Source organism: Flavobacterium magnesitis (genome assembly GCF_041729735.1).
GTDB lineage: Bacteria > Bacteroidota > Bacteroidia > Flavobacteriales > Flavobacteriaceae > Flavobacterium > Flavobacterium magnesitis.
Genome location: NZ_JBCFQK010000001.1, coordinates 288358 through 346028, shown reverse-complemented (window position 1 = coordinate 346028; position 57671 = coordinate 288358). Strand labels below are relative to the sequence as shown.

Here is a 57671-nt window from a genome sequence, read left to right as displayed (position 1 = left end):
GATTTCCTAAAATTGATGAAACATCTCAAATTCACTTAAAAGACAGGGATTTGGGACAATTAAATTGGGATGAAAAACTAACATTAGAATTTCTAGGAACTGTCGAAATCGAAAGTATTAGTATTACTCCAATAACCGATGTTACAACAGTTTATTTAGCTGGAGATTCTACCGTAACGGATCAGGATTTAGAACCTTGGGCTTCCTGGGGACAATATATTACGAATTATTTTGACGAAAATGTAGTGGTGGCAAATTATGCCGCTTCAGGATTAACATTGCGTTCGTTTAAAGCAGGTTTACGTTTGAAAAAAATCTTATCAGTGATTAAACCTGGCGATTATTTAATAGTAGAATTTGCTCATAATGATGAGAAAGAAAAAGGAGCGGGCATTGGTCCTTGGGATTCCTATTCTGCTTCCATTCGCGAATATGTTCAGGCAGCGAGAGACAAAGGGGCAATTCCTATTTTGATTACTCCAGTTCAGCGTCGTGCCTTTAATGCCGATGGAACTTTAAAACCAACACATGGTGATTATCCTGATGCGATGCGAAAAGTGGCTCAGGAAATGAATGTTCCTCTAGTAGATATTACAAAATTGACTACTATATTATATGAAAGCTGGGGCGATGAACCATCCAGAAAAGCATTTGTTCAATATCCAGCCAACACTTTTCCAGGTCAAAAAGAAAAATTAGAAGATAATACCCATTTCAATTCTTTTGGAGCCAATGAAATTGCTCTTTGTGTAATCAAAGGGCTTCGTGATTTAAATAGTCCTTTGGCTAAATATTTCTTAAAAGAAGTACCTCAATATAATCCAAATTATCCGAATGCTTTCGCAAAATGGACTCTGCCAATGAGTTCTCGATTTGAAACTGTGAAACCAGACGGAAACTAATTCTTTAATCAAAATTTATGTTTTTTAAAAAATCATTACAAGCTGCTGTTGCATTATTTCTGCCATTTTTATGCGTAATAAATGCAAATGCTCAAGAAACTACTAAAGTTTTCCTTTCGGGAACCGATTTTGAACATCCTGTAAAATGGGATTTTATGTGCACCGCTGGGAATAACAGCAAGCAATGGTCTAAAATTAATGTGCCATCCAATTGGGAATTAGAAGGTTTTGGCGAATATACTTACGGTCGTTGGTACAAAGAATTAAACCAAAAAGAGCCAAGTAAAGAAGAAGGTTTCTACAAACACGAATTCCAAATTGCAGCTTCTGATAAAGGGAAAACCATTTATATTGTTTTTGGCGCAGCCATGACTGATACCGAAGTGAAAATCAACGGAAAATCGGCAGGACCAATTCATCAGGGTGGTTTTTACGAATTCAAATATGATATTTCTTCTTTGTTGAATTATGGCGGAAATAATGTCTTAGAAGCGCATGTTTCTAAACATTCGGCTAATAACTCCGTAAATGCTGCCGAAAGAAAAGCTGATTGGTGGCTTTTTGGCGGAATTTATCGTCCAGTTTGGTTGGAAATTATGGCAAACGAAAACATAGCACACGTTGCTGTGGATGCTAAAATGGATGGAACTTTGAATGTGCATTTAGATCTTCAAAATATTTCTCAAAAAAGTACTATTACAGCTTCTATTTCGGCTGATGGAAGTGATAAAATTATTGGAACACATTCTTTTGATGTTAATGCTAAAGAAAAGAAAAAAGTCATTAACATGCAGTTTCCAAATATCAAACCCTGGAGTCCTGAAACTCCTAATTTGTACAATTTAAAATTAGAATTGAAACAAAACGGAAAAACCATTCATGCAATTACAGAGCGTATTGGTTTTAGAACATTAGAGTTCATCAAAAAAGACGGAATCTATGTGAATGGAAAAAAAATCATCATGAAAGGGGTAAACAGACATGAAATTTGGCCAGAATCGGGTAGAAGCATGAGCAAACGTTTGAGTATCATGGATGTCAATTTGTTGAAAGATATGAATATGAATGCCGTGCGTGGCCATTATCCTGCCGATAGTCATTTTCTACAGGTTTGTGATTCATTAGGGATTTTTGTTTTGGATGAATTAGCAGGTTGGCAAAATTCTTATGATACTGAGACAGGAACCAAATTAGTCAAAGAAATGGTAACGCGCGATGTGAATCACGCATCAGTTATTATTTGGGACAACGGAAACGAAGGCGGATGGAATTATAATGTAGATCAGGTTTTCAGGGATTTAGATCCACAAAAACGTATTGTAATTCACCCTTGGTCTGATTTTGACGGTTGGGATGTGCACCATTATCCAGCGTATCAAACCGGAATTCACCGATTTGTAAATGGAGAAAATGTTTTTTTTCCAACAGAGTTTATGCACGCTACTTATGACAATGGTGGGGGAGCAGGATTAGAGGATTTCTGGAAACAATACAAACAAAGTCCGTTGTTTGCTGGTGGATTTATTTGGGTTTTTTGTGACGAAGCCGTTAAGAGATCAGATTGGATAGGAAAAGAACAATTTGATTCGAAAGGTTCTCTAGCGGCCGATGGAATTCTTGGGCCTCACCGTGAAAAAGAAGGAAGTTTTTATGCTATTAAAGAAATTTGGGCACCGATTCAGTTTGCTCCATTGAGTATTACTGCAAAATTTGATGGTTCGTTTTTTATTAGCAACGATTATATTTTTAGCAATTTGAATTCTTGTACCATGGAATACAAAGTGGTCAAGGCTGATAAAGAAATGTTGTATACTAAGAATGCAAATTCGATTTTAGATAAAGGAAAAATTGAAATTCCAAGTATCGAACCAGGCGAAACATCTAAAATAAAAATTCCTGTTGGAGCTAACTTTTTCGAAGGAGACTGGGTTGAAATTACCGCTCGTGACCAACACGGAAGAGAAATTTATACTTGGTCTTGGACCATTCACAAAGCAGATTATTTTGCAGATAAATTTTTATTGAAAAAAGAAACTAAGGCAAAAGTCAGTATCAAAGACGAAGTAGCTTCAGTTTCATTGATCAGTAAAGACGTTCAGGTTACATTCGATAAAAAAACGGGAAAAATTATCACTGTTAAAAACAAAAACGGAATTGTGCCTTTGACTAATGGACCAAGACCAATTGGGATGATAGCCGAAGTGAAAAATGTTGAATCTGCTGTAGAAAATAATGCTGCTGTACTTACAGTGAATTATAAAGGAGGAATCAAAAAAATCAAGTGGACGATGACTGCCGATGGGCGATTGAAAATGGAAATGGTAGCACTTAAAGATGCAGGAGCGAATAATGGTTTTGATGGTGCATTTTTTCAAGATAAAGTAGATGCTTTTGGTATTACTTTTGATTTTCCTGAAGAAGGAGTGGAAAGTATGAAATGGTTAGGAAAAGGACCTTACCATGTTTGGAAAAACAGAATTAAAGGAACAACTTATGGAATTTGGGAGAAAGAGTATAACCAAACCATTCCAGGAGAAAGTTTTGAAAACATGATATTACCAGAATTTAAAGGTTACCACGCTGATTTGTATGCAGCAGCTTTAAAAGCAAAAGACAATAATAGTTTTAAAATGTTTTCTGCCTCTGAAAAAGTATTTTTAAGATTATTTACACCAGATTTACCTAAAAATGCTTTCGAAGGAGCTCATCCGCAACCGGCGTTTCCAGAAGGAAATATTTCCTTTATGTATGAAATTCCAGCAATGCGTTCTTTTAAACCTATTGAACACCACGGACCACAAAGTCAGCCAGCAAGTATTAGAATTAAAAGTGGAGATGAGGGAATTCAAATGAATTTATGGTTTGATTTTAGAGTTGAGAAATAACAGTTTCAATAGCAATGACAATTACAATATTCAATAACAATAATAAACAATAATTGTAAAAATGAGAATTACCAAATTAATGCTATTTGCTTTTTTAGCACTTTTTTTAGTGCAATTTGAGGCAGAGGCACAGCAAAAAATAACGGTATATACAGTAGGCGATTCTACAGTTAAAAATGGTCGTGGCGATGGAACTGGAGGTCTTTGGGGCTGGGGTGATTACATCGGTCAGTTTTTAGATACTACTAAAGTGAGAGTAGAAAATCATGCGCTGGGAGGAACAAGTACCAGAACCTACCAGAATTTAGGGTTATGGGATGCCGTTTATAAAAAATTGAAAAAAGGAGATTATGTTTTAATTCAATTTGGTCATAATGATGATGGTCCGCTGAATGATACGATTAGAGCCAGAGGAACCATAAAAGGAATTTCTGAAAAGACGGAAGAAATTGATAATATGATTACCAAAAAACACGAAATTGTACATAGCTACGGTTGGTATATTCGTAAAATTGTAAAAGAAGCTAAAGAAAAAGGAGCTATTCCAGTGGTGATGTCACCAATTCCTAGAAATACATGGAAAGACGAAAAATTGCCAAGAAACAATACATCTTATGGATTATGGGCAAAACAAATTGCCGATCAGGAAAAAGTGGTTTTCATTGATTTGAATGATAGAATGGCTAAGAAATTAGAGCAATTTGGTGAAGCCAAAGTAACAGGAACTTATTTTTACAAAAAAGATCATACCCATCCATCGGCAAAAGGAGCAGTCGTTGCTGCCACTTCAATAATTGAAGGATTAAAGGTTTCGAAAAGTACTTTGAAGAACTACATTCTAGAAAATCCAACAATCAAATTGCCTAGAAAAATTAATGTTTTTTTAATTGGCGATTCTACTATGGCGGATAATAAAAACGAAAATGCAGTAGGTTGGGGCGTTATGGTACCTCGCTATTTTGATACTACCAGAGTGAATATTGTAAACAAAGCCAGAGGAGGAAGAAGTTCACGCACTTTTGATTTTGAAGGACTTTGGGATGAAACAAAAAAGGAAATTCAGCCAGAAGATTTTGTTATTATTCAATTTGGACACAACGATGCTGGAAAAATTGACAAAGAAAAATTCAGAGGTTCTATTAACGGTATTGGGGAGGAAACCCAAGTGGTAAACCGCGCTGACAGTTTGATGGAAACGGTTCATACTTACGGTTGGTATTTGAAGAAATTCATTCGTGAAACCAAAGAAAAAGGAGCGACTCCAATTGTAATGAGTTTGACTCCAAGAAACGAATGGCCAAATGGAAAAGTAGAGCAAAGAGACGAAACTTACATTAAATGGTCGCAGCAAGTAGCGGAGCTTGAAAAAGTAGATTACATCAATTTGAGTAAAAAAGTAGCTCAAAAATTTGAAGCTCTAGGACAAGAAAAAGTAAAAGAGTTTTATCCAAAAGATCACACACATACCGGTAAAGCAGGAGCTAATATTGTTGCCGAAACCGCTGCTGAAGAGTTAAGAAACTTAAAAGATAGTAAAATTAGAGATTTGGTTTTATCTAAAAAAGAGGTAGAAAATTTATCTTTAGATACAGTTGAATAAATAATTTATTGCGAGGAACGAAGCAATCTCACTTAGGTTAAAACACAGCATGTGATTGCTTCGTTCCAATGAAATCATAAGTAAAAAATATGAGATACCGCTATTTAAATGGTATCTCATATTTTTTTTGTCCTTTTGGGAAAATGGCTAATTGGTCAATTACAATTCCAGTTTGATTTACTTCTATTGTAATAGTATGCTTTCCTGTCTTTTCTATTTTTACAGGTAATGTGAAAATAGCAGCGTTTCGTAAAACATTTGCTTTCCAAGCAGCATTTCTATCGTAACTATTTAGCTTGAATGTTTCAGAAGTATTTGCATCGAATGAAACAGTGGCTTGATGGTCAGAATTGTTAGCATGAGTTGGGATGAAACGAACTTCAATTTCGTATTCTCCTGTTTTTTCAGTTTCGAAAGTATAAGTTACCGACGGTTTTTCAGTTTCAAAATAGCTCGATTTTAAAGGAAACAGCGTGATGGCCGCATTGCTGTATCCAAATCCTTCAATTGATTTCCATTGGTAATTTTTAGCACCTTGATTTGCCGTAAAATCTTTTGCCTGAATCGCGATTAATTCAGTTGGGGTAGTTTTGCTTTCTTCAATTTTTGGTGCGATATCATATTTTATTGGATCAAAAACAGGCAATTTTCGTGGAGTCCTACTCATCATATTATTCCATTTTCCATTACTCATTTCGGTATTGTAATACTGAGTCAATTCTTCAATTTTCTGGAAACCTTCTTTCGATAAATTTTCAAATTTTTTCTTTTCTTCTTCGTTTTTACTTTCTAAAGACAGTTTCCAATATAGAAATTTATGATTGATATAAGCAGCTCCTTTTACAGGATAAACAACCAATTGAAACCAAGCATCTTTTCGTTCTTCTGGAATCGATTGAGACAAACGATTTACTTTTTCGACTAATTGATCGTAAAGTTGGATTCTTCGTTTGGCTTCATCAGCAGTAAATTCAGAAGGTTTAATTTGGGTAGTAGGTTCTGTTTGGCTCCAGCCCATGAATTCGGGCTTTCTCAACATCGCTAATCGGTAATATTCACTCATTACATTGCTTACGTCATTAGCAACGGCATCGTTGAATTCTCTTGCTGCCCAAGTTGTCAAATGTTCATTGATTCCATCTGGTTTTATAGAATTAATATCCCAGGCTAGATCCATAAAAAATTCCAAATCGTATTCGGCAGGTTTGATATCGCCTACGTTTACAATCCACATTTTTTGATCTCCATTGTCGTAAGCCTTTGACATTTCTGACCATATTAAACCAGGCTGCATAGACGATAACCACAAATAATCATGAGGTCTTCCCCAATAACTTAAATGATAATAAATACCGCCGCCGCCAATTCTTTTTTGTTCTTTTTCGTCGCTAATTCTTCTAATATAACCGTAGTTGTCATCGGTCCACATTAAGGTAACATCTTCAGGAACTTTAAGTCCTTTGTTGTACAATTCTAAAACTTCTTTATACGGAATCATAACTTGCGGAATAGAAGTAATAGGTTTTTTAAATGTCGAAGCCAGCATTTCACGTTGTTTTACAATGATTTTTTCAATCATGTTTTTGGCTTCATCCGTGTTTTTAGCGCCTTCCATTTGGCTGTCATGAACGCCGCGAATTCCAAGTGTGAAGACTGCTTCGGCTTTGCTATCGCGAACTTCATTTAAACGATCTTGCCAATATTTATTGATGTTTTCGCTATTGGTAAAATAATTAAAAGCACCCATGGTTTCTTTTTTCCATTCGTCAACATTATTTCTCAACATGGGTTCGGCGTGCGAAGTTCCTAATAGAATATGGTATTTTTGAGCCATTTCTTTATTGCCTTCGATTTTAAAAAAAGCTTTAGTAGAATCATGCATTGCTGGCCAAATGGTGTTGGCTTTCAAACGCAATAGCAATTGAAATATCTTTTCGTAGGTTTTAGGACCAATATCTCCCGTTTCTTTTTCGAAAGTTTTTGCCGCCCAAGGTTGCAATCCCCAATCTTCATCATTCAAGAAGATGCCACGGAATTGCACCGAAGGATTTTCGGTAATGCCGCCAGCAGGAAGACTAAGAACTAATTTTTCTTTTTTAATATTGTGTACATCAGCCCACCATTTCCATGGTGAAACACCTAATCTTTCGGCAGTTTCAAAGATTCCATATACCGTTCCGCGAACATCACTTCCTATAATATACAAATTGTTTTTCTCGGCGCTGATGCTGAATTTTTCCCAAGAACCAGATAATCCTTTTTTTTCTTTTTTATAATTTTTAAAACGATTTTCATCTATTTGTCCAATGTAAATTCCTTTTTCATTTGGTGCTTTTTTAGACGGAATGATTTTTGGTTTTTGTCCTGTAATTTCCTGAATGTCGGTTGCCAATTCATTTACTGCCCAAACCACCAGTGGATCTGCGTTTTGATCGATGTAAATTGTAGCAACTTCATTTTTATTGGCAATAAGAAAGCTGTTTTTGTTTTCCTGGCTCCAAAAAAGTTGGCTTGTAAATACGAATAATAGTAAGAATGAATTTTGAATTTTGTTTTTCATTAAATGATTATTTTGTAGCGGTTTTGACGGCTTTTTAATAGTTGACTAAAATAAGATAATAACTTCTAAATAAGAAGCTATTTGGTGTTTTTTATAAGATGTAATCGATTACTGGAAACTGAGTTTTTTTCTTTATTTTTGGAGTTCGCTGTGTTCTTTTTGAAAGAATGTTTAATTAATTTATTAGATGATGAAGTATATTTTAGTATTGTTTTTTTGTGTTTTTTCTAATAGTAGTTTTGGAACACAATTGAAGTTAGATTTCGATAAAAAGATAACTGTTGCTCAAGATGGAACTGGCGATTTCAAAACTGTTCAGGCGGCAATAGATGCAGCAAATACCAATGAAGGAGCTGTTGAAATTTATATCAAGAATGGAATTTATAAAGAGAAATTGGTCATTCTGTCATCAAAACCTGGATTGAAATTAGTAGGGGAGAATAAAGAAAATACGATTATTACCAATGATGATTATTCGGGGAAAGCGAATCCAAATTCGAACAGAAATATTGGAACATCTGATTCCTACACGTTTTTAGTTCGCGCAGATGATGTTCAAATTGAGAATTTAACTATTGAAAATTCCTGGTGCGAAAAAGGTCAGGCAGTTTCTTTACATGTAAAAGGAACTCGCTTTTCAATTAAAAATTCCAGAATTTTAGGATGCCAAGATACTTTACTCACAGATGGAGATGGAGCTTATCAATACTATCAAAATTGTTATATCGAAGGAACGACCGATTTTATTTTTGGACCAGCAACGGCAGTTTTTGAAAATTGTATTATTAAGAGTAAAAAAGATTCTTATATAACAGCAGCATCAACGCCAGAGAATTTGGAATTTGGTTATGTTTTCTTGAATTGCGTATTGATTGCAGATGCTAATGTGACAAAGGTTTTTCTAGGACGTCCTTGGCGACCTTTTGCCAAAACAGTTTTTTTAGGTTGTAATCTAGGAAGTCATATTTTACCAGAAGGCTGGAATCCATGGAAGGACGAGCGTTTTCCTGATAAGGATAAAACCGCCTTTTACGCTGAATATAATAATAAAGGAAAAGGAGCAAAAACGAATAAAAGAGTGGCTTGGTCACATCAATTGTCTAAAGCAGAAGCTGCAAAATATACTTTGAAAAATATCTTTCCTAAGGGTGATTTTTGGAAAACGATTCGATAAATTTTAGCTCCGCAAAGTCTGTGACTTTGAGGATGCGTTAATCTGTCTCTGACAGACGTAAAAAATATCGGTTGTAAACCGATAATCACTACCTCAAAGTCGGAGACTTTGCGGAGCTGAATAAAATTTTCACGCAGATTTTACAGATTTTAGCAGTAAATTAATGAAAAATCTGCGAAAATCTGTAGAATCTGCGTGAAAATTTATTGTTTCGAAAGCGAAAGGATTTCTGTACGTGTGGTTGACCTTAATCCATGAAAATTTTATAATCGTCTGTTCTCGTTAAGATAAAAGTTTCATCAATCTCTTTTTTTATTTCCATTTTCTCTTTTGTTCGAATAAGAATAGTCACTCCATCTTTATCAATTTCATATTTGGTGCCGGAATGATAAAATTTATCACTTAAGTTTTCGACAATATAATTTAAAAAATCTACTTGACTTTGATATTCCCAATTTGATTCTTCAATTGGTTTCACAAGTACATTTTTAGCATCTAACCATTTTACTTCGAACTGACGAGCATTAAAAAAGTTATGTGCAACAGTAATTTCCTCAATCAATTTAGAATCGTAAAAAACATATCTGTTTTCTGTTCTAACAAAATAGTCTTTGTGCGGGTTTAGTCCAGATTTAGTGTATGGAACTCCCATATTTTGCTTTCCAATTATAAAACGCCACTCTTCTTCATAACTCCATTTGTTTGATTTTACGTTTGTAACGTAGGCTAACGGAATAAACATTTGATCATAAGAGCTTATGTCAATTGGGATTAATTTTTCACAATAATTTATTGGATAAAACCCTAAGTATTGTTCTTCTTGAGTTAATTTATTTTCAATACTTTTTTCTAACTTCTGTGTATTGAGTTTGATTTGAAATCCTGATTCTTGAGTATAATGCGGCCACATTAGAATATTATTTTCTTTAGCAGTTGTCGATATTATACCAAATAGATTTGTAGATATATCGTAATGAGTAGTTATATACCAAGAACATAAATTTTCGTTGTTTATATCTTTGTTATATAATTCTGTTATCTCCTGTTTCGTCAAACTATCTTCAATTAGTCTTTCATAAAAGTCAATACCGAGTTTTTGAGAAGTATACATTAAAAACCTACTGCTATCTAATGAATCATTCAACTCTATTGGATGGGAAGCATAAAAATAACCTTTTAATAAGGCATCAACACTAAACTTATTTAGTGCATAAAATTTAAATATATGCTCTGGTTTTTCTTTATTATGTTCAATTGAAAAACCAGAATATTTATAATCTTTTACATACGTAAAACCGTTAAAATTATATTTTTCCATAATTGATATTATTTATTTTCGAATGTTTTGGACGAACGCTTATAACTGCAATAAAGTAGTGCCCATACATCCAAATATGGGTAGATTGTCGCTATAAAAGTTATTCCGCTAAAGTAAACAAAAAATAAATTTTCTTACAAAAAAAGCACAGCTTTCACTGTGCTTTTTAAAAATAAATCTAAAATAAACGTTTTAAGGCACCAATTTAATATTCGGTTTTGGAGCAGGTTTCATTCCAGTTCCCATATAAAAACTAGTATGTGGCGGTTGATTATAACCTACATTTTGCCAGGCAATGGCCAAACGGTATTGTGAATCGTGCATTAGAGTGTATTGTCTAATGGTTGTTGGAATTGTAGTGGAATAAATACGCAATTCGCTGTTGTCTTCACTTCTCAAAATCAATTCTTCTCTCCAATCGCCTAAAATATCAGCAGAAAGTCCAGGAGTGGATTTGGTTCCATTGTTAGAACGCGCACCTTCGGCAGTGAAAATTCTACCTTTACCGTATTTGTCAATATAATTCGAGTTCAGAATTTCCCTTGAAGCATCACCATCCCAGTAAATTAAAAAATTAGTTGATTTTGGAGCTTCGCCAATTTTATTTCCTTTGATGTCGTATAAACCATTAGAACCCGACCACCACATTTGGGCACCAACTCTGGTCGAATCAATGTTAGCGGCTACACCTCTTCCTACGTCTTCATCATCCATAGCCGTAAACAATACTTTTCCATCGGCAGCCGAAAACAAAGCTACTCCAGGACCTTTTGTGCCTTCTTCAATTTCGTGTACGCCAAAAACTTCCTGACCAGGGATTTCAGGATCTAAATCGCTTACATGCAATGCATCGCCGTGTCTAAAACCAGTGGTGTATAATCCTTTACCATCGTCGTCAACAACCATAGCGCCAAAGATAATTTCGTCTTTTCCGTCATCATCTACATCGGCAACAGAGAGTCCGTGATTTCCCATTCCTGAAAATGGATTACCACCATCTTTTGAATCAAAAACCCATTTTGAAGTTAATTTTTTATCTTTAAAATCCCAGGCAGCCATAACAATTCGACCATAATACCCTCGGCACATCACCACACTTGGGTGTATTCCATCCAAATAGGCAATACAAGCCGTAAAACGATCGACTCTGTTTCCAGTTCTATCATTTTTTCCGTTTCCGCCTTTTCCGCCCCATTTTCCAATGTCGCCTCTTTCAGGAATATAAGGAACCGTATTGACAATTTTTCCTGTTTTTCCATCAAATACAGTTAGGTATTCAGGGCCTTGTAGGATTTTTCCAAAAGTAGGCGATTTTGGATTCAAATCTCTCCAGTCTTTTGATGCATCTCCTACTACATTATTAGCACTATCGGTAGTTCCGTCGGCAGTTTTACAAACCAGTTCGGCAATGCCATCACCGTCTAAATCATAGACCATGAATTGGGTATAATGTGCGCCTTCGCGAATATTTTTGCCCAAATTAATTTCCCATAAAAATTTCCCGTCTAAAGTATAGGCTTGAAAAATAGGAGAGTCGGTTAGTCCTCTAAAAGAGTTGTCAGCTCCTTTTCCGGTCATGTGAACCACTAAATCATAACGTCCGTCTCCATCTAAATCTCCCGTCGAAAGATCATTGGGAGTATAGCCTAGTTTTGCTTTTAGAGGAATAGATAAATAGTTTTTATCGGGGCTATTGGCTGGAATAGTAAAACTTCCTTTTGCTTCTTTTTCGACACCGTCTACAACTGTTTTTACAAACCAGGTATTGTCTTCAGTTGGATTGGCTTTTTCATCAATTAGATTGGTTGCTGCTGTTATGGGTTTGTCATTTACGCGAATGGGAATGTTTTTTCCGCTTTTTCGATACAAGTTAAAAGCTAGATTGTCATCATCGGTGCCTAAAACTCTCCAGCCTACATAAAAATGGCCGTTTTCTTTTACTGCAATTAGTCCGCGATCAAGCGATTCCATTTGCCTTTGACTGAATAATAAAGTGCTAGACAGCTGAAAAGCCAGTAATGCTATCAGGTATTTTTTCATTTTTGGTGGTTAAATTGATTAATAGGGTTTTGATTAAATTGTCTTTTGGACTTTAAATAAGGCTTAAGGTTTAAATCATCTACAAATTTAATGTAGTTTATATCAGGTGTAAATGTCCTTAGCATCCGCAGTCGAGTGTCAAATGTTTGAAGAATACGTAAAAAGAAAATCTGTTTGAGCGCAGCGAGTTATTTTCTTTTAGTATTCGAAAACTAATTTGACCGACGAGGGTGCGAAGACTTGATTTTTTTGTTTCTTTTTTGATCAAGCAAAAAAGAAAATTATGATCATAACTTATAAGTTTAAACAAAAAATCCTGAGAATTTAAAAATCTCAGGATTTAACTTATTAAAACATCTTTTCAAGACCTTCCCATTTTACATTCCATTTACCATCTTTTGGAAAACCTGGATTTTTTTCGGTAGTACCATCCCAACCCGCGCACATCATGGCTACGGCAGTAAGTAAACCTCCATTTCCTGGTAAGTAAATTGGCAAACGACCTTCTTGATAATTGTGTCCGTTCGCCAAATAAGTGTTTGTTTGTACTTTCATAAATAAAGCATCAACCGCTTTATCGGGCATTTGTAAACGAGCCGCTGTCATAGCAGTCATTGGAAAATCCCATCCCCAGGTATCTTCCCAAGACCAAGTTTTCCAAATCAAATCGAAGGTATTCTTCATGATGTTTTTGTCTAACAAAGTAGTTTCTGGCAACATTCCGTAAGTTCCAAAAACAGATGGATGATCGGTTTTGTATTCTGGATTAGTATATGAATCTTTAGCACTTTCGGTAGCTAAATACACATTGTCCTGAACAGGCAGTTTAGATAATTGAGCAACAACAGCTGCCCATTTAGCTACTTCTGGCTCGCCTAAACGTTTCTTCCATTCTAAAGCCGTGTTTAAAGCCCAGTTCCAATAAGCCAATTCGTAGGTTGGATTGAAAGTTTCTACCGCTTTAAAACGTTCTTGCGCAGGAATCACTCCAGGACCCAGAATGTATCTTTTTTGAGCTTGATCATAATATGCAAAAGAAGCCATAAAATCAGCGGTAGCAAAAACACGTTTTTTGTATAAATCTAAAGTCGCTTTGTCTTTGTATTCGCGATACATTAATTCGGCATAAGTAATAAAGTGTGGCTGTTGCCAAAGTAACAATGCTCCAATAGAAGAAGGTGCTTCGTTACCATCCGGATCGGTCATTTTTTGCCATCTTACACCTTCAAAACCTTGTCTTTCGGCAATTTTTTTAGCATTGTCATACACTTTAGAATACCAAGGTAAACTTTTTTCTAACAAACCAGCTCTTCCCCATAACGGAAAATGAACACCATGCCACCAGTGCATTTCTAAGTGCGGTTTTCCGTACCAACTGTTGTAAGTCAGTCCTGTTTCCTGTGGCGGTTCGTTTCCTGTACATTGTAATTTAGTTAAGTATTGAGATAAAATCACTCTTCGTTCTAATTCAAATGCCCGAGCATCCGTACATGCTGAAAAATCGATTGCTCCACCACTTTTCCAGAATTTTTCCCATCCCGAAACACTACTAGATTGTACTGCTGCAACATCAGGAATATTTAATTTTCCTTGGTGAGCTGGTGCAAATTCGCAACTAAATTCAAATTGGTTGTTTTTAGAAGGAGTAAGTAGATAATAATGCGCTTCTTTTTGAGCAATAGCCGCATTTCCTTTCCATTTTAAACCAATATTATAGGTAATCGAATCCATTTTATGCGTAATAATGGCTTCGTTTTTTCCATTGTTCGAAAGGGTGCTTGTATAAGCAAAATCGGCTTTCCATAAATTTCCGTTATCACCCCATTTCATTGTTGGGAAAGGAATACGCATGCGAATTTTTAATTGCCCTTTTTTCATTAAATCAGAGGCTACTTTCACTCCAATAGCATCTTTTTCCTGATGAGAAGCTGTCCAGACTTTTACCGGAGTTCCTTCAAATGTAAAGCTACTTTCAATTTCTCCAGTCCAAACATTCAGTATTTGCTTGATGTTTTTAATGTCTGATGGTTGTCCTAAAGCACCATCTTTTTTGTACAATTCAAATCCTAAATTCCCCAGTTGCAAACGATGAGCATTGGCACGAAAATATTCTACCGCATTTTTTGCACGTTCAGGAGTTTTTGGTTGTACACCATAAGATACTTTTCTTCCATTTTGGTCAAAATCTCTCAGTGTTTCTTCAAATTTATAATTTTCATTATTAGGAACAGCATCCCATCCCCATTCGGATTGTGTACCTAACGGAACACCCGCCTGATAATAATCTGGAAAAGTTTGTAAACCTGTAGCATCAACGGTAAACGCAAAAGTTCCGTTTCCAACTGACAAAGAATTCAGTGTATCAATTTTTGTGATATTGACATTGTGCCTTGTTACCAATGCTTTTCGGTCAATTTTTTCTTGTGCTTTTGCTGTGGTTATTAACAAACACAAGGAGAGTGCGATGAATACTTTTTTCATAATTATAATTTAATTGATTTTAAAGATAAAGCCCGAAGCCGTTTCGTATTTTCCACCTTGTGAGGCAGTGAATAGATAGGTGGGTTTCCCTTTTTGAAATAATAGTTGTGGTCTTTCAACTCTTCCATAACGGTTTAAATGTTTTGGAGCAGGGGGTTGTGTCATATATTTACTAAGTTCCTGATAACCTATTTGTGGTTCTGACCAATGTTTACCATCTTTGGATTCCATATACAATCCTTTGTCAATTCCGTAAACGCCCATGTCTCGAGCCAGCATTTTAAATTTCTTGTCTTCGTACCAAACATAAGCATCTTCGCATTGCTGATTGTTTCCCATGTTGTGAAAATCAACAACTGGATTTCCTTCGTATTTGGTGTAAGGTTCTTCTAGTGATTTGGCTGTAGCCAAACCATATTTTCGATTCCCTTTGATTTCAAATTTTGGATGAACATAACCTTCAGTATCCAGCGATTTATAATACAACCAATATTCTCCATTAGGATGTTTTATAAATGAAGGATTAGTGGTCAATAAATCGTCCCATTCTCCTTCTTTTCCAGGTAACAATAAAGGTTCGTCCGGTCTTGTCCAAGGGCCGTAAAGCGAATCGGCTGTAGCCAAACCAATGCGTTTGGTATCCATTTTTCCATTCGAATTCCCTAAAAAGAACAGCGCATATTTCCCATCTACAAAATGAATACTTGGATTGTGGCAAGTAGTTGCGTCCCAATAACCAGCACCTCTTGGCGAAAGAACCGTACTTACATATTCGTATGGACCTTCGGGAGTATTGGCAACAGCATGAGCAATTTCAGAACTACTGATCCATCCTCCCATGCCTTTGGATTTTGGCCAACGAGAAAAAAACACGTGAATTTTACCATCAGATCCTTCAATAGGACTGTTGCACCAAACGTAATAATCTTCAAATTCTAAAGCACGTCCAACAGCAGTTAAACTTTTTTCGAAATCAGAAAGTTTGGGCTCTTTGTCTATAGTCAAAAAATCATGAGCATGCACAGGAAGCATGGCTGCTAATGAAGCCAGAAATGTGGTGCCTAAAAATTCTTTTCTATTCATACTTAGTTTCTGTTTAACGTTAAACTCATAATTCCAATAACTACTTCATTGGCAACGGCTTTAATTTCTATACTTTTCAGCGTTTTATTTTTGTTCAACGGTATATCAATAATTGTTCCAGCTCCGCCTTCTACACCAAAATCACTAAAACCCTTTATCGATTTAAAATGGTTGAAGTCTCTTGTAATCGTTCCTGTTTTTAGATAAACTCTTGGTGGTTTTTGAGCATTCGTCGTAAAAGCATAACCATCAGTATAATAATCTTGCTCTATTGGCCACCAGTTTTCTGGATTTTTTAGTTCTAATTTTTCGCTGCTTCCATCGCTGTAAGTCACTATAATTTCACCATTTGTAAATCGACTTTGCATTGGATTAGTTGTTCCTGCCATCATCAAATAAGCCTGAGATGCCGTTCCCGAAAGTGGAATTGAAAGCGAATTAGGGAAATTATCCCATTGCGAAACAAAAGCAATGTTTTTATCAGCAGTGTAAGAAGTGGTAAACGGAATTCCTTGTGGACTGATAATTTGATTATTCGTTCCTGCTTTGGCTCTTAATCCAGAGTCGTCAATTATTGGTTTTATAAAAGGATAACACCAGTTTCCTATTCCCTGCGTTGGGATTTGAAGACTTGGCGATTGTGCTCTTGGACTCATGTATTTGTTCTCGAAAATATTCGTGATTTTATCATTAAAAAACGCGTCTAGTTTTACAGCTTCCCATTTGGTTTTAGCATTGCTTGCAATATCCCAGTTGGTAAAACTCAATTTTGTTGTAGCTCCATCTTCAAAATTCATTTCAATTTGATTCGTTCCTGAAACCAATTGGCTTAACGAAATTTCGATACTGTTCTCTGAATTGGCTTGTAAACTAAATTTCGTTTTATTCATTTTTTGATTCGAAATAAGAAACCCATTTACCGATTTTTCAGTGTTATTTTTGATTACAACTACTGCATTTTCTCCTTTCACTGCATTTGAAACAATTTCAAGATTAGATTTGATATTGATATCAATGGCTTGCCACCATATCATTTCTTTTTGTTTCAGTTTGATAAAAAACGATTTGTTACCAACAGTATTCGCCAGCGCATTGATTTCATTAGTACTGACAACCGCATTTTTTAGTGCGTTTTGAGTATCTTTTATTTCTAAAATAGTTGCATTTTTTGTTGCAATACGAATATTTTCGCCTTCGCAAATGGACGAAATTGAAGCCAGTTGTTCTAAAGTTTCGTTACTCCAGACAATCTCAATTTTGTATGAATCTGCATACGGACTTTCGATGCTTATTTTTGGACTTCCAACAGTTCCGTCAATCATTTTCCATTTCACTTCTTTTCCATTAACAATTACTTTGCTAATGGTTGAATGAGTAGCGTTGACTACTAAATTTAAATTCATTTTTGTAGAAAAATGAGGTGTAATTTGGTAAACGTCCGTGTTTTTTGTTCTTTCGAAAGCAAAGGCTACATCGGGAACTTCAAGCGAAGCATGATCCCAGGATTTTGGTAATCCCGGCTGAATTGTTAAAGTGTTTTTAAGCGCATCAGGTAAAATTCCGAAAAGTCCTTCTACTAAAGTACGTCCTGCCATTCCTACCGGATCGGCAAAATCACGATACAATTCGCCACGAATTGCATCCTGAAATAATAATTGTTCAAATCCACCTGGACAGGCACCCAGATACATGCTTTCGATTAAACCACTTTCCCAAAGTTGGTATGCTTTTTCTGATTGTCCGCCTTGCCAATATGCCAATGCCGTGTGTAAAACTTCGGCAAGAGCCACATTATTGACAGACCAGGTGTAAGGTTGCCAGTTTGTGGTAGAAATTAATTCCAGATTGTCTTTGTCTAAACCTTCGGCAGCAACTGGAATATGAGGAATTTCATTATCGACATATTTTAAAGCTTGGTACGCCTGAAAAGGATTGGCAATTTCGCTATCTAAAGCATGGTAAACGGTCCAGATTCCTGGTGTATCATGTGTTAGTTGGTTGCCCAAAAGGTCTTTGTATTCTGCAAAAGTACCTTTGTTGTTTTTCCATAAATTTTGTTGAATGGCCTGATGAATTTTTGTTGCTTCTTTTGCATAAGAAGAGCCATCTTCGCCCACAATTGGAGCTAAATCGGCAGCCATTTTATTGGCATAATAATTATATGCCGAAGTGTAAGTCACACCACCTCCGCTGTAGCCCAATCCGTCGCTTGCCCAGATTGCTGCATAAGCATCATACAATCCGTCGCCATCTACATCATAATTTCTTTTTTCCCAAGCCAAATGTCTTTTGATGACAGGCCACATTTTTTTTAGGAAATCCACATCTCCAGTCCATTTAAAGTGACGCATTAATTGATCAATAAAAACCAAATTCATGTCATAATGATGCGCTACATCATTTCTGTTCGGATTGCGACTAATGTAACCACTACTAAACATGGAAGTCCCCATTTTTTCTAATTGGCGGGCATAATTTCGAACCGTATCAGGAACCACTGGAGCGGTTTCTGGTTCTGTAACCTGTGAATTTCCATAACTTTCAAAATGCGTTTTAGCTCTGTCGTGCCAACCTAATGGATCGGCAACATAAGCACCGCGCCAGGCATTTAAGTGCATGCGCCAGGCAATAGCGCCGTGTAAATAAGCAGGGTTTTCCCAGATAGCATCAGCAGCCATGGCTAGTGCTCCACCCAAAGTATTGATGTAAGGATCGGGCGTATTTACTTTAATTCGGTTAGCCATTTGTTCGCTTTGAGCAAGGGCTTTTTGGAATTTTTCGGCTATTGATTTTTGAGTTGTATTGTCAATTTTGGGTGTGTTTTCAAATAACCAATAATTTCCTTCTTTCGAAAATTGATTCAATTGGCCAATAATCATTGGAACCGAATCTACTTTTGAAGTATAATTTTCTAAAGGTGTTTTTAAGAAATTAGCACTAGACAAATGCGTTTTCGAATCTGGAAAAACAGCATTAATTAGCTGAGTATTTTCGGTTACTTTTTTATTGCTTTCGGAGCCATAAGAAAGTGTAAAACTGTTTTTATTGATCTGGTATTGATTGTTGATACAATATTCGGGATGTAAATAAAACACTGATTCTGGGTCACCACCAATGTCTCCGTTTCTTGAGAATTTCTTTCCACTAGCGCCACCATAAGCCCAAACAAGCGAAATGTTTTTAGGAACATTGTTGCCAATGACTTTTAAAATAAAACCATCGCTGTCTGCCAAAGCTACAATCTGAATCGTTAGAGTAGCATTCGAAAGTAAGGCATCATTGATTTGATATTCTACGATTCCAGGAGTGTATTTTGTATTTATTTTATCGGCTTCGGTAAGCCATTTGCTGTTTTTATCGTTGATAATTCCTAGCTTCAAATTACCACCCATTCCCGGCATGTAGGTAGCGAATTCCGGCAGATCTCCAGCTTCTACCCTAAAAGCGGTATTGTTACCGTATAAAGCACGATTGAATTTTCGAGTACCATTTTTTAAAATAAAACTTTTGCCTTCGGGTGCATAATGGATTTTTCGTGTTTCTCCATGCCATAAATTTTGACTTTGCGCCGTTAGATTGAGCACAGCAAAAGAGAGGCAGATCAGAGATATGGATATTTTAAATTTCATTATGATAGGATTGTTTTTTGCCACGAATTTTATTTTCAATTAGTGACCCGAGCGATAGCGAATAGACGAAGTAATTCGTGGCTCTGTTTTTATTATTTGCTGCTAGATTTTGAAAAATCTACATTCTTAGTATTTTCAATCTTTAAAGACGAATGATCTAATGAATTAATCGTTACATTGTCCAGAATCCAATTGCTGCTGTATTTTATGCTTCCAGCAGTTTCGGCTGTAATATGCACATCTTTTAGTGTTACATTTTCTACAATAGATTCTTCTAATCCTGCTACTGAAATCGCTTTTTTAGCTCCTTTGATGTCAATGTTTTTTAAATGAATGTTTCTAAAACTTGGAATTCCTTTGGATTCAGGTTCAACCTTTGTCAGCATTTTTTTCCAATGTGGAGGTAAAGTTTCTTCGGTATAACCAGCAGGAAGTTTGGAATAGCTGTAAGCTGGATTCCAGTTCATTGAAATGGTGATAAAAGTACCAACACTTTCCATTTTTATATTTTCCATATAAATATCTTCTACCGTTCCACCTCGATTAGTAGCTGATTTTATGTTTAATCCATTTTTAGTGCCGTATCCTTGAATATTAGAAACATAGACATGACGAATGCTTCCTGAAGTTTCACTGCCTAAAGTAAATAAACCAGCACCTTGACGGGCAATACAATCGCGAACTACGACATATTCAGTTGGGCGATTGACTCTCAATCCGTCCCAGTCACGTCCTGCTTTTAAACAGAAATTATCATCATTACAATCAATATCGCAGTTTTGAACTAATATCCATTTTGACGAATCAATATCGATTCCATCGGTGCTTGGTCCGTGTCCGCCAATGTTGTTTCTTATTTTAATTCCGTCAACGGTAATGTATTCCGAATACAAAACCTGAACGGTCCAAAATCCCGCTCTTTGAATGTTTAAATCTTTAAGAAATACATTTTTAGAATTCGTAATTAAGATAGTTCTGGGACGTTTGGCGTCATAATCTACAATCCATCGCAAATCTTTAGCTTCGTATTCTTTGCGTAAATTCCAATAGTAATCCCAATAGACTTTTCCCTGACCATCGATGGTTCCTTCGCCATCAAGTGTTACATTTTTTTGATCTAAAACATTGATTAAAGCCGCTGGCCATTTCATTTCGATTCCTGCCACTCGAGTATCAATTTCGAGATAATCGGCAATGTTTTCGCTTCCTAAAATAGTTACTCCTTTTGGAACATTAAAATGAACGCCTTCTTTGATAAATAAGGAACCCGTTAAGTAATTTCCGGGTTTGAAAGTAAGTGTTCCACCGCCATTTTTACTGCATTCGTCTATGGCTTTTTGAATGTTTTTAGTCGAAAGTGTTTTACCATCATTAATAGCTCCGTAATCATTTGCATAATAAATTTTAGAATTGAATTTGTTTTCTTTTGCACCAACTTTTTTGGTCCATTCAGGTTCAAAATTTGCAGAACTACTGCTAACTTGTGCCATTTCTTTGCATGAAAAAAGCAAAAAGAATAAGGAACTTAAAATGATGTGGTATTGTTTCATTATAATTAATTTTATTCCCGAAAATCATTATTTCAGATCAAAAAAGCATCCTGTACTTGCCTGATTTTAAATCGAAATTTAACAAATTGATAAAAATGGGATAGTTTTGGATAATTTATGTTTTGATTTTCGAATAAGTTAGAGCTGTTTTAATTTATATGACTGTTCGCTAAGCTGACTAAAAATTAAATAATGGCACATGGATGATACAGATTAGACAGATTTTCGCTGATTATAAAAATCTGTTTTTATCAGTTTAAATCCGTGTCATCCGTGTACCATTTTCAAAATTGGTACAAGTAACGGATTGTCATATTAATTTATTCTCCAGCTGAATTTACTTCTTTGGAATCCTTGGCAAATTGAATTTCTAAATCTTGTTTTAGCTTATTCGTAATGCTGGAATTTGTTAGCACTAGATTTTCTTTTTCTTCAGGATCTTTTTCGATGTTGAAAAGTTCAAAAACAGTCGGGGCGTTTGTATGTCTTGTTCGAATTAATTTCCAAGGTTTTTCAATAATACTTTCCTGTAAATGACCACGAATGTAGATGGCTTGATTTGGGATGGAATCTTTAGTAATAATCGAATTCCAAATATTTTGCCCTTCTACAGTTTTAGGAATAGATTTGGCTCCAGCCAAAGACAAAATAGTAGGCATTAAATCCGTTACCGAAATGTAATTATTGTTCAATGAACTATTTGTTTTGTTTTTCCAATAAATTATTGCGGGAACACGTATTGCGCCTTCATAGTTTGAAGTTTTCCAGTCTCGTAGAGGGAAATTGTTTCCCAAAACATCATTGGCTGCATGTCTTCCCTGGTATTGATTTCCAGGATTCCATTTGTCCATAGCGCCATTATCACTCATAAAAATAATGACTGTATTCTTGTCTAAATGCTGTTTTTTTAAGGTTTTTAATATTTGTCCAATACTATAATCTAAATGCGACATAGCGGCGGCATAATCTCTTCGGGAATTATTTTTAATGGTTTTTAAATAGGGCTTTTTCCATTTGTCTTCTTCTTGCAAAGGAAAATGCGGAGCGCTATAACTCAACTGAATGTAAAAGTTTTTAGAAGGATCTATTTTGGTTTTAAGCCATGTGATTGCTTCATTTTCGACCAAATCAGTAACGTGCCCTTTTTCGGTTATGAATTCGCCATTTCGATGCCAACTCGGATCTCCATTTTTGTATTCATGAGAATATTGGTCTATTTGTCCGTGTAAAAAACCATACGAATAATCAAAGCCATAGGCTTTTGGGCCACTGGATGGATTTAATCCCAGATGCCATTTTCCAAACAAAGCCGTTTGGTAATTTTGTTGGTGTAACGCCTGTGGTAAAGTGGTAACATCACTAGGGAGACTCAAATTGCTTTTGTCACTAATAGGCGCTACAATGCCCATGCGGCTGGAAGGTCTTCCTGTAAAAAAGCTAGCTCTGGATGGAGAACAAGTAGGAGCAGCGTACAAACGGTTTAGTTGTGCTCCATTTTTAGCTAACCAATCGATATTAGGAGTATGAATTTCGGAACCATTATAGCCCACATCATTCCAGCCTGCATCATCAGCAACAATAACTACAAAATTAGGTGTAGCAGGAGAATTGTTTTTTTCTTTTTTTGGTTGACCAAAAGATAAAAAGCAAGTTGATAATGCTACTATGCTGTTGATGATGAGGCTTTTCATGAATTGTATTTTAAAATTATTTACGTGCTTTTAATTGTAAGGAACTATCGTTGATTTCAAATTCGTTGTTTTTAAGCATCATAATGATTTCTGATCCCGCTAAAATTACTGGGCCATAACCATGCGCTGCAAAAACATTTATTGGACGATAGTAGTAAAAAGCAGGGTCAAATCCCATTCCAGTTCCTACACAGGTGCCTTCCACTTCTCCTTTATCGTTTACTTTTGTGGCAACGGCATTCCAAGCTAACAAGGCTGCTGGAGCATAAGCCGCCTTGTCAATATAACCTCTGTTGATAGCGCGAGTGATAGAAAAAGCATAAATGGCAGTTGCTGATGTTTCTAAGTAGGTGTCATTTCGATCAATCAATTGATGCCAAAAACCTGTACCATCCTGATAAGCAACCAAGCCTTTAATATGCGCTCTTAATTGATTTAAAACGGCATTGTATCCCGAATGATCTTTTGGTAAAACTTCTAATAACTCGACTAAGGTCATCACCGCCCAACCATTGGCGCGAGCCCAATGAAATTGTGGGTGTTCTTCCATTGATTGTACCCAGCCGTGCATGTATAAATTTTTCTGGCTGTTATACATTCGCTCTGAGAATTGTTTTACTTGCTTAACGGCATCATCATAGTACTTTACATCACCTGTTAATTTACCCATTTGTGCTAAAGCAGGAACCGACATGAACAAATCGTCTAGCCATAAAGTGTTGGGTTGAGGTCTGTTTCTGGCCAGCGTTCCATCGGTAAGACGAAATTCTTTAGTGCTGATGTAATTCATGAAATCATCAATTAATGGTCTCAAATCAGTTTTTAATCCCGCTCTTTGTGCTTTAATCATCGAGGCGGTGACAGCTCCGCCATCATCCAAAGCGTGTGGAGTTAAAAAACCGTGTATTGGCGATGGAAATTTTGGATTTTTTTGAAGTTGTTTTTTGTAATAAGGAGCGATATCAGCGATTAATTTTAATCGTTTGTTCGTATAATCAGCATATTTTTGATCTCCTGTAGCTTCTGTTGCTAAAAGCATCGCAGCATAAGTTACTCCCCATTCGTAACTGGTTAATCTAAAAGTTCCTGGAGAAAATATGGTATTTTCATCTAGTTTTTTTAGATCACTAATTTCCTGTTTCGTTTTATTGTTTATTAAACTGGCAGGAGTTGTTTTTTCTAAAAAATCATATATTTTATCTATAGTTGCTTTAATTTCCTGTGTTGATTTTGCTCCATAAGGCGTTGGATAATCGGCTTGCAAAAGGTGCAATGGTGCGGTAACATCATTAGCGGGTTGCTGTGCATTTGCAAATGTTGGGATTGCCATTATGGTTGCAGCAACGCCTATTTTAATTCCAATTGAGAATGGTTTGGTTTTCATTGTACTTAATTTTGGTGGTTAGTTCGATTTTTAATAGCTGTTATTTTACGGCCACATCCCAAACTTTTGATAGCTGAGAAGTGCCTTTTGGTCCTTTAATTTTTAAAATTACAACATATTTTCCCGCTTCTTTATATTGATGAATTGGATTTTGAGTGGTAGCGGTAGTTCCGTCGCCAAAATCCCAATCCCAGGAGTTAATTTCGCCTTCAGATTCATCGAAGAAAGCAACTTCTCTTTTGACCATATTCACTACTTTAAAAGACCATTTGGCTTCAATGTCCTTTTTGAATTGGTTTTCCAATGGCATGAGTTTAAAAGGGAGACTGTAAGAAGCATTTCCGTACATTTTATGCTCTTTTGAAAGGTTCCAGAAACCGTTATTTTCGATTTTATTAACATCATCATAATCGATTATTGCCCAACAAAGACCGATATTTTTGTTTTCTGTTAAGATGGATTCTACCGCTCTCGATGGATCGTTTCCAGCATAATCAAAAGGAGTAATCCAAAATTCCAATGTTAGTTTTCCTCCTTGACCTGGTTTAAAATCATAATGATAAGATGCATTTGCATAAGGTAAATTTTTAATCCAAGGCTGGCTTCCCCAAACCATTGTCCAGTCTTTTTCTACGGCAGGAGTAAAAATATGATAGTTTTGTGCATGAACTCCGTGGTAAGAAAAGTATGCATCCATTGTATTGGTTAGATTTGGATTGGGATGAAAACGATCAATAAATGGTCCGCCAGATTGGTCGGCATCGACTATTAATTCGAAAGTGTCATTATGTAATCCTGGCAGAGAAAAATCCCAATAATCATCATAAGCTTCATAAAGAAAATACAAGCGATTAAGTCCTTTTACCCAACCCACTTTTACGCTAACATCTAAGTTTTTTGGGTCAGCTTTGGGTTGTTTCCCACTATCATCCCACAGTTGATCCATTCCTACAACGTAATTTTTAGGAACTATTTTCCAATCTTCGCTGTTTCCGTCAATGGTTGGTATTTTATCAGCGGGAAATTGAAAAATCTGAAAACTTCTATTGTCTTGCGCATTAGTTTTGATACCAATGAATAGCAAAATTACTATAGATAATTTAAGATTGAAAAAGGAGCTGATTCTAAAAAGCATTGGGTATTTATTTAAGGTTTTTGGCTCTGAATGTGCTAAGTTAAAAAAGCCCCAACAAAAGTTAGGGCTTAAAACTAAAAACTCACTCTAAAACTAAACTAAAAACTAAATTATTATTGTCCTTTAATGGATTAAATTTCTTTTTCCTGTACCAAAATCATGTTTTGCTTTTTTTATACTATTTAAAAAATTAAGCAAAATTAATTTTGTTATTATTAATACATCAATATTAAAATTTTAATTTGATATTAGAATCCTGTACTGTCCTGCTTTTTAGATATTTAATAATAGTCTATAAAAAAACACCCAACAGCATAAAAAATCTTGCCGTTGGGTGTTTTAAATTATAAAAACTTATTTAAATTTTAAATTAGTTTTTTAGATGTATTGGTTGATTATGTTTTCAAAAAGCTCCTGTTTACCGCTTTGCAATTGTAATTCTCCGTTTTCTAAAGCAATTTTGTATAGATCTTCTAAACCTAATTTTCCGTTTTCGAAATCTTTACCTTTTCCAGCGTCAAAAGAGCTGTATCTTTCTGTTCTTAATTTGTCATAAGAAGAAGAAGTGATGATTTTATCAGCAGTTAGTAATGCTCTTGCAAAAGTATCTGCACCACCAATGTGAGCTAAAAATACATCTTCCATATCTGTTGAGTTTCTTCTGATTTTAGCATCAAAATTAACTCCACCACCTTGTAACCCACCTGCTTTTAAGAAAACCAACATTGCTTCAGTAGTTTCCTGAATGTTGTTAGGGAATTGGTCCGTATCCCATCCGTTTTGGTAATCTCCACGGTTAGCATCTAAGCTTCCAAGCATTCCAGCGTTAGCAGCTACTTCAATTTCGTGTTGGAAAGTGTGCTGTGCTAATGTTGCGTGATTTACTTCGATATTGATTTTGAAATCTTTCTCTAAACCGTATTTATGCAAGAAACCAATTGCTGTAGCCGAATCAAAATCATATTGATGTTTCATTGGTTCCATTGGTTTTGGCTCGATAAAGAAGTTTCCTTTAAAACCTTGTGCACGTGCATAATCTCTAGCTTTTACTAAAAATTGTCCCATGTGATCTAATTCACGTCCCATATCTGTATTCAATAAAGACATATAACCTTCACGACCTCCCCAGAAAACATAGTTTTCACCATCTAAAGCAATAGTTGCATCTAAGGCTAATTTTACTTGTCCACCTGCTCTGGCTAATACATTAAAATCAGGATTTGTTGCAGCACCATTCATGTAACGTGCATTTGAAAAACAGTTTGCCGTTCCCCAAAGTAATTTAATTCCTGATTCGGCTTTCTTTTGTTTTAGGTATTCCGTAATAGTTGCTAATCTGCTTTCTGATTCTGCAAATGTTGCTCCTTCCTGAATTAAATCGTAATCGTGGAAACAGAAATAATCAAATCCCATTTTGCTAATGAATTCAAATGCAGCATCTGCTTTGTCTTTTGCAGCTTGGATTGGGTCGTTTGACTGATCCCAAGCAAAGTTTTGTGTTCCAGGTCCAAATGGATCAGAACCTTGACCACAGAAGGTGTGCCAGTAAGCAATGGCGAATTTAAAATGCTCACGCATTGTTTTTCCAGCTACAATCTGGTCTGGATTGTAATATTTGAATGCTAACGGATTGTCAGATTCTTTTCCCTCAAATTTAATTTCGCCAATACCCTTAAAGTATTCTTTACTTCCTATTATTGCCATTTTTTTTGTTTTTAGTTTATTTGTTTATAATGAGTTCTAATTCTTTTTTCCAATTTTGATATGCTATTAAATAAGGTGTGCTGTTTTTTAATGGCATAAATGTCATTACGTGATCATTTTTGATGATATTGTCGCCAAAAGTTTCGTAATCTCCATCAATTAAACCGACAGCTCTTGCGGCTCCAACAGCTCCTGTAGTGTTGTAAATTTCTATTTCGTGACCAATTAATGTAGCTACAGTATTCGAAAAAATTTCCGAGCGAAACAAGTTGTCATTTCCTGCTCGAATGACGTTTATTTGAGCATTATCAGCTTTCATGATTTCCATTCCATACACAAAAGCAAAGGCAATTCCTTCCAGAGTAGCACGGTATAAATGCCCGTGTCCATGTTTGTTGAGGTTTAGATTCAAGAAATGACTACCAATGTTTTTATTGTTAAACATTCTTTCGGCTCCATTTCCAAAAGGAATCACAACCACACCGTCAGAACCTACCGAAACTTCTTCTGCTTTTACATTCATGTTTTCATAAGAATCCATTCCGCAATGGTTACGCAACCAGCGGTATTGAATTCCAGCACCATTAATACACAATAATTTACCTACTGTAGGTTTTTCATTGGTATAATTAACATGAACAAAACTGTTGATTCTGGAAGTCTCTTTCGATTTTAATTGGTCAGTTACAGCATAAATTACTCCCGATGTTCCACCTGTTGCAGCAACTTCTCCCGGTTTTAAAATATTTAGAGATAAAGCATTGTTGGGTTGGTCGCCAGCGCGATATACCACCGGAATACCAACAGGAAGACCCGATTCCTTAGCACCTTTTTCGTTCAGGAAACTTTGATTTGTAAAATTGTCTACAATTGTAGGAGTCAAAGACGGATCAATTCCGTAGTATTTCAACAACCATTCGGCAACTTCGTTTTCTTTGTAATCCCAAATCATGCCTTCGGATAAACCGTTTTTGGTAGTGTTGATTTCGCCAGTCAATTTATAAGCAATGAAATCGCCAGGCAACATGTATTTATCAATTTGGCTGTAAATTTCAGGTTCGTTTTCTTTAACCCAAGTCAATTTGGATGCGGTAAAATTCCCTGGAGAATTCAATAGGTGAGTAGCACATTGCTCTTCGCCTAAGTCTTCGAATGCTTTGTCTCCAATTTCCACTGCTCGGCTATCGCACCAAATAATAGAATTTCGCAATGATTTTCCATCTTTGTCTACTACAACTAATCCGTGCATTTGGTAAGAAATACCAACGCCAGTAATTTTTGACGCATCAATATTAGCTTCTTTGATGGCTCTTTTACTTGCTATGCAACAGTATTCCCACCACATTTCTGGATCTTGTTCAGCCCAGTCTTTATGGTAGGCTGTAATTGCCATTTCATCAGCTGGTTCGTTTAGCGTGATGATTTTTTTTCCAGTTGCAGCCTCTACTATGGCTACTTTTACAGAGGAACTTCCTATGTCATATCCTATATAATACATAATTTATAATGATTCTCTAATGGTTAGTTTTGTTGGTACGTAATATTGCATCGGCTCGTCTTTGGCTACAAATTCGGCAGCTTTGATCCCTAATTCATTGAAATCAGTGGTAACCACTGAAATTCCTTTGTAGATGAATTTTTTCATCGGAGTTTCATTATAAGATAAAAAACCAACGTCTTTTCCAGGCTCTAAATCTTTCTCTCGGCATTGTTCTAAGAACATTCCTAAAATTCGATCGCTTACACTGATGTAGGCAATGTCTTTTTCGATAATAAACTCTTTTGGATTGGTAATTACCTTATAATTAAGATTGAAATCGGTACAATATTTTTTGAAATGAGTAATTGTTTCCTTTGGGTGATTCGTAAACGTTGGGTAAACAAAAACAATTTCTTTGTATTTTTTAAAAAGAGATTCTCCTTGCTTTAAGGCTTCATAAAAAGCTTTTCCAAAGTCTTGAAAAACATAATTGTTTTTTGATTTTGAATGAATATTCCAGTCAATTAATAATAGTTTTTCGTTTGAAATTGACGAAAGAGTAGGAGCAATTTCTTTATTATCGAAATTCATTACTACATATTTGAAATACTTTCCTGCACTATTATTGATGATGGTTTTGAAATTCTCAATATTATAATGGTGGAATTGTACATCGACAATTATATTTTCGGCTAAATTATTGACAAAAGAATGGTAAAGTACTTCTTTGTAGGCTTTAAAGGTATCTAAAACCAATAGTACTTTTCTAGTTTCTCCAATTACGAAATAGCCTTTGTTTGGTACAGAATCAATTAGTTTTTGTTCTTTTAAAATAGAATAAGCTTTAAAAACAGTATCTCTTGATAATTGATTGTTTTTACAAATACTATTTACAGAAGGCAATTGTTCGCCTTTAGCTAAAATATTTTCCGAAATAGCATTGTTTATGGAATCAACCAGCTGCTGATATTTTGGAATATCGCTTTCGTGATTGATGTTAAGAGTGAAATTATTTTCCATATTTTAGTTATGCTGTTCTGTTCCGGTATGCAAATATAGATTTTATTTTTATACGAAAAAATATTTTGAGTTTTTTGCATAAAAAAATTCCATTTTGCATTGTGTTACAAAATGGAATTTTTACAAAAAGAGGAATATTATTTTTGAGCTAACTTGTATTTCAACCCAATTTCAAGACCTCTCAATTCTGCGAGTCCTTTCATTCTTCCTATTAAAGAGTAGCCGGGATATTGTTCTTTTCCTTCTTCTAATGAGTGTAAGAAACCGTGGTCGGGACGCATTGGCAAACTAATTTTTCTTTTATTCATCAATAAAATTAGTTTTTCCATAACTGCTTCCATTGGATTGTCTCCATTAAGATGCTCTGATTCTCTAAAAATATTTTCATCGCTGCGAATTACATTTCTTAGATGTAAAAAATGAATTCGGTCTCCAAAATCATCAATTATCTGAGTTAAATTGTTTTTTGGATCTGCGCCAAGCGAACCTGTACAATAGCAAAGACCGTTTGCATTTACAGGAACAGCTTCTGCGATTTTTTTAATATCATCGGCAGTGCAAACAACTCTTGGTAATCCCATCACAGGAAAAGGTGGATCATCAGGATGAATGGCCAATTTTAAACCTAATTCTTCTGCTAGAGGAGCTACTTCTGATAGAAAGTAAATTAGATTTTCTCTTAATTTATTATCATCAATATCTTTGTAATTGTCTAATAAAGATAAAATTTGTTCAGCAGTAAAGTTGATTTTACTTCCTGGCAATCCCAAAAGTACATTTTTAAATAAAAGCTCTTTTTCTTCGGTAGAAAGTGAAGCGCCAAATTCTATCGCTTGTTTTTTTTGTTCTGCTGTATATTCGTTTTCGGCATTTGGTCTTTTTAGCAAATGAATGTCAAAATACACAAAAGCAATATGATTGTATAATAATGCTTTTGTGCCATCAGGATTTTCAAAATTATGATTGGTACGAACCCAGTCTAAAATAGGCATGAAATTATACGTAATCACTTTGATGCCGCATTGAGCAATATTTCTCAAGCTGATTTTGTAATTTTCAATGTATTGTTTGAAATTACCACAGGCTCTTTTGATTTCTTCATGAACAGGTAAGCTTTCGATTACTGTCCATTCCATTCCTGCGGCTTTAATTAATTCCTGTCTTTCTTGTATGGCTTCAACAGTCCAGATTTCGCCAACAGGAATTTGATGTAAAGCGGTTACAATTCCAGAAACTCCACATTGTCTAATATCTTGTAATGCGATGGCATCGGTAGGGCCAAACCAGCGCATGGTATGTTGCATTGTTATCATAGTTCTAAAATATTAAAATCCGATGCTGTTTCCTCCATCAACTGGTAGAACAGTTCCTGTTACGTATTTAGATTCGGCGGTTGCATAAAAATAAACAGCGTCTCCAATATCATCTGGTTCACCTAAGAATCCCATTGGCGTTCTTCCTAAAACTTTGTTTTTTCTTTCTGGATCGCTGTCTAATGCTTTTGCAGACATTTTGGTTTTTATAAAACCTGGGGCAATGCAATTCACGCGAATTCCAAATGGAGCTAATTCCACAGCCATAGCACGAGTCATGGCTTCAATAGCACCTTTGCTGGCGCTATACGCAATTACTTTTGGAATACCGTATTGAGAAGCCATAGAGCTAATGTTAACAATACTTCCGTTTTTGTGCTCTTTCATGTTTTTTACCACTTCACGGCTTACCGCAAAAACACTTAAAAGGTTAGTGTGTATGATAGACAAGAAATCTTCGTCAGTAACATCAGCGAATTCTTTTTTTAAGTTGATACCTGCATTGTTTACTAAAATGTCTATTGGAGCTTCTTTAGTTAGTTCGGCAATCATTGCTGGAATTCCGTCTAGATTGTTTAAGTCAAAAATTATAGGAATAGCATTTGAGCCAATTTCAGCACAAGCTTCTTCTGTTTTTTCTTTAGAGCGTCCTATGATATAGGTCTTGATTCCGTTATTGCATAATTTTTTGGCTGTGGCAAAACCTAAGCCTGAATTTCCTCCAGTTACAATAGCTGTTTTAGTATTCATAATTTTTTTATTTGGTAGATTTTTTTTAGAAAGTCAAAAGTAATTGTTTTAACTTCTATCTTAATATATTATAGTAGAAAATAATTTTTAGTTGAATTGCTTTCGAGTAAATAATTGAAAGGAACGATTTCTTTACTGAAGCGAAATGGTTTTAACTTTAATCTTGAAGAATAATATTGTATTTCTCTTAACAAGCTTTTTTATTTAGTATCTTTAATTGCCTTTTTGAAAAAAAAAAATATTCTATAAAATAGTTTTTAAAGGCTAAATTTAATTGATGAAAAATCAAATTACTTTGGTCTGCTTTTTTTTAGAAAAGTAAATACACTCCATTTTCGACACAGAATGTTTAATCTTCAAAAAACAAAGTTGAAAATTCTTAACAAAACAGCAAGTTTAATTTTTAATAATTCTTAACAACTAGTAAATACTTCAATTTATTTTCTTTTTTAAAAAATTACAAAATATATGTTAAATTGATATACATGAGTTTTAGCCTTTGTGTTAAATTCTAGAGAACACGGCTTTTCTCACTAAATTCAACTACTTTTTATTGATATTTTATTAGTTAATAGAATGCAATATGTGTATTTAATTTAGACTTTTTTTTAAATATATATAAAAAAACAGGATACAACAGGATAGATGTATTAAGTTGAACATATAAATTTGAAAAGTTAAAAATTAACAAAAAGAGTTAAAAAAAACACAAATATTTATTCACCACTTTATAAGCTAACCAAACAATGAAGAGAAAATTTAACTACTATTTATTAATTCTACCTCTTCTGGCGTTATTTGCCAGTTGTAGTCGAGACGTATTTGATGAATACTATGCGCGTCCAGATTATTTGGAAGATCCTATTTATCAAAGATTGGAGGAGCTAGGTAATTTTAAGAACTTTACAACCTTAATTGAAAAAGCAGGATATAAGGATATTTTGAGTAAATCAGGATATTGGACTCTATTTGCTCCTAATGATGAAGCGTTTACTAAATTTTTCCAAGATAATGGCATATCTGATGTAAGTAAGATAGATGATGCTACTGCATCTAAAATTGTGAAATATGCGCTTGTATTTAATGCCTTCCGTACGGACCAGCTTTCAGATTATCAATCAGGAACCGGTTGGATAATTGATCAAGCTTTTAGAAGAAGAACGGCTTATTACGACGGATTTAAATATGATATGGGTTTTGATGGAGTTAGACGTTTAATAGTTGATGTTAATAGAAATGGTGGGCTGTTGAATGCAACTGTTAATGGCGTGCCTGTTATTGACAATAATAACAAGTATATTACTTATTTCGATAAAGAATATTTTGCTGCAAAAAAACTAAATGCTAGTGACTATAATTTTTTCTATCCAAATGCTACTTTTACTGATTTTAATGTATTGGGTGGTTTTATTAAAGAGGCCAATATTATAGCTGAAAATGGCGTGATACAGGAAGTGACTGAAGTTTCTCTTCCTTTAAATAGTATTGATGTGCATTTAAAATCAGATCCTAATTACAGTATCTTCTATGATATTTTACAAAAGAATTTTGTAACATATCCATTTAGCCCTTTAATGACAAACAATTACAGAAATTTTTCAGGGAATTCCGAAGATGTTTTTGTAAAGACTTACAATCCTAATTTAGTTTTTTCTCCTAATAATGAAAATTATCTTAAGGCAGTTGATAATGATGGTCAAAATGATGCCTATACTTTGTTAGCTCCTAATAATGACGCAATGCAGATTTTTATCAGAGATGTGCTAACTAAGCATTTTAAATATGAAGAGTTGCCACAATATGTATTTCAAGACTTAGTAAATGCACACATGGTTGCTGGAGCAGTTTGGCCTTCGTTAAAAGGTCAGTATCAAAACGGATTAAAAGAAGAATTGCGTTTTGACTTTGCTACTGATGTTGAAGATAAAAAAGTATTGAGTAATGGTTTCTTTATTGGTACAAATAAAGTACAAAAATCAAATATCTTTTATAGTGTCTATACATCGGCTTATTTGAATCCAAATTACTCATTAGCTGTAAGATTATTTAATGACGGGTCTGGTTACAGAGAAATTGTTAGTAACATAGATTCTAAGTTTACATTGTTTTTGCCAAGTGATTCAGTTCTTCAAGCTCTAGGGTACAGTTATAATACAATTCAGCTGCGTTGGGAATATTTGTCACCAAACGGAGCCATTTCAGAAACCGGAACAGCTGCAAGAAACCGGTTATTGCGACTTTTTTACAATTGTATTGTTCCAACACCAGACGGAGAATTGGATAATATTGCAACTACTTCAGGGGTTATCAGAACAGGTGATAACGAACTGTTTGGTGAATATATTCAATGGGACAATAATAAAATATACGCAGCTGGTACAATCGTGGCTGGAAATGCAGTAAATATTTTAGGTTCAGAAAGACAAGAAAATGGAATTACTTATTTTATCGATAAATTCCCTGAATTTTCAACAGAATTTCAAGGTTTAGCGATAAGTAGGTTGGCCACGCAAAACGCACAATACAGTAGTTTTTTTAATTATTTGCGTAATTCCAATATTTATAGAGCATCAGACGGAAAGATCGATGGTACTGATTTAGGAACTAGCTACACATTTATTGTACCAAATAATGCAGCAATAGCAAAAGCAGTTACTGATGGAGTTTTACCTGCATCACCAACAACTACTATTGCTGGTCAAAGGGATTTAATAGCTGATTTCATTAGATATCATATAATTGTAGCGAGAACAGCTTCAAATGATAATCTAACCAATGGGCTTTTTGAAACCTTAAGAAGAGATTCTAAAGGGGAAAAGACCTATGTAAATATTAACAGTGAAGCAAAAAATTTAAAATTTAGTGATAATTCAGGTACTACTGCTAATTTTATACCTGCAAGTAGCAACAATTTAGCTGACCGATCCTTAATTCATTTAGTTGACAACTACCTTAAACTTACGGAATAACATGATACAAAAATTTAATACTATATTTTCAAAAATAACCGTCGTTTTACTGTTTCTGTTAGCTATTCCAGCAATTTCACAAACTGTGAATGGAGAGCTAATTCGTGGTCAAGTTTTAGATTCAGGTGATAATCTTCCTATTCCAGGGGTTACAGTTGCTGAACGAGATAATGAAAACCGAACTGTTGGGGGTGTAATAACCGATTTAGATGGTGGTTTTGCCATAAAACTTAAAGATGCTAATCACAAATTGGTAATTTCTGCCATTGGTTACAAAACCAAAACGATTACCATTGGTGCGTCAAAAAACATTAAGGTAACATTGGTGTCCACTATAGAAGAATTAAAAAGTATAGTCGTTACAACCAAAAAGTCTACTGATAATGGTTTGATGAGAATAGCTGAAAGAGATCGTACCACCAGTTCCGTTACTATTAATGCCGCTGATTTGGCTCAAACTCAAGCCGCTTCAATTGACGAAGCATTGCAAGGACGTATGCCTGGTGTAGATATTGTTGCATCCAGTGGAGATCCAGGTGCAAGTATGCAGATTCGTATTCGTGGTACATCTTCTATTTCGGGATCCCAAGATCCTTTGATTGTTGTTGATGGTATGCCTTTTGAAACTCCCGTGCCTTCTGATTTTAATTTCGCTACCGCAGATGATCAAGGGTATGCTGCCTTGTTAAATGTTGCGCCAACCGATATTGAAACGATTACCATTCTAAAGGATGCAGCAGCAACTGCAATTTGGGGTGCAAGAGCCGCTAACGGTGTTTTATTAATTACTACCAAACGTGGATCTGTTTCTGCTCCCAAAATTTCATATACTTTTAGAGGTACTTTATCCAAAGTGCCAAAAGCAATTCCTATGCTTTCGGGGGATCAATATTCACAATTAATTCCCGAAGCTTTTATGAATTTTCGAGGAGTTCCGCTAAATACCTTAACAGTAAAGGAATTCCAGTACGATCCACAAGATGTGTATTATTTTAAAAATTATAGTAATAATACAGATTGGTTAGATGCTATCACCCAGACAGGTGTGTCCAATGAGCATAATTTATCCTTACAGGGTGGAGGGCAAAAAGCAAAATATTTTACTTCTGTTGGTTTCTTTGATCAAAAAGGGGTAACAGTAGGAACTGGATTTACAAGGGTTAATGCCCGTTTGAATTTGGATTATGAAGTTTCTGATAGAATTAGTTTCCGTGCAAACTTTGCTTATACTAATTCTACAACCAATAGAAATTCTGTTAATCCTTTCGGTACAAACGATGGCGATCGTCTGCGTGGAATTGCTTTTAGAAAAATGCCTAATATGAGTATTTATGAATACAACGAGGCAGGAGAGTTAACACCAAATTATTTTTTACCGTTAAATAATGTGCAACGCAGCCTTAATCCTGTTGCTATTGCTAATTTAGCTACTAACGAACAGGTTGAAAATAGAATTGTTCCCCATTTTAATGTTAGGGTTGATTTAGTGCCAAAATTGCTTATGTCGACATTTGATGTTCAATTTGACTTTAGTAACAGAAAGACTACAGTTATTGAACCTCAAAGCGCTACTGGTTTGTTGTTTACTTCGCCTAATGTGAATTCTACCTCTGAACTTACAGATGATTCAGCTGTTTTAAATACTAAAACAAATCTATTATTTACTCCTACAATAGGAAAAAACCAAACACTACAATCTGTTCTTTCTATTCAAACTAATGATAGCCGTGGTGGAAGTGTTTTCTTCCGTAACACGAATACAGCGTCCTCTTTATTTACAGACACATCCATACCTTCAAGAACTACCTCTGTTATTAGGAATGAAGGATATGGTGAAGGAAGAAGTGTTGGTGCTGTTTTAAATGCCCAATATGGATTGTTAGACCGTTATATTGTGAATGTCGCGATTCGTGGTGATGGAAATTCAAAACTAACAGGTAAAAATAGATATGGTTATTTTCCATCAGCTTCTGCGCGATGGAGGATTTCTGGAGAATCATTTATGCAAAAAGCAAACTTTGTTGATGATTTTAGTATGCGTTTAAGCTATGGTCATGCTGGTAATGCACCAAGAAACGATTATACTTTCTTTAACACCTACAGTGCATCCGCAAACCCATACATTGATTTAAATGGGGTTGTTCCAAACAACATGGAGTTAACTAATTTGCGTTGGGAAACCGTTATTGGAAGAAATTTAGGATTTAACCTTAATATGTTTAATAATCGTGTTATGTTAGATGTTGATGTCTATAGTAATTTAACAAAAGATTTGTTCTTTGCCAACTTACAAGTTCCATCCATTTCAGGATTCAATACTCTTTCAAACCAAAATGTAGGTACTTTACAGAATTCTGGTTGGGAGATAGGATTGATATCTACCCCATATAAATCGGGTCAATGGAAAATTGATTTTAACTTTAATATTTCCAGTAATCAAAATGTTATCAAGGAAATGTCTGAATTTGTACCTACTGAAAGCGGTTCCTCAATTGTGAATGGTTCTTTTAAGCGTTTTGTTCAAGTGGATAATCCTTTTGGTTCTTTTTACGGTTACCGATTTAAGGGAGTGTATAAAGATTTAGACGCTACTTTGGCTCGTGATGCAGGTGGAGATATAATTACAGGACCTAATGGTGAAACGGTATTTATGCGTTTTAACTATCCAGCGTCATCTTATGTTTTCCAGCCAGGTGATGCTATTTATGAGGATATTAACAAAGATGGTAATATTGATTCTCGAGACGTAGTGTATTTAGGAAATAGTAATCCTAAATTAGCTGGAGGTTTTGGAACAAATTTTTCTTGGAAAGATCAATTCAAATTATCATTTTTCTTTTCTTATCGTTTAGGGTTTGATATAGTTAATGGTACTGATATGACCACGACAAATATGCATAATTACGATAATCAAAGTACAGCTGTCCTTTCAAGATGGCGTAATCCTGGTGATGTGACTAATATGCCAAGAGCTGTTTTAGGTGGTGGTTTCAACTGGTTGGGTTCCGATCGTTATGTAGAAGATGGTTCCTTTGTTCGTTTGCGAACTGTAACATTCAATTACATTTTCAAAAAAGAATTTATCAACAAAATGGGGCTAGAGGCTCTTAATTTTTATGTTACAGCTGACAATTTGTTTACTCTCACTAATTATCGCGGACAAGATCCCGAAGTGGGAAGAGAAAGAGGTATTTTTGGAATTACTATAGACAATGCTGCAACTCCACCAACACAAAGATTTTCGTTTGGATTATCTACTCGTTTTTAATTATATATATATGAAAACTAAAATAAAACTATCTATCCTTGCTCTGTTCGCTTTACTAGCAACAACTTCATGTGATAATTATTTGGACTTACGCCCTCAAGACGGTATTGTTCGTGATGAATTTTGGAAAACCAAAGAAGATGTACAGGCTGCTGTTATAGGGATTTATACGTCCTTGTTAGACAGAAACTTAACTAATAAACTTTTTTACTATGGAGAGTTAAGAGGCGGTTTAGTATCGGAAGGGAATAACGCTAATGATGAGATTAGAGATATATTGAATACCAATGTATTACCAACGAATTCTATTGTCGATTGGGATATCTTTTATCGTTCTATCAATTATTGCAATACAGTGATTGAATTGGCTCCCAATGTCAAGAATTTAGATCCAACATTTTCTCAAACACAACTTAATAACTTTCTTTCAGAAGCATTGGCTATTAGAGCTTATTTGTATTTTACTCTTGCTAGATCTTTCAAGGATGTTCCTTTGAAATTAGACGCATCACTTTCTGATTCTCAAGATTATCAATTACCAACATCGCCACAGAGTGTTGTTTTTGATCAAGTGATCAAAGATTTGGAACTTGCAAAAACCTACGCTACAGAAGATTATGGTAATAATGCTTATAACAAAGGACGAATTACAGTTTATTCTGTCAATGCTTTATTAGCAGATGTCTATTTGTGGACGGAGCAGTACCAAAAGGCTTTTGATGCTACTGATGAAATTGTAAAATCAAATAAATTTGCTTTGATCAATACTGGGGGCAGTACTTGGTTTAATAGAGTTTTTGCTGTTGGTAATTCAACTGAAAGTATTTTTGAATTGCAATTCAGTCTTCTTGTTCAAAATCCATTAAACGATTTATTAAATGTGTTTCCTCAAGTGAGAGCCACTCCTCTAATTATGGAAAATGTTTATGGAATTGATTTTGATGTTCCATCTAACAGAGATTATAGAGGTGATCAAGCAGCAGTAATTGGTTCAACCGGTGCGATTTACAAATACACTGGTTTGAATAATACTGAATCTAAAGATAGAAATGAAAGCAACACACACTGGTTTGTATATCGTTATGCTGATGTTTTATTAATGAAGGCAGAGGCTGCTGCTAGACTTGAACAAGGTCAAATTGCTTTAGATATTATCTCCGAATTACGAACGAACCGTAGAGCGCTAGAAGCTACTGAACGAACTCCGGGTGCTTCTGAAGTTCCTGCTCTTATTGATTATATAATGGAAGAACGTGCACGAGAATTAGCTTTTGAGGGTAAACGTTGGTTTGACTTATTGCGTGTTGCAAAAGCCAATGGTTATGAGCGTAGACAGCTATTAATTGATGTTGCTACCGAGAATGCGCCACCTACAAGTATTCAGTCTATTGTGTCAAAACTACAAGACAATAACAGTCATTATTTCCCAATACATTTTTCTGAACTTCAGGTTAATAAGGCCCTTGTTCAAAACCCTTTTTACAAATAATAAACTAATCAAGCCATGGAAAAATTATCAAGATTACCTCGTTTGTTATCCGTTTTTTTCTTCTTTATCGCTTTTTTGCTTTTACAAAGCTGTACAGAACTTAAGTTTAAAGAAACTACTGACGAAACACAAAACGTTACTGAATTCCTGCGTGATAACGAAGAATATTCCTTGTTTTTGGAAATGTTAGATCTTACTAATTATGCTTCTTATATGAATACTTATGGTACATTTACTGTATTTATTCCCAATAATGATGCTGTAAACAATTATCTTAAAGATTTAGGTTTTACTTCTTTGACTCAAGTACCTATTGAAGACTTAAAAAAAGTAGTGAAATTACATATTATCGATACCAAATATACCACTGCTTCTTTTACAGATGGTAAATTATTTAACCCAACTTTATTGGGGCAATTTATTATTACAGGAAACACAGTGGTAAATGGTGAATCTTTTAGGACTTTAAATAAAGAAGCTAAAATTCTTACATCAAATTTAGAATTAGGTAACGCAGTAGTGCATATTACTGATAAAGTGTTAAGCGTTGCCAATAAAACATTGGCTCAAACAATTGAAGAAAATCCAGAATTATCTTTATTTACTGAAGTTCTTAAGGCTACTGGCTGGTTCGAAAAATTAAACCAACCTTTAACATTTGACGCTAATAAAGTGGGTAGCTTTTTAACCGTTTTAGCACAGTCTAATGAAGTTTACGATAACACTAAATGGACTAATCCTAAAACTAAGGTGGAATTAACACTTAATACACTCGACAATTTAAAAATACGTTACAGTCACCTTGGTGATCCAACCAATACAGCGGATAGTTTGAATTTATACGTTCAATATCACGTAATACCGAAATTGAACTATCTTGCAGATTTTGCTGTTACACCAGTATTTGAGACTAAAGCACCCTCTGAAGTTATTAGTTCAAAATTAATTGGTGGTGAAATTTTCCTTAACCGTGACACTTTTAATGGAGTTTTGGAACCTGGTTTTTCTGTCCTTAGGCCAACAAGTGATTTGACTTGTTCCAATGGTGTTTTACACACAGTTGATACTAATTTCACTATCATCAAGCGTTTTCCTTTGCCTGTATATTTTGATCTTTGTGACCAGCCTGAATTTGCTGCTAATGTAGCTAACTACAGAAAACCAGGAGGAGTTAAGTTTGGTTTTGGTCGCGGTAGTTTCAAAGATATTCAGTGGACAGGACATCCAACTTATCCGATCGAATGGGCTCCAGTTGCATCTTCTGTCAACGGTGATTTGTTGAATATTTTTCGTTTTCGAGTTACTAATTCAGGAGCGAATGATATAGAGGTTACTACACCTGTAATTATTAAAGGACGTTATAAAATTTGGGTTTCATATCGTCAGAGTCCAAGAGCATCAGCTACTACAAGACTTTGGTTCAATGGTAAAATTACTTCAAGGATAATAAATCAAAGAGAACTTCCAAACGATCCAAACAATACTACTTCGGGTATTCCTGATAATGTGTTAGAAACGCAAGGCTACAAAAGATACATATATCCGCATGTTCAAGGTGACAGGCTTTATTCAAGATTGGTAGGAATTGTTGATGTAGAAACAACAGGAAGACAAAAAATTAAATTTGTAACCGATAATTGTTCAGGTTGTGGTGGTGCTGATGCTGATAGTTTTGATTTGGTTGAATTCCGTCCGGTAGATATGGATCAGATTTGGCCAAAATTTAGAAAAGGTCTACCTGTTCCTGGACAAAGTAATTTAGTTCCAAAACCTAGCCCTGGAGAGCCAGAAAATTAATTTTCAAGTTTTATTTTATTAATTCAAATTTTCCTCAATGATTAAATTTCATTCTTTTTATAAAAATATTGCTGTAGCAGTATTAATGCTGATAGCTTTTTCTTGTTCCGATCCATGGAACGATAGGAATACCGCTAATGAAGCAAACATTGATAAAAGTTTAGTAGAAGCGATTAATAGCTCTAGTGAGTTTTCAGAATTTTCAAAAGTTTTGACAGCAACTGGATACGATAAGGTTTTGGCATCTTCTAAAAATTTCACAGTTTTTGTTCCTTCGAATGCAGCCATGAGTCAAGTACCTGTTTCAATCATAAATGATCCGGTTGCCCTAAAGCAATTTGTAGGCAATCATATTGCATTGACTTCTTATTCATCGGTTCGTGATAACGATGAAGTTCAAATAGAGATGCAGAGCAAGAAGTTTTTAATGCTCAAGGGTAGCTCTACTATTGATGATGCAACTATCATTAAAGCTGACATGTTAGCTTCTAACGGGATCTACCATGTTATTGATAAACCGCTTACGCCTAAGCTCAATATATGGCAATTTGTTGCGTCACAATCCGCAACATCTATGATGAGTGCTGATTTGCTTGCTTTGAAAGAGTTTAATATTTATCAAGCAGATTCTGTAAAAAAAGTATTGTCTGAATCTGTTGGTGCAGGTTATTTGTCCGATTCGTTGACGAATTCTTTTTTAACCAATGTGTATAATTTGAATAACGAAAAGAATTCTTACACGCTCTTTTTGATGGAAAATGATGGCTATACAGAAGAAACAGACAAAATGAAAGCCTATACTATTAAATCTACAACGGATTCAACTGCTACTTATGCGAAGTATTTTACGGTTCGTGATATGGTTTTCAACAAAAAATATGAACCGAGTCAATTACCAAGCACTTTAACCTCCCGCTTTGGCGTAGAATACGCTGTAGATAAAACTCAAATTGTTGGAGAACCAATTCGCTTGAGTAACGGTATTGTTTACATCATGAAAAAGGTGGATGTGCCAATGGACAAACGTTTAGTGCCAATTGTAATTCAAGGAGAGAGTTTTGATTTAAGGTTTAATATGAGTAATAGTATAGCATCTATTACTAGGGATTTTTTCTTACCCAGTGCTGAAAATATTAATGATGTTTTTGTTTTGAATCCTGGTTCTGCATTGCCAAGGCTTGTGTATCAAAACAGGTTAAAAGATCTATACAGCACTACCTATAGAGTACATTGGCGTGCCATAAATAATAAAACAACTGTTTTTAGTCAAACTATATCGATTGGAGGCAATTATGTCGTAACCGGTTCTACTTTTACATTTGTTAATCCCCTTAAAACATTAGCTTATACTCCTGTACCAATTAATGATTTTAACGAGGTTCTTGTTGGTGATTTTACACCTTTACAATCTGGCAACATATTAAATTTAACATTATTAGGTGCTAATACAGCTACTAATAATCAGAATTCTCTTGCTTTAGATTATTTAAAAATTGTTCCAGTAGTTAAATAAATATTATTATAAAAAAAATTGGTTATGCTAAAAATTATAAAATCGAGTGGCTTTGTTTACGCATGTATTGCATCTGTGTTTTTTGTGCAATTGCATGCTCAAGAAGCACAAGATTCTACTGCAACTTCAATACCTTCATCAAAATTAATTTTGAATGGATACACTATAAAAGGTACTGTGTTCAATGCTAAAAGTAAAAAGCCCTTGTCTGGAATTAGTGTCGCTGTAGAAAATTTTACTTCAACATTTACAGAAGATGATGGAAGTTTCACGATTGTTGTTCCTAATTATGACGCTGTTTTAAAAATTAGTGGACAGGAATTTCAGACTAAAGTGTTCCCTGTGAAGAACCGAAAGTTAGGTTTGGAAATCTTCATGAATGAGTCTAATTATTCACAAATTTATCAATTATCAAATTCGGCTAGTGGGCATATTATGCAATACAATACCACGCAAGCTGCTACTGTTGTCAATTTCAATCAAAATCAGTGGTCAAATCCTTCTCATGAAAACGTTGGTGCTTTTTTGCAAGGTAAAGTTTCTGGATTGAATGTTACTCGTAACTCTGGGACACCAGGAGCAGGTAATAATCTATCTCTACGTGGTTTTAGCTCTTTGTATGGTACTAATAAGCCTCTAATCGTAGTAGATGGAATGATATATGACGACGAGGACTATGGGTCAGGAATTATTTCAAACAATGTTTCTTCACCTTTTGCTAATATTGATGTTAAAGACATTGAGGATGTTACTGTTATTAAAGACGGTACCTCCCTCTACGGTAGCAAAGGCTCAAACGGTGTTATCAACATAACTACCAATCGTCCTACCGAGGTTACTACAAAAATTGATTTTGCAATGTATGCTGGTGTAAATGAACGTCCTGAAAATTATCCTTTATTGGATGCTAATGGTTTGCGTACACATTTTACAAGACTCACTAGTTCAGCAGGCTTGAGTCAGCAACAGGTAGCTAGTTTGCCTTTTTTAAATGATACGGCTGGTTCTCCAGGTTATTATTTATATCAAAACAATACCGATTGGCAAGATCAAGTACTGCAACAATCGATGAATCAAAACTATTATTTAAAGGTTCGTGGTGGTGATGAAATTGCAAAATACGGGCTTTCATTAAATTACCTTGATTCTGATGGTATTGTTGGAGGGACCAATACACAACGTTATGGAACTCGTTTAAATGCTTCATTAAAATTGACAAAAAAATTTAATGTTGATGCCAATTTATCTTTTATTAATAATATTCAAAAACAGTGGGCTCAAGGCGGTGAGAATTATGTCAGTCCGTTGTATTCTTCCTTAATCAAAGCACCTTTTTTGAGTACAAATGCAATAGACGATTTAGGTAATGTTTCTCCTATACTATCTGATGTTGATATTTTTAATCGTTCAAACCCGAACGCTATTTTAGCCAAAGGGATTGCCAATAATAATAATTACCGCTTTTTTGGTAACTTAAAATTTAGTTATCTTTTAAATAATTCATTGAATTTAAACAGTATTCTAGGCTTAACGCTTAACAAGGAGAGAGAAAATTTCTTTACACCAGATAGAGGTGTTACAGATCTACTATTGGGTGATTTTCTTGTAAAAAATCAGTCTGGAAGTGATGCGCAAAGCTATCAAAGTTATTTTGTTGATACCTATTTGAACTATTCCAAAAATTTAAGAAATGATCATAATATAGTAACTCGTCTTGGATTTAGAGCTCAATCTAGTAAATCTGAAAATGACTATGTTCGTTCCTTTAATTCTCCTACTGACGATTTTACTTTTATTGGAACTGGATCTCTTTCCAATCCTATCAGCGGAGGTTTGGCTGAAACGAATTGGTTAAATATTTATGCCAATGCCAATTATGACTTTAGAAATAAATATTTTTTAACAGCTTCTTATGCTGTGGATGGTTCTAGTCGCTTTGGTGACGGTATGAATGGTAAAGAAAGGTTGTCTTTAATGACAGCTATATCTGGAGCTTGGATGGTTTCATCCGAAAAATTCCTTAAAAATTCGGAGATTATCAATTATTTAAAGCTACGAGCTTCTGTAAGCGAGACTGGAAATGATGGCTTCAGTGATTATATTGCACAAAAGCAGTATGTTTCTCAAGGATTTTTGGGATTTCAAGGACTTGTTTTAGGTAATATTGGTAACCCTGATTTGAAGCCTGAGCGCCAACGTCAATATAATTTGGGTGCCGATTTTGGTTTGTTAAAAGAAAGGCTAAATTTTACAGTAGATTACTTTAGTAAGAGAACAAACAATATGACTACTTTTCAGAATATTAGTACTGTTTCTGGGTTTAATAGCATATTAGCAAATAATAGTGCTATGAAAACAACTGGAGCTGAAACTTCATTGAATACTAGGGTTATTTCATCTCCTGATTTTACTTTTGATTTTGGTTTAAACATTGCTACCTATCAAAATAAAATTCTAAACTTGCCAAATGGTGATATATTGAGCAATTTTGCAGGTGCAACTTATATCACTAGTACTGGTATGGATGCTAACTTATTTTATGGTTTGCAAACAAACGGTGTGTATAGTACAACACAAGAGGCTACAGCTGATGGATTGTCAAGAATAAGTGAAACGGGTGAATTAACGGCGTTCAAGGGTGGTGATATGCGTTTTGTTGATCAAAATGATGATAAGATTATTGATGATAAAGACCGTAAAGTTATAGGTAATCCAAACCCTGATTTCTTCGGTAGTTTCAATGGTAACTTTACTTATAAACGTTTTACCCTTAATGCTCAATTCAATTTTTCTGTTGGAAATGATTTGTACAACGGATTGCGTTACAATTTAGAAAAAATGAGTGGTTATGATAACCAAAGTATTGCTGTGGCAAATAGTTGGAGAGCAGAAGGTCAACAAACTAATATTCCAAGAGCTGCTTTTGGAGACCCAATGGGGAATTCAGAATTTTCAGATCGTTGGATTGAAGATGGTTCTTATTTGCGTTTAAAGACCTTGGTTGTTAGTTATGATTTTAATGTGGAAAAAATGAAGTATATTAAATACATTAAAATTTATACCACCGCTAATAATCTATTTGTTTTTACCAAGTATTTAGGGTTTGATCCAGAATTTAGTGCAACTTCTTCTTTATTTGGACAAGGTGTTGATATCGGAATGGCTCCTCAATTTCGAAGCATACAGCTAGGTTTGCGTCTAGGACTTTAATTTATTATTTATACAATTTTACAAATGATACAATCAATTATATTTCAATCCTCAAAGAGAGCTACACTTATTGCTTCTTTTGTTTTTATGCTATGTTTAAACTCTTGTCAAGATTATCTAGATGTAGAGCCAAAAACTAGTTTAATAGAAGAAAATGCGTATGAAACTGTGACAGATGCTGATGCTGCTGTTTTTGGTCTTTATGGTAAATTTGTTGGTTTGGCTGATAAGCATGTTATTTTAAACGAAATACGTGCCGATTTGATGACTACAACAAACAAATCATCTACTTTTTTAAAGCAACTTTCGGAACATAATGTAAGTCAAGATAATCCCTATATTAGTCCTAAACCTTTTTATGAGGTGATTAATAACTGCAATGATATCTTAAAGAACTTTGATATCATGCTTGCAGAAAAGCGTTTTACTCAAGATCAATACAATCAACGCTATGCTGATGTTGGCTGTATTCGCAGTTGGGTGTATCTTCAATTAGGAATTCATTTTGGTAGTGTACCTTATATCACTGAACCTATTTCTACATTAGAAGATGCTAAAAATGCTACTAAATATCCTCGAATTCCTTTTTCAGAACTATTGGATAAATTGATTGCTTTTTCAGAAGGTTTAGAGTACAAAAAACCATACAATGCACAAAGCACTATGGTAACCAATGTTGACGGATATTCTACAGCTAAATTTTTTATTAATAAAGAATGTTTGTTGGGAGATTTACATTTATGGAAAGCAAATTATACTACAGCGGCCTCATATTATAAAAATGTTATGGAAACTGCAAGTACTAGTAGTAACGATACGGAGCGTTATGAATCGTATCGTATCAGTATCTTTGGTGACGGGAACAATCCTAATAACAATTATTTTGTAAGGTATTCTCAAGCTGAGAATGCATCTAGTTTGATAACTGGCAATACATTTGGTTGGCGTTCGATGTTTAGTAGGACTAGAGATGCATTGTGGAATACAGAATGGATTTGGTCAATACCATTCACTAGTAATCTTTCATGGAATAATCCTTTTATTAAATTATTCTCTAAATCCAAAGGGGATTATTTGGCTAAACCCTCACAAGCATCCATAGATTTATGGAATAGTAACAAACAAGTAGCTATACCTTATGATGCAAGAGGTAGTAAATTAACCTATTTGATGGAAGGTAATGACCCTGTGATTATGAAATACCAATACAAAAGTGATGCAAATCTTACTGGTCCTGCAAATAATGGAGATTGGTTTTTGTATAGAACTGTTAAATTACATTTACGTTATGCCGAAGCAGCCAACCGTGATAACAAACATCGTATAGCAAGTGCCATACTTAATAATGGTTTTCAAGTTGAATACAATCGTGGAGGTGTGAGTAATACATCAGGAAATGTAACTAATATCATGCAAACAAAAGAGCCTTATCCTTACGATTTTGATGCACGTCAGGGTGATTTTCCAAGATTTAGAGCTAACTGGCATAGAAATGGTGGAATAAGAAGACGTGCTAATCTTCCTGCAGCACCAGTTGTTGGGGATAGTTTGATTTCTATTGAAAACAACCTGATTAATGAAGCTGCTCTTGATCTTGCTTATGAAGGAAATCGTTGGGAAGATTTAGTGCGTGTAGCCAGACGTAGAAATGATCCTTCTTTCTTAGCAGATAAAATTTTTGAAAAATTAAATGGAGAAGGAAATCCAGAAGCGGCTAATGTAAAAGCTAAATTAATGAATCCAAATAACTGGTATTTGCCATTTAATTGGTAATAAGTAGATTGAATAATTTATAGGAGAAAAGCCGTTTCAAAATTTTGAAATGGCTTTTTTTCGTTTAAGAATATTTTCCATAAATTAATTAAAAAGCAAAAGCCGCATCAAATTTTATATTTTGATGCGGCTTTTTTGATATGTTATAAAAAATATTTAAGTATTCTTCAAATTAATAATTTCTTGTTCCGTAAGTAATCTCCAATTTCCTCTTGGTAGGTTCTTTTTAGTCAAACCTGCAAAGGCAACACGGTCAATACGTAAGACATCATAATCAAAATGTTCAAAAATATTTCGAACTACTTTTACATTGGATGTTTTTAACTTTAATCCAATTTCGCTTTTTGCTTCTCCTTCAATATAACTTACTTCTTCTACAAAAACGCGGTGTCCGTCTAGTACTAATCCTTTGCTAATTTTTTCTAAATCTTCAAATTTTAAGTTTTTGTCTAAGGAAACTTGGTAAATTTTAGATGATTTTTGATTAGGCAGCGAAAACTTTCTAATCATATCGGTATCATTGGTAAACAATAAAAGACCGGTGGTGTTTTTATCCATTCTCCCTACAGCAGCAATTTTTGAAGTAGTTGAACCTTTTACTAATTCTAGTACATTTCTATATTCCTGACCTTCGTCAAGTGCAGTAGTAAAGTTTTTTGGCTTGTTTAATAGAATGTATACTTTTTTCTCTGGAGTCAATTTTACTCCATCAAAATTTACATCATCTCCTGGCTTTACTAAATAGCCCATTTCAGTTACAGGAATACCGTTTACTTTTACGTTTCCAGATTGAATGTAGATATCGGCATCACGACGGGAACACACCCCAGAGTTGGAAATATATTTGTTCAAACGAATTTCGTCTTTTGCTTTTGCTCTTTTAGGAGCTTGATTTGGCTTTTTCTCTATCTTTTTAGCAGCTTCTTCAGCCACTTTCGCGGTTACTTTTGCTTTTTTAGGCCCTTGTGCCCTTTTTTGCATCGCAGGTTTTGGCTTGTTAGAGCTTGGTCTTGAACCTCCTCTTTTATTGTTGCCTTCCTTATTATTCATAATAATCTATAATTTACTTCGTCAGTTAGGACTATCTAGTCCTCGAATTTGCAAAGATAGTATTTATATAGTTGCTAATTGAGAATTACGAATTATAAAACACTAACTGACTTGTGAATAAGTAAGTTCTGTGATTTTTAAATTATTTTAAAAAGATAAAAGCAGTTTTTTTCCATGCCACAATACGCTTGGATCGATGAGCACAATACAAAATACGCCAGCCACAATAAGAAATTTTAATACATTATGCAGCAATAAGAATTGTCCTTTTTTATTGGATTTCCATAAATAGAGCAGGAAGAAAATCAAGAATATCAAGCAGGCATAAAAGTAAATATCCATGTAGCCCACATCATAAATATCGATTAAAATATATACTGGAAGGATAGTTGCTATGGTTAATACTGTTATAAGCTGTTTGGAACGTCTTTCACCATAAATAATTGGAATTGTTCTGTAATTGTTGACCAAATCTCCTGTTATGTTTTCTAAATCCTTAATCATTTCCCGTACAAGCAATAATAAGAATAAAAAAGTGGCATGTGCCGAAATGACCATAAACTGATTTTTGTAATTTTCTATTTCGTATATCGGGAGTTTGGTGTAATAATATAATAAAATAGCAAAAAATGGGAGTACGGCTAGTAAAGCTGCCATTAAGTTTCCTATAAAAGGATATTTTTTGATTTTATGAGAGTAAAACCAAATCAGGAAAATATAAGCTGAAAAGAATAAAAAAGCCCGCCAGGATATAAAAGAAGCAATTAAGGCAACTGCCAAATTCAGTGAAAAATAAACCTTAAGTTTGGTACTTTGGCTCACTAATCGATCTAGCATAGATTTGTTAGGACGATTGATTAAGTCTTTTCGGCTATCATAAAAATTATTGATAATGTAACCTGAAGCTATGGTTATAGAAGAAGCAAAAACTATTAAAAACAAATTCAAATCGAGTAAAATATCTAATGCTCTTATCTCTGGTGCAAGAATAAATATAGCTGATAAGTATTGTGCCAGAATGATAACTGGAATGTTATAGCCTCTTACTACAGAGAACAAACTGATAATCTTTAACGCTAAAAGTTTGTTTTTTCTATTGAGCATTTAAATTTTCTCTGAATCTATTTTTACTGAAATTATTTTAAAATTGGTAAACTACTTCTAATTTGTAATCTTTCAAAGAAGCTTTAGCACGTTCTAAATCTTCTGTAAATCCTAAAATGTAACCACCTCCACCAGAACCACATAATTTTAAATAATAATCATTGGTTTCAATTCCTTTTTGCCAAATTTCATGAAACTGTTCCGGAATCATTGGTTTAAAATGATTTAAAACGACACGAGATAGCTTTTTAGTATTGGTAAACAAGGATTTCATATCTCCACCAAGGAAATTTTCTACACAAGCATCAGTGTGTTTTACAAATTGGTTTTTCAACATAGCACGGAATCCTTTGTCTTTAAGGTTTTCCATAAAAATATTAATCATAGGAGCAGTTTCGCCTATGATTCCAGAATCCAATAAGAAAACCGCAGCTTTTCCATCAAAACTTTGATTAGGAATTCCAGTTGCTTCAATATGATCTTTCGAATTAATTAAAATAGGAATACTTAAATAGCTATTTAAAGGATCGAGACCAGAACTTTTTCCGTGGAAAAAACTCTCCATTTGGGAAAAAATATTTTTTAATTGCAATAATTTTTCACGGGTCAAATTCTCAAGAATCGTGATTTTATTCTGAGCATATTTGTCATAAATAGCAGCTACTAATGCTCCGCTACTTCCTACGCCGTATCCTTGAGGAATGCTGGAATCAAAATACATTCCAGTATCTATATCATTTTTTAAAGACTTTAAATCAAAGGAAACTAAATTCGTTTGTTCGTTTTCTAAGGTTTCTAAATAATCGGCAAAACGTTTTAAACTGGCATTAGAAGCAATGGCTTGAGGAGAAGGGTTCTCTTCTTTTTTTAATGCGCCATTATAAAAATTATAAGGAATTGATAATCCTTTAGAATCACGAATAATTCCATATTCTCCAAAGAGTAATATTTTTGAGTAAAATAAAGGTCCTTTCATATTTTTATTTTAAGTCTTTCAATTTATTTGGGTTTTGTCTGGTGTCAAAAACAGACAGAATTTGAATTTCTGTAGAGTTAAATCGGTAAAAAATCGTAGTTTGTTTTGATAAAACACACTTATAAATATTTTTGTCAGATTTTGGAAATGCTTCTGGGTTTTTAGAAATTAAATCTACAGTTTTTATTATGTTGTCTTTAAATTTAATATAAAAACTCTTTCAGACCATTTAGAAATTAAGTAGAATTTTATTTCTCTTAAATTTTTAAGTGCAGTTTCTGAAAAAGTGAGCTGTCTAATTTTATAAATGATTTTTCATTACTTCATCGAACGAATAAAATCTTCCATTTTCATAATCTTCGATTCCTTTATTTATATCTGCTTTTTGTTCTTCTGATAAATCATCCCACCAATCTTTTTGCTTTGAATTAAAGATTTTTTTGATGGACGCAATAATAGACTCATCATTTGTGTCTGCCAATAACTTAATCAATTCTAACTTTTCTAATTGAATATTCATAATCTAAAATTTACTTTAAAGATACTAAATAAATTATTCTAATTGAGTAGCTCCGTTTCCAATTTCGTCACAAAGGTACTGCCCATTTTGACAATAGCCAACTAATTCGTCCTTAATAAATTGCAATACGCTTTCTTTATCCTTATTTGGATATAAAACATGCACATTTGCACCAGCATCGAGTGTAAAACAGACTGGAATTTGTGTTTCGGTTCTAAATTTCCAAATTCTATTGATGATTTCCAAGGTATTTGGTTTCATTAAGATAAAATAAGGCATCGATGTCATCATCATGGCGTGTAAAGTCAGTGCTTCGCTTTCGACTATTTTAATGAATTCTTCCAGATTCCCATTTTCAAAAATAGCAATTAGTTGGTCTAAATTTTCATGTGCTTGTGCAAATCGCCTTTCGGCAAAAGGATGGTTGTGCATTAATTCGTGTCCCACAGTACTCGAAACCTGCTTTTCTCCTTTGTCAACTAGTAAAATAGTATCTTGATAGTTTTTAAAATTTTCGTGAATAGTATATGGAAATTCGACACCAAATAAATCCGAACTTCCTTCAATATTAGCCTGATTTCCCCAAACTACAACTTGACCTTTTACACTTCGGCAAGCACTTCCTGAACCCAATCGGGCTAAAAGAGAAGCTTTTTGATAAAAGTAATCTTCGGTCATTGTGGGATTCAGCGCTTTTTCTAAACTCATTAAATTCATTGCTAAAGCTGCCATTCCAGAGGCCGAAGAAGCAATTCCTGAACTATGCGGAAAAGTATTTTGGGTATCAATAGTAAAATGATAGTCTTTCAAAAAAGGCAAATAGATTTCAATTCTTTCAAAGAATTTTTGAATTTTTGGTTTGAAATCTTCTTTTGGTTTTCCTTCAAAAAGCAAATCGAAAGAAAATTCATTTGTCACATCGAGCGCAGTCGATATGCTTTTTTTATCAAAAGCCAATTTGGTAATCGTTTTACAATTATTCAAAGTAAAACTCACCGATGGATTGGCTGGAATTTGATTGTCTTTTTTTCCCCAATATTTCACTAAGGCAATGTTGCTGGGAGCGCTCCATTGAAAATGACCGCTTTCTAAAGTTTGAGAATATTGAGACGGAATAAAATCGTTTGCTGTAAACATGAATGATAAAATTTGCGCAAAGATACTTTTTTTGATTTATTAGTTTAGATGCGAATTGGATTTTACCGCAAATTCGTAAATTTTTAAGTAATTTTGGTTTAACCATTTTTCTTAATGAATTGAATCACTATGAAAATAATTTTTATTAAGCTTTTTTCTAAATTCTCTTAATACCTTAACGGTTTATAAAAACTAAAAAATGAATAAAATTATCAAAATACTTGTTGCCGTTGTTATATGTCTTGCTATTGGTTATTTTTCTGGAATTGTTACTCGTTCGGCAATTTTAGATTGGTATCCAACATTGGAAAAACCAAGTTTTAATCCGCCCAATTGGATTTTTGCACCAGTTTGGACTGCGTTGTACATTATGATGGGAGTTGCTGCAGGATTGGTTTGGAATCGCATCAAAGACATAACCGAAGAAGTTAAAAAAGCATTGGTGTTTTTTATAATTCAATTGGCATTGAATGCTTTGTGGTCGTATTTGTTTTTTGGTTTACGCAACCCAATGTTAGCAGGAATAGAGATTATTGTTTTGTGGTTGATGATTTATGAAACTTATTTACAATTTTCTAAAATCAATAAAATAGCAGGATATTTGTTTATTCCTTATTTGGCGTGGGTAAGTTTTGCTGCTGTGTTGAATGCGAGTATTTGGTGGTTGAATAGATAGAGTTACAATATCAATTACAATTTCAAAAATCAATTTCAAAAATAGAAATGTTATTTTTCTAAAACTATTTGTTTTTTAAAAGTGATACTTTTTTCTAGTAAAAAATCCATAGTACTCAATACATTTTTTAAAGTTGCTATTGTTTTAGACTTAGGATCAGCATCGCAAAAATCAAGGAATAATTCTATTTCGTCTGGTTTTATTTTTAAGGTATTTATAAAGTACTTTTGATCGCAATTTGTTTTAGCAAGCTCTTTAAACGGGACTATTGGGTTTTCTTTTTTTGGAGGCTCTTTTTCTTTTTTAAATATTTTTGCAAGATCACTTCCCATGCGAATAAAATCCATTCCATTTGGAATTGTTCCCATATTCATACCTATGATTTTTGGAGTTTTTGCAGCTTTTTCTAAAGCATATTCGTCCAGTTTTTCTTGCTCGTAATTTGATTTCAAATTTAATTTAATCGAAGGGATATTTGCTATGACTACTTCTTTTAATTCTTCAGGTTTTAGAATTAATTCAATGATTAAATCTTTATCATTTATAATTAAAGGATTGATTACAATTTTTGCTAGTTCATAGTCTCTAGCTATAAAAACAAGAATGTCATTCGTTTTTGCATCAATTGAAAAACGCCCCTTAGCATCAGAAACAGTTAGTGTTCGAGAGTTCGAATTTATGACTTCTACATTTGGAATTGCATAATTATTAAATACAATTTTTCCTTTTACCGTTTGTGAAAAACTAAATTGAGAGGTGAAAAGAACGAAGGTGCTGAGTAGTTTTATTTTTATGATTTTAGGTCTAATAGCTTGAAAGTAAAATTATTAGATTCTTCTTAATGAAAACTTAGTGTTTATGTAAATTCTTGTTAATTATTTTTTGTTGTAGAAATTGTTTATGGATTATTAGTTAAATTCTACTCTTTTATGATTTTGTTTATCATAGTTGCTATTCGGTCTACTTTTGTTTGGTCTTTTTTTGCCGAATATATCCAATCAATATAGGCTTTTTGTGTTCCTTTTGTTAGCTTGATAAAGCCTTCATAAGCCAATGGTTCATCTTTTAAGCAAAATTCTAATTCATTCGGAATTTCGATTGAAGAATCGTCTTTGTATAAAATGACTTTAATGTAATCGCCAGCCTCTTTTTTTATTTTTTTTCTAACGGCAGCTTTCAGTGGAAGAAATAATTTACCATTTCCCATTGGCATTAGTTTGTAATTTTTTAATTCATAATCATCGATGCTTCCGCAAACGGTCACCCAACCAAAAGGTGTGTTCTTGTCTTGTAGTATTTCCGGAATCACCGCAAAAGTCCAACCTCCCTTTCCCGAGAATTTTTCTAGTAGGTATTCTTTGTTAACTAAAGGTTTTTCCATTTATTAATTTGGTGAGTGTAGCTGTTTTTATTTCTTGAATTTACCTTCGTTTTCTTTTACTCTAAATGCCACTATTTGTTGAATGAGTTCATAAGGAATAGGAGTATCGAGTGGAAATTGAACCGAACCTTTTCCTTGTTTGTATTTTGATAGTGCTGCTGAAAATTGTGCATGTCCAGAAGGTGTTGCATACAAGCCAATGTGATTTTTAAAGGCGGCAAAATAGACTAATGGTCTTCCAAAAGTTTTATAGGCAGGCATTCCATAAGAAATACTTTCATCACAATCTGGAGCTTCATTTTTAATGATGCTTCTAATTTTTTGTACTATTTTTTGAATTTCAACAGGAAGTGAACTAATGTATTCGTTTACGTTTTCCATTATTTTGAAATTAAGAATTAATCTGGAGCGTGTATTTTCTTGAATTCAATACTTTTTTTATAAAGAAAATCCATTAATATCAGATCATTTGAATTTTCGGATAAAGTGATTTTTGATTCAGGATCAAAATTACAAAAAGTAAGAAAGGGTTCTATTTCTTCTTTTTTTAATTGTAAAGTTTCGGTGTAAAATTTTTCATCAAAGCTAGTTTTAGCTACTTCTTTAAATTCTTCGGGATCAACCGCTTTTTCTTTTTTTCCTTTGAATAATCCTCCAAAAAGCATTTTTCCAATTTTCGCAAAATCCATTCCGTTCTCAATGGTACCATTATTGACACCTTGAACTTTTAAAGCATTTGCTCTTCTGCGAACTCCTGCTTCTTCACTTTTTTGTCTTTCCCATTTTTTATCTAATCCCCAATCAATATCCACCCGATGAATAATAACTTCTTTCAGTTCTTCGGGAGTTTTCTCAATTCTGACAATAATATTATTGGTTTCTAAATCTGCTAGACTTAATTTTATTCCTTTTAAAGTATAGTCTTTAACATAAAATAGAATACTATCGTTTACACTTGCCGAAAGTATAAATTCTCCTTTTTCATTGGTTCTAGTGCCTGTTTGTGTGTCTTTATTGATTACATCAACATTTTCGAGTACGAAGTTATCCGACATCACTTTTCCTCTAAGTAATTTATGGGTTTGAGAATAAAGGAACGGACTAGTACAAGCGAACAGAAGCAGGAGTAATTTTAGTTTCATCTAATTTTAAAATTTGTAAGTAAAATTACTTTTTTTTTGCTGAAGTATTTTGAGCGTTTTGGGTAAATTTATGTTAAATCGCATTTGCTAAAATAAATCCACTGGTCCAGGCATTTTGGAAATTAAATCCTCCTGTAATAGCATCAATATTTACAATTTCGCCAGCAAAATAAAGGTTTTCATGTAATTTACTTTCCATGGTTTTGAAATTGATTTCTTTTAAATCGATTCCGCCAGCAGTTACGAATTCGTCTTTAAAAGTACTTTTTCCATTAACCTGAAAAACAGCATGAGTTAATTGATTGGCTAAATTTTGAATTTGTGTTTTCGACAAATCAGCCCATTTGGTTTCTAAAGGAATATTCGAAGCCAGAACTAAGCTTTCCCAAAGTCTATTGTTTACTTCAAAAGGTGATTTTTTAGCCACTGTTTTTTTAGCGTGTTCTTGTTTTAAATCTTTCAAAAGTTGTTCGGCTTCTTCAGTATCGACATCATTGAGCCAATTCACAAAAATGGTGAACTGATAATTTTTATCATGCAAAATTCGAGCTCCCCAAGCTGATAATTTTAAAATAGCTGGTCCACTCATTCCCCAATGTGTAATTAATAAAGGGCCATTTGAAGTTAGTTTAGTATCTTTTACTTTTACCGAAACTGGTGTGGCAACTCCTGGTAATGCCGCAATTCGAGCATCTTTAATATTGAACGTAAATAAGGAAGGAACAGGATTTACAACTGCATGACCTTGCTGTTGTAGCATTTCCCAAATTTTCGGATTGCTACCTGTAGCCAAGATGAGTTTTCCAACTAGATAATTTTCGTTTTGAGTTTCTATTTTCCAATGGTTTTCTTTTTTAAAAATCGATTGCACTGCTTGTCCTGTTAGCACGCTTATGCCTAATTTTTGAGTTGCTTTTAGAAAACAATCAATAATAGTTTGAGACGAATTAGAAACAGGAAACATTCTGCCGTCTTCTTCAATTTTTAACTCTACTCCGTGTTTTTCAAACCATTCTATTGTATCCCCAGAACAAAATTGATGAAAAGGACCTCGTAATTCTTTTTCACCACGAGGATAAAATTTGACTAATTCGTTGGGTTCAAAACAAGCATGGGTTACATTGCAGCGACCACCGCCCGAAATGCGTACTTTTTGCAATACTTCGGCACCGCGTTCTAAAATAGCCACTTTTAGCTTCGGATTTTTTTCTACGATATTTATAGCAGTAAAAAATCCTGCTGCGCCACCGCCAACAATTATGATGTCAAAATTTTGGTTCATATTCTATCTGGAAAATCAGTGATGATTCCGTTTACGTTAAATGATTGTATTTTTTTTATATCGGCTGGTTCGTTCACCGTCCAAGGCAAAACTTCAAAGCCCTTTTCTTGAAGTTGAGCTGTATTTTCTTTACTCAATAATTGAAAGTCCGGATGAATGGATTTTGCCTTAATGATTTTGGCGAAAGCCAAAGCTTCGTCTAAATCTGTTTCGGTAAGTACGCCAATAGGAATTTTGGGATTTCTAAAATTCACATCCTGCAAAGCATTCCAGTCGAAGCTTGAAACGATAAAATCACTGTATTCCCAGTTTTTATCCTGAATGTATTTTTCGATTAAAGTAACCGTTTTTTCAGCCGCATCGAAACTCTTTAATTCGACATTAATAAAACAACGACGATTTACTAAATCAAAAACCTCTTCCAATGTTGGAATTTTATTATTGTCCTCAATCTTGAAGTTTTGTAATTCAGCTTTACTGAATGTATTGACTTCGCCTTTGCCATTTGTAGTTCGGTCGATCGTTTCGTCATGGATAACCATAAGTTCACCATCGAGACTCAAATGTACATCGAGTTCAATGCCGTCGACTTGCAAGTCCATTGCTTTTTGAAAACTAACTAAAGTATTCTCAGGTTCATATCCTCTAGCGCCACGATGACCTATTTTGAGCATAAAGTTTTTAA

The 57671-nt window shown here is 34.3% G+C and carries 38 protein-coding genes (1 of these 38 running past the window's edge); 12 read left to right on the top strand and 26 right to left on the bottom strand.

The window, feature by feature from the left end; all coding sequences use genetic code 11:
• The 3 genes from AAGV33_RS01480 to AAGV33_RS01470 form a co-directional block, all read left to right on the top strand.
• A protein-coding gene (locus AAGV33_RS01480) for a rhamnogalacturonan acetylesterase (RefSeq protein WP_373390130.1) crosses the window boundary here: on the top strand, positions 1 to 902 show its 3' portion. Its footprint begins 424 nt before the window's first position; only the last 902 of its 1326 coding nucleotides appear in the window; the start codon falls outside the window, past its left edge; the stop codon is at positions 900 to 902.
• A gap of 17 nt (positions 903 to 919) precedes the next feature.
• Positions 920 to 3787, top strand: a complete 2868-nt coding sequence (locus AAGV33_RS01475; RefSeq protein ID WP_373390129.1) for a glycoside hydrolase family 2 TIM barrel-domain containing protein — start codon at positions 920 to 922, stop codon at positions 3785 to 3787.
• Between the two features lie 61 nt (positions 3788 to 3848).
• Positions 3849 to 5387: a rhamnogalacturonan acetylesterase gene (locus AAGV33_RS01470; RefSeq protein ID WP_373390128.1), complete on the top strand. Its 1539-nt coding sequence runs from the start codon at positions 3849 to 3851 to the stop codon at positions 5385 to 5387.
• 100 nt (positions 5388 to 5487) lie between these two features.
• Here the strand turns inward: AAGV33_RS01470 and AAGV33_RS01465 are convergent, their stop codons facing one another.
• Positions 5488 to 7947, bottom strand: coding sequence for a glycosyl hydrolase 115 family protein (locus AAGV33_RS01465; RefSeq protein WP_373390127.1), 2460 nt, complete (start codon positions 7945 to 7947; stop codon positions 5488 to 5490).
• 187 nt (positions 7948 to 8134) lie between these two features.
• On the opposite strand from AAGV33_RS01465, the gene AAGV33_RS01460 reads away from it, so the two are divergent.
• Complete coding sequence (locus AAGV33_RS01460; RefSeq protein WP_373390126.1) at positions 8135 to 9121, top strand: pectinesterase family protein; 987 nt, start codon at positions 8135 to 8137, stop codon at positions 9119 to 9121.
• Between the two features lie 247 nt (positions 9122 to 9368).
• Here the strand turns inward: AAGV33_RS01460 and AAGV33_RS01455 are convergent, their stop codons facing one another.
• From AAGV33_RS01455 to AAGV33_RS01390, 14 genes are all read right to left on the bottom strand, one after another.
• The gene (locus AAGV33_RS01455; protein ID WP_373390125.1) at positions 9369 to 10439 is read right to left on the bottom strand and encodes a DUF2971 domain-containing protein; all 1071 of its coding nucleotides are present in this window, start codon (positions 10437 to 10439) and stop codon (positions 9369 to 9371) included.
• A gap of 192 nt (positions 10440 to 10631) precedes the next feature.
• Positions 10632 to 12479 carry a rhamnogalacturonan lyase gene (locus tag AAGV33_RS01450; RefSeq protein WP_373390124.1) on the bottom strand — a complete coding sequence of 616 codons (1848 nt, stop codon included), beginning with the start codon at positions 12477 to 12479 and terminating at the stop codon, positions 10632 to 10634.
• Positions 12480 to 12827: 348 nt separating this feature from the next.
• Positions 12828 to 14960, bottom strand: a complete 2133-nt coding sequence (locus tag AAGV33_RS01445; RefSeq protein ID WP_373390123.1) for a hypothetical protein — start codon at positions 14958 to 14960, stop codon at positions 12828 to 12830.
• 9 nt (positions 14961 to 14969) lie between these two features.
• Complete coding sequence (locus AAGV33_RS01440) at positions 14970 to 16043, bottom strand: glycoside hydrolase family protein (protein ID WP_373390122.1); 1074 nt, start codon at positions 16041 to 16043, stop codon at positions 14970 to 14972.
• 2 nt (positions 16044 to 16045) lie between these two features.
• Positions 16046 to 19672 carry a DUF4450 domain-containing protein gene (locus AAGV33_RS01435; RefSeq protein WP_373390121.1) on the bottom strand — a complete coding sequence of 1209 codons (3627 nt, stop codon included), beginning with the start codon at positions 19670 to 19672 and terminating at the stop codon, positions 16046 to 16048.
• Between the two features lie 92 nt (positions 19673 to 19764).
• Positions 19765 to 21222 (bottom strand): glycoside hydrolase family 28 protein, encoded by a 1458-nt coding sequence (locus tag AAGV33_RS01430; protein ID WP_373390120.1) that lies wholly within the window; start codon positions 21220 to 21222, stop codon positions 19765 to 19767.
• 320 nt (positions 21223 to 21542) lie between these two features.
• On the bottom strand, positions 21543 to 22913 hold the full coding sequence (locus AAGV33_RS01425; RefSeq protein WP_373390119.1) for a sulfatase-like hydrolase/transferase: 1371 nt from the start codon (positions 22911 to 22913) through the stop codon (positions 21543 to 21545).
• A gap of 16 nt (positions 22914 to 22929) precedes the next feature.
• On the bottom strand, positions 22930 to 24297 hold the full coding sequence (locus AAGV33_RS01420) for a glycoside hydrolase family 88/105 protein (protein WP_373390118.1): 1368 nt from the start codon (positions 24295 to 24297) through the stop codon (positions 22930 to 22932).
• Between the two features lie 40 nt (positions 24298 to 24337).
• A complete protein-coding gene (locus AAGV33_RS01415) occupies positions 24338 to 25432 on the bottom strand; it encodes a PKD domain-containing protein (protein WP_373390117.1) in 1095 nt (364 codons plus the stop codon).
• A gap of 378 nt (positions 25433 to 25810) precedes the next feature.
• Positions 25811 to 27136: a xylose isomerase gene (gene xylA, locus AAGV33_RS01410; protein WP_373390116.1), complete on the bottom strand. Its 1326-nt coding sequence runs from the start codon at positions 27134 to 27136 to the stop codon at positions 25811 to 25813.
• 16 nt (positions 27137 to 27152) lie between these two features.
• Entirely contained in the window at positions 27153 to 28634 is a 1482-nt protein-coding gene (locus AAGV33_RS01405) for a xylulokinase (protein WP_373390115.1), read from the bottom strand.
• A gap of 3 nt (positions 28635 to 28637) precedes the next feature.
• Positions 28638 to 29636 (bottom strand): GntR family transcriptional regulator, encoded by a 999-nt coding sequence (locus AAGV33_RS01400; RefSeq protein WP_373390114.1) that lies wholly within the window; start codon positions 29634 to 29636, stop codon positions 28638 to 28640.
• A gap of 137 nt (positions 29637 to 29773) precedes the next feature.
• Positions 29774 to 30949: a mannonate dehydratase gene (gene uxuA, locus AAGV33_RS01395; protein ID WP_373390113.1), complete on the bottom strand. Its 1176-nt coding sequence runs from the start codon at positions 30947 to 30949 to the stop codon at positions 29774 to 29776.
• A 12-nt stretch (positions 30950 to 30961) separates the two neighbouring features.
• A complete protein-coding gene (locus AAGV33_RS01390) occupies positions 30962 to 31699 on the bottom strand; it encodes an SDR family NAD(P)-dependent oxidoreductase (protein WP_373390112.1) in 738 nt (245 codons plus the stop codon).
• Positions 31700 to 32445: 746 nt separating this feature from the next.
• On the opposite strand from AAGV33_RS01390, the gene AAGV33_RS01385 reads away from it, so the two are divergent.
• From AAGV33_RS01385 to AAGV33_RS01355, 7 genes are read left to right on the top strand one after another with little or no spacing between them, the layout of a single operon-like run.
• Positions 32446 to 34668, top strand: coding sequence for a fasciclin domain-containing protein (locus AAGV33_RS01385; protein ID WP_373390111.1), 2223 nt, complete (start codon positions 32446 to 32448; stop codon positions 34666 to 34668).
• 1 nt (position 34669) lies between these two features.
• Entirely contained in the window at positions 34670 to 37936 is a 3267-nt protein-coding gene (locus tag AAGV33_RS01380; RefSeq protein WP_373390110.1) for a SusC/RagA family TonB-linked outer membrane protein, read from the top strand.
• 10 nt (positions 37937 to 37946) lie between these two features.
• A complete protein-coding gene (locus AAGV33_RS01375; RefSeq protein WP_373390109.1) occupies positions 37947 to 39425 on the top strand; it encodes a RagB/SusD family nutrient uptake outer membrane protein in 1479 nt (492 codons plus the stop codon).
• 15 nt (positions 39426 to 39440) lie between these two features.
• Positions 39441 to 41222, top strand: a complete 1782-nt coding sequence (locus AAGV33_RS01370) for a fasciclin domain-containing protein (protein ID WP_373390108.1) — start codon at positions 39441 to 39443, stop codon at positions 41220 to 41222.
• Positions 41223 to 41259: 37 nt separating this feature from the next.
• On the top strand, positions 41260 to 42735 hold the full coding sequence (locus tag AAGV33_RS01365; RefSeq protein ID WP_373390107.1) for a fasciclin domain-containing protein: 1476 nt from the start codon (positions 41260 to 41262) through the stop codon (positions 42733 to 42735).
• Positions 42736 to 42759: 24 nt separating this feature from the next.
• Positions 42760 to 45945, top strand: coding sequence for a SusC/RagA family TonB-linked outer membrane protein (locus tag AAGV33_RS01360; RefSeq protein WP_373390106.1), 3186 nt, complete (start codon positions 42760 to 42762; stop codon positions 45943 to 45945).
• A gap of 24 nt (positions 45946 to 45969) precedes the next feature.
• The gene (locus AAGV33_RS01355) at positions 45970 to 47718 is read left to right on the top strand and encodes a RagB/SusD family nutrient uptake outer membrane protein (RefSeq protein ID WP_373390105.1); all 1749 of its coding nucleotides are present in this window, start codon (positions 45970 to 45972) and stop codon (positions 47716 to 47718) included.
• A 156-nt stretch (positions 47719 to 47874) separates the two neighbouring features.
• Here AAGV33_RS01355 and AAGV33_RS01350 read toward each other — a convergent pair whose 3' ends face one another.
• From AAGV33_RS01350 to AAGV33_RS01330, 5 genes are all read right to left on the bottom strand, one after another.
• Positions 47875 to 48768: a pseudouridine synthase gene (locus tag AAGV33_RS01350; RefSeq protein ID WP_373390104.1), complete on the bottom strand. Its 894-nt coding sequence runs from the start codon at positions 48766 to 48768 to the stop codon at positions 47875 to 47877.
• Between the two features lie 147 nt (positions 48769 to 48915).
• Positions 48916 to 49872: a geranylgeranylglycerol-phosphate geranylgeranyltransferase gene (locus tag AAGV33_RS01345; protein ID WP_373390103.1), complete on the bottom strand. Its 957-nt coding sequence runs from the start codon at positions 49870 to 49872 to the stop codon at positions 48916 to 48918.
• Between the two features lie 37 nt (positions 49873 to 49909).
• Positions 49910 to 50848 carry a mevalonate kinase family protein gene (locus AAGV33_RS01340; RefSeq protein ID WP_373390102.1) on the bottom strand — a complete coding sequence of 313 codons (939 nt, stop codon included), beginning with the start codon at positions 50846 to 50848 and terminating at the stop codon, positions 49910 to 49912.
• Positions 50849 to 51149: 301 nt separating this feature from the next.
• Positions 51150 to 51368 (bottom strand): hypothetical protein, encoded by a 219-nt coding sequence (locus AAGV33_RS01335; protein WP_373390101.1) that lies wholly within the window; start codon positions 51366 to 51368, stop codon positions 51150 to 51152.
• A 33-nt stretch (positions 51369 to 51401) separates the two neighbouring features.
• Complete coding sequence (locus tag AAGV33_RS01330) at positions 51402 to 52505, bottom strand: diphosphomevalonate decarboxylase (RefSeq protein ID WP_373390100.1); 1104 nt, start codon at positions 52503 to 52505, stop codon at positions 51402 to 51404.
• A gap of 199 nt (positions 52506 to 52704) precedes the next feature.
• Between AAGV33_RS01330 and AAGV33_RS01325 the strand changes: the two genes are divergently transcribed.
• Complete coding sequence (locus AAGV33_RS01325; RefSeq protein ID WP_373390099.1) at positions 52705 to 53181, top strand: TspO/MBR family protein; 477 nt, start codon at positions 52705 to 52707, stop codon at positions 53179 to 53181.
• Between the two features lie 50 nt (positions 53182 to 53231).
• Here the strand turns inward: AAGV33_RS01325 and AAGV33_RS01320 are convergent, their stop codons facing one another.
• From AAGV33_RS01320 to AAGV33_RS01295, 6 genes are all read right to left on the bottom strand, one after another.
• Positions 53232 to 53633: a hypothetical protein gene (locus AAGV33_RS01320; RefSeq protein ID WP_373390098.1), complete on the bottom strand. Its 402-nt coding sequence runs from the start codon at positions 53631 to 53633 to the stop codon at positions 53232 to 53234.
• 467 nt (positions 53634 to 54100) lie between these two features.
• Entirely contained in the window at positions 54101 to 54562 is a 462-nt protein-coding gene (locus AAGV33_RS01315) for a DUF1905 domain-containing protein (protein ID WP_373390097.1), read from the bottom strand.
• A 27-nt stretch (positions 54563 to 54589) separates the two neighbouring features.
• Entirely contained in the window at positions 54590 to 54943 is a 354-nt protein-coding gene (locus tag AAGV33_RS01310) for an iron chaperone (RefSeq protein ID WP_373390096.1), read from the bottom strand.
• A 17-nt stretch (positions 54944 to 54960) separates the two neighbouring features.
• Entirely contained in the window at positions 54961 to 55704 is a 744-nt protein-coding gene (locus AAGV33_RS01305) for a hypothetical protein (RefSeq protein WP_373390095.1), read from the bottom strand.
• 73 nt (positions 55705 to 55777) lie between these two features.
• Entirely contained in the window at positions 55778 to 56986 is a 1209-nt protein-coding gene (locus tag AAGV33_RS01300; protein ID WP_373390094.1) for a BaiN/RdsA family NAD(P)/FAD-dependent oxidoreductase, read from the bottom strand.
• The gene (locus tag AAGV33_RS01295; protein WP_373390093.1) at positions 56983 to 57660 is read right to left on the bottom strand and encodes a glycerophosphodiester phosphodiesterase; all 678 of its coding nucleotides are present in this window, start codon (positions 57658 to 57660) and stop codon (positions 56983 to 56985) included. Before AAGV33_RS01295 ends, AAGV33_RS01300 begins: the two co-directional genes overlap by 4 nt.
• Between the last annotated feature and the right edge of the window lie 11 nt (positions 57661 to 57671).

Bases quoted from the DNA above. Each gene is read 5' to 3' on its own strand.
- AAGV33_RS01440 (WP_373390122.1), bottom strand. From the start codon at position 16,043: ATGAATAGAAAAGAATTTTTAGGCACCACATTTCTGGCTTCATTAGCA.
- xylA (WP_373390116.1), bottom strand. From the start codon at position 27,136: ATGGCAATAATAGGAAGTAAAGAATACTTTAAGGGTATTGGCGAAATT.
- AAGV33_RS01400 (WP_373390114.1), bottom strand. From the start codon at position 29,636: ATGGAAAATAATTTCACTCTTAACATCAATCACGAAAGCGATATTCCA.
- AAGV33_RS01355 (WP_373390105.1), top strand. From the start codon at position 45,970: ATGATACAATCAATTATATTTCAATCCTCAAAGAGAGCTACACTTATT.
- AAGV33_RS01350 (WP_373390104.1), bottom strand. From the start codon at position 48,768: ATGAATAATAAGGAAGGCAACAATAAAAGAGGAGGTTCAAGACCAAGC.
- AAGV33_RS01335 (WP_373390101.1), bottom strand. From the start codon at position 51,368: ATGAATATTCAATTAGAAAAGTTAGAATTGATTAAGTTATTGGCAGAC.
- AAGV33_RS01295 (WP_373390093.1), bottom strand. From the start codon at position 57,660: ATGCTCAAAATAGGTCATCGTGGCGCTAGAGGATATGAACCTGAGAAT.
- AAGV33_RS01435 (WP_373390121.1), bottom strand. From the start codon at position 19,672: ATGAAATTTAAAATATCCATATCTCTGATCTGCCTCTCTTTTGCTGTG.
- AAGV33_RS01305 (WP_373390095.1), bottom strand. From the start codon at position 55,704: ATGAAACTAAAATTACTCCTGCTTCTGTTCGCTTGTACTAGTCCGTTC.
- AAGV33_RS01315 (WP_373390097.1), bottom strand. From the start codon at position 54,562: ATGGAAAAACCTTTAGTTAACAAAGAATACCTACTAGAAAAATTCTCG.
- AAGV33_RS01385 (WP_373390111.1), top strand. From the start codon at position 32,446: ATGAAGAGAAAATTTAACTACTATTTATTAATTCTACCTCTTCTGGCG.
- AAGV33_RS01450 (WP_373390124.1), bottom strand. From the start codon at position 12,479: ATGAAAAAATACCTGATAGCATTACTGGCTTTTCAGCTGTCTAGCACT.
- AAGV33_RS01365 (WP_373390107.1), top strand. From the start codon at position 41,260: ATGATTAAATTTCATTCTTTTTATAAAAATATTGCTGTAGCAGTATTA.
- AAGV33_RS01380 (WP_373390110.1), top strand. From the start codon at position 34,670: ATGATACAAAAATTTAATACTATATTTTCAAAAATAACCGTCGTTTTA.
- AAGV33_RS01405 (WP_373390115.1), bottom strand. From the start codon at position 28,634: ATGTATTATATAGGATATGACATAGGAAGTTCCTCTGTAAAAGTAGCC.
- AAGV33_RS01345 (WP_373390103.1), bottom strand. From the start codon at position 49,872: ATGCTCAATAGAAAAAACAAACTTTTAGCGTTAAAGATTATCAGTTTG.
- AAGV33_RS01360 (WP_373390106.1), top strand. From the start codon at position 42,760: ATGCTAAAAATTATAAAATCGAGTGGCTTTGTTTACGCATGTATTGCA.
- AAGV33_RS01330 (WP_373390100.1), bottom strand. From the start codon at position 52,505: ATGTTTACAGCAAACGATTTTATTCCGTCTCAATATTCTCAAACTTTA.
- AAGV33_RS01370 (WP_373390108.1), top strand. From the start codon at position 39,441: ATGGAAAAATTATCAAGATTACCTCGTTTGTTATCCGTTTTTTTCTTC.
- AAGV33_RS01375 (WP_373390109.1), top strand. From the start codon at position 37,947: ATGAAAACTAAAATAAAACTATCTATCCTTGCTCTGTTCGCTTTACTA.
- AAGV33_RS01340 (WP_373390102.1), bottom strand. From the start codon at position 50,848: ATGAAAGGACCTTTATTTTACTCAAAAATATTACTCTTTGGAGAATAT.
- AAGV33_RS01425 (WP_373390119.1), bottom strand. From the start codon at position 22,913: ATGAAAAGCCTCATCATCAACAGCATAGTAGCATTATCAACTTGCTTT.
- uxuA (WP_373390113.1), bottom strand. From the start codon at position 30,949: ATGATAACAATGCAACATACCATGCGCTGGTTTGGCCCTACCGATGCC.
- AAGV33_RS01465 (WP_373390127.1), bottom strand. From the start codon at position 7,947: ATGAAAAACAAAATTCAAAATTCATTCTTACTATTATTCGTATTTACA.
- AAGV33_RS01325 (WP_373390099.1), top strand. From the start codon at position 52,705: ATGAATAAAATTATCAAAATACTTGTTGCCGTTGTTATATGTCTTGCT.
- AAGV33_RS01475 (WP_373390129.1), top strand. From the start codon at position 920: ATGTTTTTTAAAAAATCATTACAAGCTGCTGTTGCATTATTTCTGCCA.
- AAGV33_RS01415 (WP_373390117.1), bottom strand. From the start codon at position 25,432: ATGCTTTTTAGAATCAGCTCCTTTTTCAATCTTAAATTATCTATAGTA.
- AAGV33_RS01390 (WP_373390112.1), bottom strand. From the start codon at position 31,699: ATGAATACTAAAACAGCTATTGTAACTGGAGGAAATTCAGGCTTAGGT.
- AAGV33_RS01420 (WP_373390118.1), bottom strand. From the start codon at position 24,297: ATGAAAACCAAACCATTCTCAATTGGAATTAAAATAGGCGTTGCTGCA.
- AAGV33_RS01430 (WP_373390120.1), bottom strand. From the start codon at position 21,222: ATGAAACAATACCACATCATTTTAAGTTCCTTATTCTTTTTGCTTTTT.
- AAGV33_RS01310 (WP_373390096.1), bottom strand. From the start codon at position 54,943: ATGGAAAACGTAAACGAATACATTAGTTCACTTCCTGTTGAAATTCAA.
- AAGV33_RS01470 (WP_373390128.1), top strand. From the start codon at position 3,849: ATGAGAATTACCAAATTAATGCTATTTGCTTTTTTAGCACTTTTTTTA.
- AAGV33_RS01300 (WP_373390094.1), bottom strand. From the start codon at position 56,986: ATGAACCAAAATTTTGACATCATAATTGTTGGCGGTGGCGCAGCAGGA.
- AAGV33_RS01455 (WP_373390125.1), bottom strand. From the start codon at position 10,439: ATGGAAAAATATAATTTTAACGGTTTTACGTATGTAAAAGATTATAAA.
- AAGV33_RS01460 (WP_373390126.1), top strand. From the start codon at position 8,135: ATGATGAAGTATATTTTAGTATTGTTTTTTTGTGTTTTTTCTAATAGT.
- AAGV33_RS01445 (WP_373390123.1), bottom strand. From the start codon at position 14,960: ATGAAAAAAGTATTCATCGCACTCTCCTTGTGTTTGTTAATAACCACA.